The 57,671-nt window shown below is 35.6% G+C and carries 56 protein-coding genes, 9 tRNA genes, 1 rRNA gene, 2 pseudogenes and 3 riboswitches (1 of these 71 running past the window's edge); of the genes and pseudogenes, 46 read left to right on the forward strand and 22 right to left on the reverse strand.

What is annotated here, in order from left to right:
* The 18 genes and pseudogenes from rrf to DET63_RS26190 form a co-directional block, all read left to right on the forward strand.
* Window positions 1-95, forward strand: a 5S ribosomal RNA gene (gene rrf / locus DET63_RS26100); the annotation flags it as partial.
* Window positions 96-104: 9 nt separating this feature from the next.
* Window positions 105-179: transfer RNA gene (locus DET63_RS26105), tRNA-Asn, on the forward strand.
* A gap of 4 nt (window positions 180-183) precedes the next feature.
* Window positions 184-256: transfer RNA gene (locus tag DET63_RS26110), tRNA-Thr, on the forward strand.
* A 26-nt stretch (window positions 257-282) separates the two neighbouring features.
* Window positions 283-357: transfer RNA gene (locus DET63_RS26115), tRNA-Glu, on the forward strand.
* Window positions 358-362: 5 nt separating this feature from the next.
* A tRNA-Val gene (locus DET63_RS26120) sits at window positions 363-438 on the forward strand.
* Between the two features lie 16 nt (window positions 439-454).
* Window positions 455-538 (forward strand) — tRNA-Tyr (locus DET63_RS26125).
* A gap of 65 nt (window positions 539-603) precedes the next feature.
* A tRNA-Gln gene (locus DET63_RS26130) sits at window positions 604-678 on the forward strand.
* Window positions 679-683: 5 nt separating this feature from the next.
* A tRNA-Lys gene (locus DET63_RS26135) sits at window positions 684-759 on the forward strand.
* 5 nt (window positions 760-764) lie between these two features.
* Window positions 765-836, forward strand: a tRNA-Gly gene (locus tag DET63_RS26140).
* 10 nt (window positions 837-846) lie between these two features.
* Window positions 847-919: transfer RNA gene (locus DET63_RS26145), tRNA-Ala, on the forward strand.
* Window positions 920-1,045: 126 nt separating this feature from the next.
* Window positions 1,046-2,191 carry a glycerate kinase gene (locus DET63_RS26150; RefSeq protein WP_113938305.1) on the forward strand — a complete coding sequence of 382 codons (1,146 nt, stop codon included), beginning with the start codon at window positions 1,046-1,048 and terminating at the stop codon, window positions 2,189-2,191.
* 270 nt (window positions 2,192-2,461) lie between these two features.
* On the forward strand, window positions 2,462-3,355 hold the full coding sequence (rocF, locus tag DET63_RS26155; RefSeq protein ID WP_113938306.1) for an arginase: 894 nt from the start codon (window positions 2,462-2,464) through the stop codon (window positions 3,353-3,355).
* A gap of 248 nt (window positions 3,356-3,603) precedes the next feature.
* Window positions 3,604-4,425: a diadenylate cyclase CdaA gene (gene cdaA, locus DET63_RS26160; RefSeq protein ID WP_002091475.1), complete on the forward strand. Its 822-nt coding sequence runs from the start codon at window positions 3,604-3,606 to the stop codon at window positions 4,423-4,425.
* Window positions 4,418-5,905 carry a CdaR family protein gene (locus tag DET63_RS26165; RefSeq protein ID WP_113938307.1) on the forward strand — a complete coding sequence of 496 codons (1,488 nt, stop codon included), beginning with the start codon at window positions 4,418-4,420 and terminating at the stop codon, window positions 5,903-5,905. The genes cdaA and DET63_RS26165 overlap by 8 nt, the downstream gene beginning before the upstream one ends.
* Window positions 5,898-7,244: a phosphoglucosamine mutase gene (gene glmM / locus DET63_RS26170; protein WP_002139928.1), complete on the forward strand. Its 1,347-nt coding sequence runs from the start codon at window positions 5,898-5,900 to the stop codon at window positions 7,242-7,244. Before DET63_RS26165 ends, glmM begins: the two co-directional genes overlap by 8 nt.
* 285 nt (window positions 7,245-7,529) lie before the next feature.
* Window positions 7,530-7,715 (forward strand): annotated as a pseudogene (locus DET63_RS26175) (hypothetical protein).
* Between the two features lie 12 nt (window positions 7,716-7,727).
* A complete protein-coding gene (gene glmS, locus DET63_RS26180; RefSeq protein WP_113938308.1) occupies window positions 7,728-9,530 on the forward strand; it encodes a glutamine--fructose-6-phosphate transaminase (isomerizing) in 1,803 nt (600 codons plus the stop codon).
* 313 nt (window positions 9,531-9,843) lie between these two features.
* Complete coding sequence (locus tag DET63_RS26190; protein ID WP_113938352.1) at window positions 9,844-11,811, forward strand: S9 family peptidase; 1,968 nt, start codon at window positions 9,844-9,846, stop codon at window positions 11,809-11,811.
* 181 nt (window positions 11,812-11,992) lie between these two features.
* Here the strand turns inward: DET63_RS26190 and DET63_RS26195 are convergent, their stop codons facing one another.
* Window positions 11,993-12,499: a DoxX family membrane protein gene (locus DET63_RS26195; protein ID WP_002029373.1), complete on the reverse strand. Its 507-nt coding sequence runs from the start codon at window positions 12,497-12,499 to the stop codon at window positions 11,993-11,995.
* A gap of 374 nt (window positions 12,500-12,873) precedes the next feature.
* On the opposite strand from DET63_RS26195, the gene DET63_RS26200 reads away from it, so the two are divergent.
* The gene (locus DET63_RS26200; protein WP_113938309.1) at window positions 12,874-13,650 is read left to right on the forward strand and encodes an SDR family oxidoreductase; all 777 of its coding nucleotides are present in this window, start codon (window positions 12,874-12,876) and stop codon (window positions 13,648-13,650) included.
* Window positions 13,651-13,698: 48 nt separating this feature from the next.
* Here DET63_RS26200 and DET63_RS26205 read toward each other — a convergent pair whose 3' ends face one another.
* The 4 genes from DET63_RS26205 to DET63_RS26220 all read right to left on the reverse strand — a co-directional run bounded on the left by DET63_RS26205 (window position 13,699) and on the right by DET63_RS26220 (window position 17,395).
* The gene (locus DET63_RS26205) at window positions 13,699-14,367 is read right to left on the reverse strand and encodes a methionine ABC transporter permease (protein WP_113938310.1); all 669 of its coding nucleotides are present in this window, start codon (window positions 14,365-14,367) and stop codon (window positions 13,699-13,701) included.
* Entirely contained in the window at window positions 14,342-15,382 is a 1,041-nt protein-coding gene (locus DET63_RS26210) for a methionine ABC transporter ATP-binding protein (protein ID WP_113938311.1), read from the reverse strand. The genes DET63_RS26205 and DET63_RS26210 overlap by 26 nt, the downstream gene beginning before the upstream one ends.
* Before the next feature lie 12 nt (window positions 15,383-15,394).
* Window positions 15,395-16,207, reverse strand: a complete 813-nt coding sequence (locus DET63_RS26215) for a MetQ/NlpA family ABC transporter substrate-binding protein (RefSeq protein ID WP_113938312.1) — start codon at window positions 16,205-16,207, stop codon at window positions 15,395-15,397.
* Between the two features lie 85 nt (window positions 16,208-16,292).
* Window positions 16,293-16,406, reverse strand: a riboswitch (SAM riboswitch).
* 80 nt (window positions 16,407-16,486) lie between these two features.
* Window positions 16,487-17,395, reverse strand: coding sequence for an NAD(P)-dependent alcohol dehydrogenase (locus DET63_RS26220; protein WP_113938313.1), 909 nt, complete (start codon window positions 17,393-17,395; stop codon window positions 16,487-16,489).
* Between the two features lie 156 nt (window positions 17,396-17,551).
* On the opposite strand from DET63_RS26220, the gene DET63_RS26225 reads away from it, so the two are divergent.
* From DET63_RS26225 to DET63_RS26245, 5 genes are all read left to right on the forward strand, one after another.
* Window positions 17,552-18,316 (forward strand): hypothetical protein, encoded by a 765-nt coding sequence (locus DET63_RS26225; RefSeq protein ID WP_113938314.1) that lies wholly within the window; start codon window positions 17,552-17,554, stop codon window positions 18,314-18,316.
* A gap of 118 nt (window positions 18,317-18,434) precedes the next feature.
* Window positions 18,435-19,871, forward strand: coding sequence for an FAD-binding oxidoreductase (locus tag DET63_RS26230; protein WP_113938315.1), 1,437 nt, complete (start codon window positions 18,435-18,437; stop codon window positions 19,869-19,871).
* On the forward strand, window positions 19,868-20,401 hold the full coding sequence (locus DET63_RS26235) for an MFS transporter (protein WP_113938316.1): 534 nt from the start codon (window positions 19,868-19,870) through the stop codon (window positions 20,399-20,401). Before DET63_RS26230 ends, DET63_RS26235 begins: the two co-directional genes overlap by 4 nt.
* Before the next feature lie 78 nt (window positions 20,402-20,479).
* Window positions 20,480-22,198: a DUF3981 domain-containing protein gene (locus DET63_RS26240; RefSeq protein ID WP_113938317.1), complete on the forward strand. Its 1,719-nt coding sequence runs from the start codon at window positions 20,480-20,482 to the stop codon at window positions 22,196-22,198.
* Window positions 22,199-22,316: 118 nt separating this feature from the next.
* The gene (locus tag DET63_RS26245) at window positions 22,317-23,576 is read left to right on the forward strand and encodes a multidrug effflux MFS transporter (RefSeq protein ID WP_113938318.1); all 1,260 of its coding nucleotides are present in this window, start codon (window positions 22,317-22,319) and stop codon (window positions 23,574-23,576) included.
* A gap of 32 nt (window positions 23,577-23,608) precedes the next feature.
* Here DET63_RS26245 and DET63_RS26250 read toward each other — a convergent pair whose 3' ends face one another.
* Entirely contained in the window at window positions 23,609-24,055 is a 447-nt protein-coding gene (locus DET63_RS26250; RefSeq protein WP_002167144.1) for a hypothetical protein, read from the reverse strand.
* Window positions 24,056-24,329: 274 nt separating this feature from the next.
* On the opposite strand from DET63_RS26250, the gene DET63_RS26255 reads away from it, so the two are divergent.
* Complete coding sequence (locus tag DET63_RS26255) at window positions 24,330-24,833, forward strand: hypothetical protein (protein ID WP_113938319.1); 504 nt, start codon at window positions 24,330-24,332, stop codon at window positions 24,831-24,833.
* Between the two features lie 16 nt (window positions 24,834-24,849).
* Here the strand turns inward: DET63_RS26255 and DET63_RS26260 are convergent, their stop codons facing one another.
* Window positions 24,850-25,002: a DUF3951 domain-containing protein gene (locus DET63_RS26260; protein WP_002009827.1), complete on the reverse strand. Its 153-nt coding sequence runs from the start codon at window positions 25,000-25,002 to the stop codon at window positions 24,850-24,852.
* 394 nt (window positions 25,003-25,396) lie between these two features.
* A riboswitch (SAM riboswitch) is annotated at window positions 25,397-25,502 on the forward strand.
* A 137-nt stretch (window positions 25,503-25,639) separates the two neighbouring features.
* On the opposite strand from DET63_RS26260, the gene DET63_RS26265 reads away from it, so the two are divergent.
* From DET63_RS26265 to DET63_RS26285, 5 genes are read left to right on the forward strand one after another with little or no spacing between them, the layout of a single operon-like run.
* Window positions 25,640-26,557 carry an ABC transporter permease gene (locus DET63_RS26265; protein ID WP_113938320.1) on the forward strand — a complete coding sequence of 306 codons (918 nt, stop codon included), beginning with the start codon at window positions 25,640-25,642 and terminating at the stop codon, window positions 26,555-26,557.
* 17 nt (window positions 26,558-26,574) lie between these two features.
* Complete coding sequence (locus DET63_RS26270) at window positions 26,575-27,579, forward strand: ABC transporter permease (RefSeq protein WP_060749769.1); 1,005 nt, start codon at window positions 26,575-26,577, stop codon at window positions 27,577-27,579.
* The gene (locus DET63_RS26275) at window positions 27,536-28,546 is read left to right on the forward strand and encodes an ABC transporter ATP-binding protein (RefSeq protein ID WP_113938321.1); all 1,011 of its coding nucleotides are present in this window, start codon (window positions 27,536-27,538) and stop codon (window positions 28,544-28,546) included. The genes DET63_RS26270 and DET63_RS26275 overlap by 44 nt, the downstream gene beginning before the upstream one ends.
* The gene (locus DET63_RS26280; RefSeq protein WP_113938322.1) at window positions 28,543-29,316 is read left to right on the forward strand and encodes an ABC transporter ATP-binding protein; all 774 of its coding nucleotides are present in this window, start codon (window positions 28,543-28,545) and stop codon (window positions 29,314-29,316) included. Before DET63_RS26275 ends, DET63_RS26280 begins: the two co-directional genes overlap by 4 nt.
* Window positions 29,317-29,329: 13 nt before the next feature.
* Complete coding sequence (locus DET63_RS26285; protein ID WP_113938323.1) at window positions 29,330-30,919, forward strand: peptide ABC transporter substrate-binding protein; 1,590 nt, start codon at window positions 29,330-29,332, stop codon at window positions 30,917-30,919.
* Window positions 30,920-30,948: 29 nt separating this feature from the next.
* Here DET63_RS26285 and DET63_RS26290 read toward each other — a convergent pair whose 3' ends face one another.
* Window positions 30,949-31,416, reverse strand: coding sequence for a YusW family protein (locus DET63_RS26290; RefSeq protein ID WP_113938324.1), 468 nt, complete (start codon window positions 31,414-31,416; stop codon window positions 30,949-30,951).
* Window positions 31,417-31,569: 153 nt separating this feature from the next.
* Here DET63_RS26290 and DET63_RS26295 point away from each other — a divergent pair, with 153 nt between their 5' ends.
* Genes DET63_RS26295 through DET63_RS26305 form a run of 3 tightly spaced genes read left to right on the forward strand, consistent with a single transcriptional unit; the run spans window position 31,570 to window position 33,599 of the window.
* The gene (locus tag DET63_RS26295; RefSeq protein WP_113938325.1) at window positions 31,570-31,764 is read left to right on the forward strand and encodes a hypothetical protein; all 195 of its coding nucleotides are present in this window, start codon (window positions 31,570-31,572) and stop codon (window positions 31,762-31,764) included.
* Between the two features lie 55 nt (window positions 31,765-31,819).
* Window positions 31,820-32,401, forward strand: a complete 582-nt coding sequence (locus tag DET63_RS26300; protein ID WP_113938326.1) for a TetR/AcrR family transcriptional regulator — start codon at window positions 31,820-31,822, stop codon at window positions 32,399-32,401.
* Between the two features lie 58 nt (window positions 32,402-32,459).
* Entirely contained in the window at window positions 32,460-33,599 is a 1,140-nt protein-coding gene (locus DET63_RS26305) for a YhgE/Pip domain-containing protein (RefSeq protein WP_113938327.1), read from the forward strand.
* A 46-nt stretch (window positions 33,600-33,645) separates the two neighbouring features.
* On the opposite strand, the gene DET63_RS26310 is transcribed toward DET63_RS26305, so the two are convergent.
* From DET63_RS26310 to proC, 4 genes are all read right to left on the reverse strand, one after another.
* The gene (locus DET63_RS26310) at window positions 33,646-35,286 is read right to left on the reverse strand and encodes a peptide ABC transporter substrate-binding protein (protein WP_113938328.1); all 1,641 of its coding nucleotides are present in this window, start codon (window positions 35,284-35,286) and stop codon (window positions 33,646-33,648) included.
* Window positions 35,287-35,786: 500 nt separating this feature from the next.
* Entirely contained in the window at window positions 35,787-37,427 is a 1,641-nt protein-coding gene (locus tag DET63_RS26315) for a peptide ABC transporter substrate-binding protein (protein WP_113938329.1), read from the reverse strand.
* Between the two features lie 135 nt (window positions 37,428-37,562).
* A riboswitch (SAM riboswitch) is annotated at window positions 37,563-37,667 on the reverse strand.
* 154 nt (window positions 37,668-37,821) lie between these two features.
* Window positions 37,822-38,655, reverse strand: a complete 834-nt coding sequence (locus DET63_RS26320; RefSeq protein WP_002063472.1) for an aldo/keto reductase — start codon at window positions 38,653-38,655, stop codon at window positions 37,822-37,824.
* Window position 38,656: 1 nt separating this feature from the next.
* Window positions 38,657-39,460: a pyrroline-5-carboxylate reductase gene (gene proC, locus DET63_RS26325; protein ID WP_113938330.1), complete on the reverse strand. Its 804-nt coding sequence runs from the start codon at window positions 39,458-39,460 to the stop codon at window positions 38,657-38,659.
* A gap of 196 nt (window positions 39,461-39,656) precedes the next feature.
* Here proC and pnuC point away from each other — a divergent pair, with 196 nt between their 5' ends.
* A complete protein-coding gene (gene pnuC / locus DET63_RS26330; protein WP_002091429.1) occupies window positions 39,657-40,307 on the forward strand; it encodes a nicotinamide riboside transporter PnuC in 651 nt (216 codons plus the stop codon).
* 67 nt (window positions 40,308-40,374) lie between these two features.
* Here pnuC and DET63_RS26335 read toward each other — a convergent pair whose 3' ends face one another.
* The 3 genes from DET63_RS26335 to modA form a co-directional block, all read right to left on the reverse strand.
* A complete protein-coding gene (locus tag DET63_RS26335) occupies window positions 40,375-41,226 on the reverse strand; it encodes a GRP family sugar transporter (RefSeq protein ID WP_002009926.1) in 852 nt (283 codons plus the stop codon).
* Window positions 41,227-41,523: 297 nt separating this feature from the next.
* A complete protein-coding gene (modB, locus tag DET63_RS26340; RefSeq protein ID WP_002029397.1) occupies window positions 41,524-42,198 on the reverse strand; it encodes a molybdate ABC transporter permease subunit in 675 nt (224 codons plus the stop codon).
* 5 nt (window positions 42,199-42,203) lie between these two features.
* Window positions 42,204-43,010: a molybdate ABC transporter substrate-binding protein gene (modA, locus tag DET63_RS26345; protein ID WP_113938331.1), complete on the reverse strand. Its 807-nt coding sequence runs from the start codon at window positions 43,008-43,010 to the stop codon at window positions 42,204-42,206.
* Window positions 43,011-43,144: 134 nt separating this feature from the next.
* Here modA and DET63_RS26350 point away from each other — a divergent pair, with 134 nt between their 5' ends.
* A complete protein-coding gene (locus DET63_RS26350) occupies window positions 43,145-44,092 on the forward strand; it encodes a helix-turn-helix transcriptional regulator (protein WP_113938332.1) in 948 nt (315 codons plus the stop codon).
* A 65-nt stretch (window positions 44,093-44,157) separates the two neighbouring features.
* Here the strand turns inward: DET63_RS26350 and DET63_RS26355 are convergent.
* Together DET63_RS26355 and DET63_RS26360 are read right to left on the reverse strand one after the other, a co-directional pair.
* Window positions 44,158-44,238, reverse strand: a pseudogene (locus tag DET63_RS26355) (DUF3948 family protein); the annotation flags it as partial.
* A 426-nt stretch (window positions 44,239-44,664) separates the two neighbouring features.
* Window positions 44,665-45,531, reverse strand: coding sequence for a LysR family transcriptional regulator (locus tag DET63_RS26360; RefSeq protein ID WP_113938333.1), 867 nt, complete (start codon window positions 45,529-45,531; stop codon window positions 44,665-44,667).
* Between the two features lie 127 nt (window positions 45,532-45,658).
* Between DET63_RS26360 and DET63_RS26365 the strand changes: the two genes are divergently transcribed.
* Complete coding sequence (locus DET63_RS26365) at window positions 45,659-46,627, forward strand: DMT family transporter (protein ID WP_113938334.1); 969 nt, start codon at window positions 45,659-45,661, stop codon at window positions 46,625-46,627.
* Window positions 46,628-46,648: 21 nt separating this feature from the next.
* Complete coding sequence (locus DET63_RS26370) at window positions 46,649-46,789, forward strand: YrzO family protein (RefSeq protein ID WP_002063481.1); 141 nt, start codon at window positions 46,649-46,651, stop codon at window positions 46,787-46,789.
* Between the two features lie 69 nt (window positions 46,790-46,858).
* On the opposite strand, the gene DET63_RS26375 is transcribed toward DET63_RS26370, so the two are convergent.
* Window positions 46,859-46,954, reverse strand: a complete 96-nt coding sequence (locus DET63_RS26375) for a DUF3948 family protein (RefSeq protein ID WP_002124767.1) — start codon at window positions 46,952-46,954, stop codon at window positions 46,859-46,861.
* A gap of 336 nt (window positions 46,955-47,290) precedes the next feature.
* Between DET63_RS26375 and DET63_RS26380 the strand changes: the two genes are divergently transcribed.
* The gene (locus DET63_RS26380; protein WP_002063482.1) at window positions 47,291-47,896 is read left to right on the forward strand and encodes a lysophospholipid acyltransferase family protein; all 606 of its coding nucleotides are present in this window, start codon (window positions 47,291-47,293) and stop codon (window positions 47,894-47,896) included.
* Between the two features lie 70 nt (window positions 47,897-47,966).
* On the opposite strand, the gene DET63_RS26385 is transcribed toward DET63_RS26380, so the two are convergent.
* A complete protein-coding gene (locus tag DET63_RS26385; RefSeq protein WP_002124767.1) occupies window positions 47,967-48,062 on the reverse strand; it encodes a DUF3948 family protein in 96 nt (31 codons plus the stop codon).
* 305 nt (window positions 48,063-48,367) lie between these two features.
* Here DET63_RS26385 and DET63_RS26390 point away from each other — a divergent pair, with 305 nt between their 5' ends.
* The 5 genes from DET63_RS26390 (at window position 48,368) to DET63_RS26410 (ending at window position 52,848) form a co-directional block, all read left to right on the forward strand.
* Entirely contained in the window at window positions 48,368-49,345 is a 978-nt protein-coding gene (locus DET63_RS26390) for a LacI family DNA-binding transcriptional regulator (RefSeq protein ID WP_113938335.1), read from the forward strand.
* Between the two features lie 160 nt (window positions 49,346-49,505).
* Window positions 49,506-49,835 carry a PH domain-containing protein gene (locus DET63_RS26395; RefSeq protein WP_002139893.1) on the forward strand — a complete coding sequence of 110 codons (330 nt, stop codon included), beginning with the start codon at window positions 49,506-49,508 and terminating at the stop codon, window positions 49,833-49,835.
* A gap of 117 nt (window positions 49,836-49,952) precedes the next feature.
* Window positions 49,953-50,789 carry a YitT family protein gene (locus DET63_RS26400; RefSeq protein WP_002009911.1) on the forward strand — a complete coding sequence of 279 codons (837 nt, stop codon included), beginning with the start codon at window positions 49,953-49,955 and terminating at the stop codon, window positions 50,787-50,789.
* Between the two features lie 186 nt (window positions 50,790-50,975).
* Window positions 50,976-51,332 carry a YxeA family protein gene (locus DET63_RS26405; RefSeq protein WP_002029403.1) on the forward strand — a complete coding sequence of 119 codons (357 nt, stop codon included), beginning with the start codon at window positions 50,976-50,978 and terminating at the stop codon, window positions 51,330-51,332.
* A gap of 745 nt (window positions 51,333-52,077) precedes the next feature.
* Entirely contained in the window at window positions 52,078-52,848 is a 771-nt protein-coding gene (locus DET63_RS26410) for a TatD family hydrolase (RefSeq protein ID WP_061689750.1), read from the forward strand.
* Window positions 52,849-52,880: 32 nt separating this feature from the next.
* Here DET63_RS26410 and DET63_RS26415 read toward each other — a convergent pair whose 3' ends face one another.
* Window positions 52,881-54,530: a DUF2334 domain-containing protein gene (locus DET63_RS26415; protein ID WP_113938336.1), complete on the reverse strand. Its 1,650-nt coding sequence runs from the start codon at window positions 54,528-54,530 to the stop codon at window positions 52,881-52,883.
* Window positions 54,531-54,778: 248 nt separating this feature from the next.
* Here DET63_RS26415 and DET63_RS26420 point away from each other — a divergent pair, with 248 nt between their 5' ends.
* A complete protein-coding gene (locus DET63_RS26420; RefSeq protein ID WP_000713256.1) occupies window positions 54,779-55,312 on the forward strand; it encodes a transglycosylase SLT domain-containing protein in 534 nt (177 codons plus the stop codon).
* Window positions 55,313-55,323: 11 nt separating this feature from the next.
* On the opposite strand, the gene DET63_RS26425 is transcribed toward DET63_RS26420, so the two are convergent.
* Window positions 55,324-56,118: a DUF4931 domain-containing protein gene (locus DET63_RS26425; RefSeq protein ID WP_474372792.1), complete on the reverse strand. Its 795-nt coding sequence runs from the start codon at window positions 56,116-56,118 to the stop codon at window positions 55,324-55,326.
* A 135-nt stretch (window positions 56,119-56,253) separates the two neighbouring features.
* Window positions 56,254-56,382, reverse strand: a complete 129-nt coding sequence (locus DET63_RS26430) for a hypothetical protein (RefSeq protein WP_002029408.1) — start codon at window positions 56,380-56,382, stop codon at window positions 56,254-56,256.
* A 420-nt stretch (window positions 56,383-56,802) separates the two neighbouring features.
* Here DET63_RS26430 and DET63_RS30980 point away from each other — a divergent pair, with 420 nt between their 5' ends.
* Both DET63_RS30980 and abc-f read left to right on the forward strand, forming a co-directional pair.
* A complete protein-coding gene (locus DET63_RS30980; protein ID WP_002139888.1) occupies window positions 56,803-56,937 on the forward strand; it encodes an RAxF-45 family protein in 135 nt (44 codons plus the stop codon).
* A gap of 124 nt (window positions 56,938-57,061) precedes the next feature.
* On the forward strand, window positions 57,062-57,671 hold the beginning of the coding sequence (gene abc-f, locus DET63_RS26435; RefSeq protein WP_113938338.1) for a ribosomal protection-like ABC-F family protein. 1,277 nt of this gene lie beyond the right edge of the window; the window shows 610 of its 1,887 coding nt (coding positions 1-610); its start codon is at window positions 57,062-57,064; the stop codon falls past the right edge of the window.

Below are 57,671 nucleotides of genomic sequence, written 5' to 3' on the forward strand. Positions count from 1 at the left end.
GTCACACCCGTTCCCATACCGAACACGGAAGTTAAGCTCTCTAGCGCCGATGGTAGTTGGGACCTTGTCCCTGTGAGAGTAGGACGTTGCCAGGCTTATATTATTCCGCAGTAGCTCAGCGGTAGAGCTATCGGCTGTTAACCGATCGGTCGTAGGTTCGATTCCTACCTGCGGAGCCATTATGCTTCCATAGCTCAGCTGGTAGAGTACTTCCATGGTAAGGAAGAGGTCACCGGTTCAAGCCCGGTTGGAAGCTTGGGAAAAGTTTTTGTTTTTTTTTTTGGCCCGTTGGTCAAGTGGTTAAGACACCGCCCTTTCACGGCGGTAACACGGGTTCGAATCCCGTACGGGTCACCACTTTTGGAGGATTAGCTCAGCTGGGAGAGCACCTGCCTTACAAGCAGGGGGTCGGCGGTTCGATCCCGTCATCCTCCACCATATATTTTTAAATGTCGGAGGGGTAGCGAAGTGGCTAAACGCGGCGGACTGTAAATCCGCTCCTTTGGGTTCGGCAGTTCGAATCTGCCCCCCTCCACCATTTTCTTTAAAATAACCTGAGAGGGTTTATTTTTTTGAAAAGATAACCATACTAGTAAATATTAATGGGCTATAGCCAAGCGGTAAGGCAACGGACTTTGACTCCGTCATGCGCTGGTTCGAATCCAGCTAGCCCAGCCATTTACGAGCCATTAGCTCAGTTGGTAGAGCATCTGACTTTTAATCAGAGGGTCGAAGGTTCGAATCCTTCATGGCTCACCATTTTCGCGGAAGTAGTTCAGTGGTAGAATACAACCTTGCCAAGGTTGGGGTCGCGGGTTCGAATCCCGTCTTCCGCTTAATTACTAAGGGGCCTTAGCTCAGCTGGGAGAGCGCCTGCCTTGCACGCAGGAGGTCAGCGGTTCGATCCCGCTAGGCTCCATATAAATAGGAAAAGCTTACATCAAATGATGTAAGCTTTTTTTGTGTTTAAATTTCACTCAAAAAGGAAACTTTTCCGTATATCGTTTAAAATGAAAAAAAGGGATTGAATAAGGGGGGGATAATTATGAAAGTTGTCATTGCATCGGATTCATATAAAGAAAGTCTGAAAGCTATAGAGGTATGTGAAGCTATTGAAAGGGGCTTTGCAGCAGTTTTTCCTAAAGCAGAGTACGTTAAAGTACCAATTGGAGATGGAGGTGAAGGAACGGTCGAATCTCTTGTTGGTGCTACAATGGGGGAAATTATATCACTTAATGTGACAGGGCCGCTTGGAGAGAGCGTGCAAGCCTATTATGGTATGTCTAAGGATAGGGAGACAGCATTTATTGAAATGGCGGCAGCATCAGGATTACAACACGTTTCAATTGAAAAGAGAAACCCACTTATTACAACGACAAAAGGGACAGGCGAACTGATATTACATGCATTAGATCAAGGAGCTAAACACATTATTTTAGGGCTTGGAGGAAGTGCTACAAATGATGGTGGGGCAGGTATGTTGTCTGCTTTAGGCGTAGAGTTTATTAATAGGAAAGGTGAAATAATTGAGCCCTCTGGAGGAACATTACATTTGATTACTGCTCTTAACCTTTCTCGTATGGATACACGTTTGAAGGATATAAAGCTAGAAGCAGCATGTGATGTCGACAATCCATTAGTTGGACCAAAGGGAGCGTCTTTCGTATTTGGGAGACAAAAGGGTGCGAATGTAGAGATGATGAAAGAGCTAGACGGGAATTTAAAACATTATGCTAATATACTTAAACAGTATGTATCTTTTGATGTGTCCCTAATACCTGGTGCAGGGGCAGCTGGAGGAATGGGAGCGGCTGTCGTTGCAGTACTAAAGGGGCAGCTAAGAAAAGGGATTGAAATTGTATTAGATTATACAAATTTTGATAAGTGTATAGAGGGTGCCGATCTTATTGTAACTGGTGAGGGAAGGATAGATGAACAAACAGCTTATGGAAAAGCTCCTGCTGGTGTCGCGAAGCGGGCGAAATGTCGTCATATTCCTGTAATTGCTATTGGTGGATCTGTATCCTCGAATTATACGACTGTTTACGAAAAGGGAATTGATGCAGTGTTTAGTATTACGGCTAGCCCAATGACATTAGAAGAAGCATATAAAGCGGCAGAAGAGAATATCGAAATGACAGCAAAAAATATTGCAGCAGTGTGGAAACTAGCATCAAAAAAACGCTTCTAAATGTAGAAGTGTTTTTTTTATCCAGTTATTTGAGGGTATCTTGTGTAATCCTAGGTGGTGATGGAGAAAAGCACTGATAAAAATATTAGCTGATAGAAAAGTTAGTTGGTTCATTAAGTTAACTTTATACATAGAATGGTTTAAAAATTGGGATTCTAACGTAAATATAAGTGAATAAAATGTATATCTATGCAGAAAAATGTCGAGTTGAGTCAGACTATATAAAAGATTTAAAATATTTAGTGAAGGCATAAAAGGGGGATACTATCTATGAAAAAAGAAATCTCAGTTATTGGAGTTCCAATGGATTTAGGACAGATGCGTCGTGGGGTTGATATGGGACCAAGCGCGATCCGTTATGCAGGGGTAGTTGAAAGAATTGAACAAATTGGATATGACGTAAAAGATATGGGAGATATATGTATAGAGAGAGAAAAAGAAGTAGATGAAAATACAAAATTACGAAACCTTACTCAAGTTGCAACTGTATGTAACGAACTAGCGACTAAGGTTGATCATATTATAGAAGAAGGTCGTTTTCCACTTGTATTGGGCGGCGATCATAGTATTGCTATCGGTACGTTAGCTGGTGTGGCGAAACATTATAAAAATTTAGGTGTTATTTGGTATGATGCACACGGTGATTTAAATACAGAAGAGACTTCACCATCTGGAAATATTCACGGTATGTCACTTGCTGCAAGTTTAGGATATGGACATTCTTCACTTGTAGACTTATACGGGTCATATCCAAAGGTGAAGAAAGAGAACGTTGTAATTATCGGTGCACGTGCATTAGATGAAGGAGAAAAGGACTTTATTCGTGAAGAAGGCATTAAAGTATTCTCAATGCATGAAATTGATCGTATGGGTATGACGGCTGTTATGGAAGAAACAATTGCGTATTTATCTCATACTGACGGTGTTCATTTATCATTAGATTTAGATGGGCTTGATCCTCATGACGCACCAGGAGTTGGAACACCTGTAATTGGTGGTCTATCGTATCGTGAAAGCCACCTAGCGATGGAAATGTTAGCAGAAGCTGATATTGTTACATCTGCTGAATTTGTTGAAGTAAATACGATTTTAGATGAGAGAAATAGAACAGCAACAACAGCGGTTGCTTTAATGGGTTCTTTATTCGGTGAAAAACTAAAATAAATGTAAGAAAAGCAACTGAGAAGTTGCTTTTTTTATTTGAAAATAGGCGTATAATAATGACTTATATTATACTGTAGGATAAGAAAGTTTGACATCTTACCAATTTAAGCTAAAGGGGGGCGTTTGTAATTGTCGTTTGGTTCATGTATGGTATAATTAACTAGTTGTTGGAAATACATACAGATAGAGCATAAAATAATATTTCAATATATGGATAGAATTGCTCGTAAGTAGGAGGAAGGGTTAGCATGCCTTTTGAAGATACGACCATTTTGAAATATCTTAGTACGGCATTAGATATTGCTGTTGTATGGTTTATTATATATAAGCTAATTCTTATAATTCGGGGCACGAAGGCTGTGCAACTTTTAAAAGGTATTACAGTTATTATTGTCGTCCGGATGATTAGTATTTTACTTGAATTGCATACGCTATATTGGCTAACGGAACAAGTATTAACGTGGGGATTTTTAGCCGTTATTATTATCTTCCAGCCAGAATTGAGAAGAGCACTTGAGCAGCTAGGACGGGGTAGCTTATTTTCGCGTGTGGGAAATCAGGGGGAAGATGAACCTGAAATTGTTGCAACAGCGATAGCTAAAGCAACGGAATATATGGGAAAACGTAGAATTGGTGCACTAATTACTTTGTCAAAAGAGACTGGGATGGATGATTATGTAGAAACGGGTATTCCGCTAAATGCAAATGTATCATCGGAATTACTCATTAATATTTTTATCCCTAATACCCCTCTTCATGATGGAGCAGTAATTATGCAGGGAAGTACAATTAAAGCAGCAGCATGTTACCTTCCTTTATCAGAAAGCCCATTTATTTCTAAGGAGTTAGGAACTAGGCATCGCGCTGCAATGGGAGTTAGTGAAGTCACCGATAGTATTACAGTAGTTGTGTCGGAAGAAACAGGCCAAATTTCTTTAACGAAAAACGGTGAGTTACATCGTGATTTGAAGACAGAACAGCTAAAGGATATGTTGTTAGCTGAATTTAGTGGGAACGAAAAAACGACTTCTTCGTCTTTATGGAATTGGAGGAGAAAGCGTCATGGATAAGTTAATGGAGAATCATTGGTTTTTAAAAGGAATCTCATTACTATTGGCGTGTATGCTTTTTATGTCAGCAACTTTAACTGAAAAAAATACGACATCGAGTATATTACCTTTCGTAAATGAAACGAAAGAAACATTAACTGATTATCCTATTACCCTTAAGTATGATGAAGAGAAATATATTGTAAGTGGTATTCCAGCAGGTGGAGTCAAGGTGAAGTTGGAAGGCCCAAAATCAGCAGTTGCTACAGCAAAAGCAAAAAAACAATTTGATATATCAGTTGATTTGCGAGATAGTCAAAAAGGAACTTATGAAGTTTCTTTAAAAGCGAACGGGCTTCCAGATGATGTGAAGGGGACAGTTCAGCCAGCAACAATTAAAGTCACTCTTCATGAAAAAGCGAAAAAGTATGTTCATGTAGATTTAAAATTATCAAATGAAGACCAGATGCCAGCAGGTGCTACCATTGAGAAATCAAGTATTAAGCCTGACACTGTTGAAGTAGTTGGAACAAAAGAAGAAATAGAAAGTATTTCATCTGCTAAGGCATATATAGATTTAAAAGGTGTTAATAAAACAGTTACAAAAACAGCAGACGTTACATTATACAATAAAGAAGGAAAACGTTTAAATGTAAAAACAAGTCCATCTAAAATAAGTGTAACGGTGAATGTAGCGACACAAGCTACAGCAAATAATGTCGAAAAAACAGTTCCTTTAACATATTCGAAAAAAGGGAATCTACCAGAAGGTTTAGCTGTTACAAATATTAGTGTTGAACCAAAAGAAGTAACGATAGCAGGTCCAAAAGACATTTTGGATAATATACAATCTATAGAGGGGGTCGAGGTAGATCTTAGTCAATTGACGGATTCTACAACATTCGATGCCTCTGTTTTATTGCCAAAAGGTGTAACAAGTGCAAAACCAAATCAAGTGAAGGTTTCCATAGGGGTACAAAAGGTAAAACAAACGAAAAGTAAAACTATTGATGGTATCCCGATTCAAAAAAGTGGAATTCCGAATGATGTTACTGCGCAGCTACTTTCGCCACAAGATGGAAAGATAAGCGTTGATATTTCAGGAGAAGCAAGTATAGTAGATAAAATAACAGCTGCTCAAATAACAGCGGCGATTAATCTGCAAAATGTATCTCCGGGGACGAAAGATGTTTCTATTCAAGTGAGTGGTCCTGGTAATATTTCGATAGAAGCAAAACAAAAAAGTGCTAAAGTCACAATTGTGAAGAAAGAAAAGCCGGATAAAGAAGTACAGGGTAATATTGAACAACCAGATTCAAAAAACAATCAAGAAAATCAAACTGAAAAACCAAAAAATCCTGAACCTAATCCAGAAAAGGATCAGGAAAAAGATAAAGACAAAGAAAAAGACAAAGAAAAAGACAATGGCCAAGAAACGAGCCAAGAACCAACAGTAGATAATCAAAAAGAGCACGAAAAAGGAGCGAATAATAATGGGTAAATATTTTGGTACAGACGGAGTACGTGGGGTTGCAAATAAGGAATTAACACCTGAATTAGCTTTTAAAATAGGACGTTTTGGCGGCTATGTATTAACAAAAGATACAGATCGTCCAAAAGTAATTATTGGCCGTGATACACGTGTATCTGGACATATGCTAGAAGGAGCTTTAGTAGCAGGCCTATTATCAACTGGAGCGGAAGTAATGCGCCTTGGTGTTATTTCTACACCAGGTGTGGCTTATTTAACAAAAGCTTTAGGGGCGCAAGCAGGTGTTATGATCTCTGCATCTCATAACCCAGTACAAGATAATGGAATTAAGTTCTTCGGTTCAGATGGATTTAAATTAACAGATGAGCAAGAAGCAGAAATTGAAGCGTTATTAGACAAAGAAGTTGATGAGCTACCACGTCCAACAGGTACTAACCTTGGACAAGTGAGTGATTACTTTGAAGGTGGACAAAAATATTTACAATACATTAAACAAACTGTAGAGGAAGATTTCTCTGGTTTACATATTGCTTTAGATTGTGCACATGGTGCTACATCTTCTTTAGCTCCATATTTATTTGCAGATTTAGAAGCTGATATTTCAACAATGGGAACTTCACCGAACGGTATGAATATTAACGCCGGAGTAGGTTCTACGCATCCAGAAGTATTAGCTGAATTAGTAAAAGAAAAAGGTGCTGACATTGGTCTTGCTTTTGATGGTGACGGAGACCGTTTAATCGCAGTAGACGAAAAAGGAAACATCGTTGATGGCGATCAAATTATGTTTATTTGCGCGAAGTATATGAAAGAAACTGGTCAATTGAAACATAATACAGTTGTTTCAACAGTTATGAGTAACTTAGGTTTCTACAAAGCGCTTGAAGCAAACAATATTACAAGTGATAAAACAGCAGTTGGTGATCGCTACGTAATGGAAGAGATGAAACGTGGTGGATATAATCTGGGCGGAGAACAATCAGGTCATATTATCTTACTTGATTACATTACAACTGGTGATGGAATGTTAAGTGCACTTCAACTTGTAAATATCATGAAAATGACGAAAAAACCATTATCTGAGCTTGCAGGCGAGATGACAAAATTCCCACAATTACTAGTAAATGTTCGTGTAACAGATAAGAAACTAGCACTAGAAAATGAGAAAATTAAAGAAATTATTCGTGTTGTAGAGGAAGAAATGAACGGAGACGGTCGTATTCTTGTTCGTCCATCTGGAACAGAACCACTTATTCGTGTAATGGCAGAAGCACCGACACAAGAAATTTGTGATGGGTATGTACATCGTATTGTAGAAGTTGTGAAAGCTGAAGTTGGCGTTGAATAATTAGCCTATTTTATTTAAAAGGAGCACAAAAAGTGCTCCTTTTTCATATTTTTTATAGACAATGAAAAAAATTTCATTGACGATTTATATTGTTTGTTATACGATGGTCTTGTTCTTTTTCTCAAAGGAAATATTGTAAATTATAAAAGCGCCAGAACTACAAGTAGTGTAGTTGACGAGGTGGAGTTTATCGAGATTTCGGCGGATGACTCCCGGTTGTTCATCACAACCGCAATCTTTTACTTAAAACATTAAGGTGACTTAGTGGACAAAGGTGAAAGTGTGATGAGAGAAGAGGAACGGATGAATACTAGCTGTATAAGTATATACGGACTTTAACCCAATCGAGAGGAAGGTGAAAGCCGTTACAAGCTTACAGGGCTAGCAATATGTAATCCGTTTTTTAGTATAAATAAAAATGGTATCGGACTATGTCGTTACATGTTCGCAGAGCAGTGTAAGCATTTGTAACGGCGACTAAACATGTGTGGAATCGTAGGATTTATTGGAGAGCAAGATGCAAAGGAAATTTTATTAAAAGGTTTAGAAAAGCTAGAATATCGCGGATATGATTCAGCAGGTATTGCAGTACAAGCAGAGAACGGTGTTATTGTATACAAAGAAAAAGGCCGTATTGCAAAACTTCGCGAAGTCGTAGAAGAGAATGTAGCAGCAAGCGTGGGAATCGGTCACACACGCTGGGCTACACACGGTGTTCCAAGCAAATTAAACGCGCATCCGCATCAAAGTACATCAAAACGTTTTACACTAGTTCATAACGGTGTAATTGAAAACTATGAATTAGTGAAAAAAGAATATTTACAAGATGTAACGTTCGTAAGTGAAACAGATACAGAAATTATCGTGCAGCTTATGGAACAACAAGTAAGTACAGGACTAAGTGTAGAAGATGCGTTCCGAAAAACGTTATCTCTTTTACATGGTTCTTACGCAATCGGACTACTTGATGCTGAAAATCCAAACATGATTTATGTTGCTAAAAACAAAAGCCCGCTATTAGTAGGTGCTGGTGATAACTTTAATGTTATTGCAAGCGACGCTATGGCGATGTTACAAGTTACAGATCAATTTATCGAGTTAATGGATAAAGAAATGGTAATCGTAACAAAAGAAAGCATTACAATTAAAAACTTACAAGGTGAAACGATTGAACGTGCACCGTTTACAGCGGAATTAGACGCAAGTGATATTGAAAAAGGAACGTATCCTCATTTCATGCTAAAAGAAATCGACGAGCAACCACTTGTAATCCGTAATATTATTCAAAAGTACCAAGATGAAAATGGCGGAATTGAATTAGATCAAGATATCCGTAATGCAATTTTAGATAGCGATCGCATTTACATCATTGCATGTGGAACAAGTTATCATGCAGGTCTTGTTGGAAAGCAATTCATTGAGAAATTTGCGAAAGTACCAGTTGAAGTACATGTAGCAAGTGAATTCTCTTACAACATGCCATTATTAACAGAAAGACCATTCTTCATTTACATTTCACAAAGTGGTGAAACAGCTGATAGCCGTGCAGTACTTGTGCAAACAAATGAAATGGGTCATAAAGCATTAACAATTACAAACGTACCTGGTTCTACGCTTTCTCGTGAAGCTGATTATACACTTCCTTTATATGCAGGACCAGAAATCGCAGTTGCATCGACGAAAGCATACACAGCACAGCTTGCAGTACTTTCAATCTTAGCGGCTGACATTGCAAAAGCAAAAGGTGAAGTTCTTGATTTCGATTTAACACATGAATTAGGACTTGTAGCAAATGCAATGGTAGTACTTTGTGATCAAAAAGAAGAGATGGACGCATTAGCAAAACAATTTTTAGCAACAACGCGTAACTGCTTCTTCATCGGACGTAGCGTAGACTTCTTCGTAGGTTTAGAAGGTGCGTTAAAACTAAAAGAAATCTCTTACATCCAAGCAGAAGGATTTGCTGGAGGAGAATTAAAACACGGTACAATCGCCTTAATCGAAAACGGTACACCAGTTATCGCCCTTGCTACACAAGAGCACGTAAACCTTGGAATTCGTGGTAACGTGAAAGAAGTAGTAGCACGCGGAGCTAACCCATGTATCATTTCAATGAAAGGCTTAGAAATGGAAGGAGACAGCTTCGTATTACCAGCTGTACACGAAGCACTAGCACCGCTAGTAGCAGTTATTCCATTCCAACTTATCTCATACTACGCAGCACTTCACCGCGAGTGTGACGTTGATAAGCCACGTAACTTAGCTAAGTCTGTTACAGTTGAGTAGGAGATTGGTAGATTTGAAATAAATTTGTGAAGCTTCACCCCTTTGGATACTTTTATCTAAAGGGGTGTTTTTGTGTCCAAAAGAAAAAAAACATCTAAAATCGATAAATGGATTAAAGAGGGGCGAGGAACTAGCTGTGGGGATGGGGATGGACAGAATCCCCACTGATTAAAGTTTCACTTTATCGGATTTGGAACGGAACCACTTTTGTTTATCTGAATTTTCCGTTATTATTTTAAGTATCCGTGAACAATTTCCTTTATTGCGACAAAAAGAGACGAGAGATTTATGGACATTACAAGGGGGTATATTGATGAAAGTGAAAGAAAAAACATATTTAAGTATAGAAGAGATTATTTCATTACCAACCTTATCAAGTACAAACATAAGTGACGATGGCAAAAATGTAGCATTTGTTAAGAAGACAGCTAACTGGAAAGACAATACATATAGGAATCATATATGGATATATGAAAAAGATAAGGAGCAGAGTTACCCATTAACAACTGGGGATATAGACAGTATACACCCATTATGGTCCCCAGATTCTAGGGATATCGCATACCTTAGCCCAGTTGGTGAGAGGGATAATAAGAAAAATCAAATCTTTGTTAAGTCAATAGATGGTTATAGTGAGTTACAAATTACTGATGAGAAAGAAGGGGTCAGTACATTCAAATGGGAGCCTACTGGTAAAGGTTTTTATTATGTTGCACAGTCAAAAGAATGTGAGGAAATAAAGAAACGTAAAGAGTTATATGGGGACTTCCACCATGTAGGTAAGGAACATCAGAATAATTGTTTATATTACATTGAAATAGAAAAAGGGATACAAAATGATAAAGAGGAACGTGAGATTAGCGGTCTTTATCAATTAACGGAGGGTAAGGATTTTTATATACATAACTTTGATATTTCAAATGATGGGAAAAAGGTTGTATTTATGGCTACACCAAGCCTAAACGATCATATGAATGGTGATCTATACATATTAGATGTTGAAGCTGAGGAACTACAAAAGATGAATGTAGATAAGTTGTTGGGCGGGAGCGTTTGCTTTTCTCCTGAGGGCAGCAAAATATGTTACTCAGCAAGCATAAGGGAGAAGGAGTACTATAGAAACCATATACAAGAAAGTATATTAGAGATATATGATATGAATACTGGAGAGGTAATTCAGCCTCTAACAAACTTTGATAGTACGGTTATGCCATTACAGTGGACAGATAAGGGGATTTTAATTAGATGGCAGGATAAAACTAATTATCTCATTGGGTTGCTATGTGAAGATGGCACTGTGGAAATGTTAAGTGACAAAGTAGATGGCTTTATAATGGATGCTTCTATAACAAGGGATGGACATCATATATCCTATAGTAAGGCTATAACAAATGAAACCTTTGAAATCTATTTAGACGATAAAAAAATAACGGATGAAAATAGCTTTTTTAAAGGGAAGCTGAAAAGTAACAGGGAAATAATCTCATGGCAAAGTAGTGATGGTCTTGAAATAGAGGGTGTTTTATCAACCCCAGTAGATTTTGATGCCAACAAAAAATATCCTTTATTAGTAGTAATCCATGGTGGACCAGCTTGGGCATCTTTTCCGATATTCTCAGACTGTTTTAATGAGAAATATCCGATTGAGCAGTTTATCGAAAAAGGCTTTATAGTTTTAGAGCCAAACTATAGAGGAAGTTCTGGCTATGGTAATGAGTTCTTAAAAGCCAACTATAGAAAACAGGGAATTGCTGACTATGAGGATGTTATATCTGGAGTGGATGAACTAGTTGAGCAAGGGATTGTAGATAAAGATAGAGTAGGAGTTATGGGATGGAGTAACGGAGGATATATATCGGCCTTCTGTTCTACGTTTAGTAATAGATTTAAAGCTATTTCAGTTGGGGGCGGAATTACTAACTGGAGTACCCATTATGTAAATACAGATATCCCTTACTTTATTAGAATGCATTTAGGAAATACTCCATGGAATGATCCAGATATATATACAAAAACATCGCCAATGACATATATTAAATCAGCCTGTACGCCTACCTTAATCCAACATGGCGAAAAGGATGCAAGGATTCCAACTTCCAATGCATATGAGCTATATCAAGGGTTAAGGGATATGGAAGTTGATACAGAATTAATTATTTTTAAAGGAATGGCATATAGTTCTGACCAGCCAGGAATTAATGTGGCTATTATGAAGCAGAATTTGATGTGGTTTTCACACTATATTCTTGGAGAAAGTATGAAAGAATTTAGGGTTTTATAATGGCTTGTTTTAGTCTTTAAGCTTTTTAGGTGCTTGAAATAAAGTCGTACACATTTATTCGGTTATATATGATTGAGTTTCACATTTCGGATAAGGCAAACTGTGAAATGTTTTGGTGTAAATGAGAAAAGAGCCTGAATGTAGGCTCTTTCCTTATTTATATTTAAAAGATGAACTATTCTTATGCAGTTTTACTTAATTTATATGCTTCACGGTTATTTTTTTTGAAAAGTTTTGGGAAAACATAACCATCTAATCCAATACGTCCAGCATTATGTCCTGCAACTAAAATGAACATAGTTAAAATAAGCAGGTTTGGGTTTACACTAACAGTTCCGCTTAATAAAAATGAAAGGTTCATTATGATGCCGAAAAATGCAGCTGTTTTTGTTAATCCACCTAAAATCAAACCTAGCCCTACTAAAATTTCTCCCCATTGAACTAAAAAGCTAAATAGGTCTGCGTTTGGAAGAACAAAATGTTGAAGAAAATCTGCCCACCAACCTTGTACTGCAGGGTGGTCACCTGATGCTTGAGCGATAGCTCCTTTTAGAAAACCACTTGCATCAAAAGACTGTCCAAAAACTTTTCCTATTCCAGCAGCGAGCCATGCATATCCTATGTAAAGTCGTAAAAATAATAATATGAAAGTAGCGCGTTTATCAGTTCTTAAAAAATTGATAACCATTGAAATCCCTCCAATGTATTGTATTTACATGTTTATTATATATCCATTGTGAATAAATTCACAATGGAGGAAATGTGAACAAAAATAGGTTAGGAGTAATTGTTTTATTTTTTGTAACATTTCATCTATTTTGGTAGACTAATAATGGAGATATATCAAAAGGAGGCAAAGAGTAGATATGTGGATGCACTTGTAATGATTAGAAATTAGATAGATGAATTTTTCTCTCGTAAGTGAGGGTTTATTTAGCTATCTGTAAATCATTCAAGGACTGCATATTTAGCTTGTACATCCCTTTTGTAAGGATAGATGCCTATGTGGGGAAATTTATATCTCTTATATAAAATATGCGCCCTTTAACTTTGGAGGAGTATATGATGAATCAATTAAAAAATAAAGTAGCTGTTGTTACAGGTGTAAGTCGTCTAGACGGTATAGGAGCAGCTATTTGCACAGAGTTAGCAGAGGCTGGATACGATATATTTTTTACGTATTGGACAGAATACGATAAAGAGATGCCTTGGGGCGTTGATAAAAATGAACAAATACAATTAAAAGAAAAGTTGATACAAAACGGTGTCAAAGTATCGAGCATGGAGTTAGATCTAACTCAGAATGATGCATCAGATCAGCTTATAAATAAAGTTACTGAACAATTAGGGTACCCTGATATATTAATTAATAACGCAGCGTACTCTACAAATAATGATTTTTCTAATTTGACTGCAGAAGAGTTAGATAAGCACTATATGGTAAATATTCGTGCAACTACACTGTTAAGTAGTAAGTTTGCACGTGGATTTAAGAAGAAATCTGGTGGTAGAATCGTTAATATGACCTCGGGCCAGTTTAAAGGGCCTATGGCTGGAGAGTTAGCCTACGCAACAACGAAGGGAGCTATTGATGCTCTCACTAGTACGTTGTCAGCGGAAGTGGCCCATTTAGGGATAACAGTGAATGCAATTAATCCAGGTCCAACTAGTACAGGATGGATGACTGAGGAGATAAAGCAAGGATTAAGACCGATGTTTCCTTTCGGCAGAATTGGTGAGCCAAAGGATGCAGCAAGGCTTATTAAGTTTTTAGTGAGCGAAGAAGCCGAATGGATTACAGGGCAAGTTATTCATTCAGAAGGTGGATTTAAGAGATAATTTTATAATTAAAAAGAAGGTATCTCATTTCAGTGAGATACCTTCTTTTTAATCTTTCTTCAATCTTCGTGCTATACCATTCCCTAATGACTGTAATCCTTGAACGAGGATAATCAAAATAAAGACTGTTGCATACATTACTTCAGGTTCGTAGCGTAAATGCCCGAATCGATATGCTAAATCACCAAGGCCGCCAGCACCTACAAGTCCAGCCATTGCTGTTGCACCGATTAAGCCGATCGTTGCGATTGTTAATCCAAGTACGAGAGACGGGCGAGCTTCTTTAATCATAACGTGCCAAATGATTTTTAAAGTAGAGACTCCCATTGCTTGATATGCTTCAATGACACCACGGTCCACTTCTAATAAAGCAGTTTCCATTAAACGGGCAATGTAAGGGGCTGTGAAGACAACAAGTGGTACGATAACACCTTGTACGCCAATGGACGTTCCCATTAGAAACTTTGTAAAAGGTAAAATGAAGAATAATAGAATGATAAATGGAAGAGAACGAATGATATTAATAACTGTATTAAGAATAGGATAGATAATTTTATTTTCTCGCTGTCCACCAGGTCTCGTTAAAACAAGTGTGAAGCCGAGTGGTAATGCAATAAGAATAGAGATAAGTAGTGAAATAGATGTCATTTGAAAGGTTTGGATTGTTGCTTCCCATATTACGTTACCCCACTCATCCAAAAAGGACTTGTTTCCCATAATCCGTTCTACCTCCTTCTACGATAATTCCTTGTTCTTGTAAAAATGATAAGGCACGGTGTACTTCACTTTTTTCACCTTGCATATGAACGACCAGTTTCCCATATGCCTCATGTTTTAACTGCGTAATATTGCCTGATAAAATATTAGGATATACGTGGAAACGTTTTGTAGCGACAGCTAACGCTGGTTCTCCTGAAGCGGTTCCTATAAATGAAAGTGTTACGATTTCCCCGGTGCTTTGTAGTTCTTTCTGTACCTCTTCTGGAATTTTAGCTGCAAACGCGCTATTTACAAATTTCTTCGTTGTTACATGTTGTGGATCTGTAAAAATGTCCTTCACTGTTCCACTTTCAACGACAGATCCATGTTCCATTACAGCAACTTGGTCACAAATACGCTGGATGACATTCATTTCGTGTGTAATTAGCAAAATCGTAATTCCGATTTCTTCGTTGATCTTTAATAATAAATCAAGAATAGAATCGGTCGTTTCCGGATCTAATGCGCTCGTTGCTTCATCACTTAATAAAACTTCTGGCTCATGAGATAGTGCGCGAGCGATTGCTACACGTTGTTTTTGACCACCAGATAATTCACTTGGATAGGCATCTTTTTTATTAAAGAGATCAACAATGCGTAAATACTTTTCTACCCTTTTTGCAATTTCATTTTTGGGAAGACCAGATAGGCGTAAGGGTAGTGCGATGTTTTCATAAACGGTAACGGTTTTAAGTAAATTGAATCCTTGAAAAATCATGCCGATTTTTTGTCTCGCTTTTGCGAGTTCTTTCGTCGATAAGGTTGTTAAATCTTGTTCGTTTATAATGATATTTCCTGTCGTTGGTTTTTCTAATAAATTTACACAACGAATTAATGTACTTTTACCAGCGCCGCTATATCCGATGATTCCAAATACTTCACCCTTTTTTACTTTAAGGGAAGTTGGTTTAAGGGCCTCAACATTCCCTTTTTTTGTGGAAAATACTTTGGAGATGTTTTTTAATTCAATCATTATAGTCAGCTCCTACCAAGACGGTAAAACAGAACCATCGAATTTTTTCTCAATGAAATCTTTTACTTCTTTAGATTGATAAGCTTTCTTTAATTTATTTACAACAGCATCATCTTTATTTTCAGTACGAACAACGACCCAGTTCACATATGGTGAATCTTTTCCCTCGCGGAAAATAGAATCTTTTGCTGGACTTAATTTTGCACCTAATGCAAAGTTTGTATTAATTGCAGCTGCCTTCACTTCACCTAGCTGCGTTGGTAATTGAGATGCCTCTAATTCAACAATCTTTAAATTTTTCGGATTTTCAATTACATCTTTTGCAGTCGCTTTTTCTGTAGCTTTTGGATCCACTTTTAAAACCCCTGCTTTTTCAAATAGCTTTAAAGCACGAAGCTCATTTGTTGGATCGTTTGGGACAGCAATTGCGTCGCCCTCTTTTAATTCTTTTACATCTTTTAAGTTTTTAGAGTATATGCCCATAGGGAATGTTACTGTGGAAAATACTTCAGTTAATTGCATATTACGTTCAGCTTTAAATACGTCTAAATAAGATTTAGTTTGATAGCTGTTTACATCGAGACTTTTTTCATCTAAAGATACGTTTGGCGCTACATAATCATTAAATACCTTTACATCAATTTGGAGGCCATCTTTTGCTGCAACTTCTTTCACCTTTTCAAAAATTTGTTCATGCGGTCCGCCTGTTACACCGACAGTAATCTTTTTCTCATCTAATGCTTTTCCCTCTTTATCAGAATTAGCACCACATGCACCTAACAATAATACAGCTCCGCTTACAATACTTAATAATACCTTTTTCATATATAATTCCCCCTTAATATACGTTCCAAAATAAAAAGCACCTCTCAAAAATAAGAGAGGTGCCGAATAGACGAAATAGGTTCCTCTCTTATCTTCCAAAACGAAAATCGTTCTGCAGGAATTAGCACCTTAGCTTATATGTTCTAAGCTCGGTTGCCGGGCATCATCGGGCCAGTCCCTCCGCCACTCTTGATAAGAGTATGTGTATGTAGTTTTTAAATATGGTACTAATAGTAAATCTTACAAAAAGAATTGTCAATGTTATTTTCTGAATATATTTTATTTTAAGGTAATAGAAACATTCCCTTTTTTATGTCCGGTCTCTACGTACGTATGAGCCTCTGAAATTTCTTCTAGCGGGTAAGTTTTATCAATAACTGGTTTGAATTTTTCTTCTTCCGTTAGCATTTTTAGTAGAAGCATATCTTCTTTGCTTACTTTTGCCATCGTTCCGTTGACTGACACGTATTTACCGTTAGCTGTTAATGCGCTCTTGTAATGGGGTTTTTTAATTTTTCCAACTGCATCGAATATAATATCGTAGCGTTCATCGCGCTTTGTAAAATCTTCTTTCGTATAATCAATTACGTTATCTGCACCTAAAGATTTCACTAGTTCAAAATTTGAATTGCTACAAACAGCTGTAACAGTCGCACCGAAATATTTAGCAAGTTGCACAGCAGCGGTACCTACTGATCCGGAAGCGCCATATATAAGTACTTGTTCTCCCTTTTTTATGTGCCCTTTTCTCAGAAAATGTAATGCTGAAGTTCCGCCGAAAGGAATAACTGCCGCTTCTTCATACGTCACATTGGTAGGTTTTAATGCTATCAATCCGCTTTCATGTACACATGTGTATTCAGCATAACCACCAACGTTAAGTCCTGTTAATGCAAAGATGTGATCCCCCTTTTTGAATTGAGTTACATCTGTTCCTACTTCCTCAATTTCACCAGATAACTCTACACCGAGTATAGGCTTTCTCGGTTTCCTAAAACCTAATACAATTCGCATAGGAATCCAAAATAAAAGAGGACTAGTGAAGCTTCGCATTCTACAATCTCCAGTAGTTACACTTGTTGCGTGAATCTTAACTAATACTTCATTCTTTTTAGGAGTAGGTTTCTCTACATCTTGAAGTTTGAGAACATTAGGCGGCCCATACTTTGTGCAAATGATTGCTTTCATAATGACCTCCTGAATTTAGTTGTTTTTATTTACATCATATTTAAGTATTTCTTTAAACATGTTGTTATTCGAGAAATAAAGTGAAATAGAAATATTGAAATTTATATAGATTTCAAAGGAAAATAGATGATATCCTTTTGAAAAGGAGGAGAAATTATGAAAAAACATATTTTAACTTCTAGTTTGATCCTTGCAGTTATTTTAGTTGCAGGGTGTAGTAATGAGAAAACAACAAAAACTGATGAACCGAAAAAAGAATCGGTGCAAAAAGAAAAAGAATTAGCAGCGAAGGATGTTTTCAAGAAAACGAATGATGCTTTTAAAAATGAAGAAAATGTAACGATGACATATGATGTAGAGATAAAAGCTGAAGGAACAGAGATGAATATACTAAAGGCTAAAATGCAATTAGAGCCAAAGAAAAAGAATTCTCGTTCTGAAATGAATGTTTCTGGTACAGATGTTGTAGTGTATGCGGTGGATGGTAAAGTCGCTGGTCAGGTGAAAAATCCTAATACCGGAGAAGTTATATCTGTACCGGAGGAGCAATTAAATGCTAGCGGAATGAAAGCAACTCAAGATATTGTAGATAATTTAGAAGTGCCAGCAGTAGTTTTAGATAAAATGAAGATGGAGAAAAGCGGAGACAAGTATAAACTGAAGTTCATATTAAAAGGGCAAGAAACAGAGAGTATGTTAGCTAGCATGGATGAAACGCAGAAGAAAATGCTACAAGCACAAAACGCAAAGATAGAAGAAGTGGATGCAGAATATATCATTACAAAAGATTTTAAATATGAATCAGCGAAGATAGATATGATTATGAGTAGTAATGGTAAGGATAAGGCACACATTATTACGAATGCAAAATATACATCGTACGAAAAGTTTGAGCCAATACAGCTGCCAGCAGCAAAGTAACAGTTTTGATGAGGGAGGGACCTAAAATAAAGGGTCTTTCTCTTTTTTGTTAATACCTTCTTCGTAGGAAAGTAGGTACAATATGAAGAGGAAGAACGTTAGAAGGGGAGAGTGCCATTTGAAAAAAAGAAAGATAGCAGTTGTTATTGTAGCGTATACAGTGTTGCTCGCGACATCTATATATACATACAAAGAGCAACTGGATCATCCTATTATGAGTGATGTAGGAAAGTTGCTTCCAACGAAAATTAAACGTGTTGAAAATGCTGAGGATGAAAGTTCATTAAAAAAGTTAGTGCAAGATGCAAAAGTATCTGGAGAGAAGATTTCTATTGCAGGTATGCAACATAGCCAAGGCGGGCAGACATATTATCCTAACGGTACGATGCTTGATATGAAAGGATATAATGAAATATTAGAATTCGATCCGGAGAAGAAGAGGATTAGGGTGCAAAGTGGTGTCACATGGAATGACATTCAAAAGAAAATCAATCCATATGGTCTTGCAGTTCAAGTGATGCAATCTCAAAATATTTTTACTGTTGGTGGTTCATTAAGTGTAAATGTACATGGGCGTGATATTCGTCATGAAGCATTGATTGATACAGTAGAGTCGTTCAGATTGTTAATGGCAGATGGTACAGTACGTGATGTAAGTAGAGAAGAAAATGCTGACTTGTTTCCGTATGTAATTGGGGGATATGGATTGTTTGGTGTGATTTTAGATGTGACGCTACAGTTAACAAACGATGAATTGTATGAAACGCACACGAAGGTACTAGATTATAAAGAATACTCTTCATACTTTAAGAATAAAGTGCGAAGGGACGAGAATATACGTATGCATTTAGCACGTATTTCTGTTGCTCCAAATTCATTTTTAAAAGAAATGTATGTGACAGATTATGTACTAGCAGAAGATCAGCAGAAGCTGAAAGAGTACAGCAAATTAAAAGAAGAAAATATTATAGCTGCGCCGAAATTCTTACTTGGGTTATCACGTTATAGTGACTGGGGAAAGGGTGCGTTTTGGGATATACAAAGAAGTTATTTTGAACGTACAGATGGTAAGTACGAAACTCGAAATAACGTAATGAGATCTGATAGTGCTTTTATGGAATACGATAATCCAAACTTGACCGAAGTTTTACAAGAGTACTTTGTACCGATAGATGGTTTTGCGGAGTATATAGATGATTTGCGAAGCGATTTAAATGAAGAGGAATTAAACCTTCTTAACATTACAATCCGCTATGTAGAAAAGAATGAGAATGCGGTGCTATCTTATGCGAAAGATGATATGTTTGCGCTTGTGCTTCTAATTAATCAAGGGCGTTCTGAAGATGAAATAAAGAAAACAAAAGTGGTCATTCAAAAGATGATTGATGTTACGTTAAAGCATAATGGAAGTTATTATTTACCGTATTATTCTTATCCGGAAAAGGAGCAACTAAAGAAAGCGTATCCTCGTATAGAAGAATTCCTTCAGAAGAAGAAGGAAGTAGACCCAGAGGAAAGGTTTGTGAATTTATTTTATAAGGAGTATAGCAAATGACATATAGAAGATTTGTAGCCTCACAAAGCATTATTATGATGGCGGGTAGTATGGTATTTCCTTTTTATATACTATTGCTTCGAAATGTAGGAAATAGTTTCTCGCAATTTGGCTGGGCGTACGGCTTATTTGCCTTAACTTCAGCTCTAGTATATCCGTTAGTTGGAAGAATCTCTGATAGGGTAGGTGATAGAAAGTTATTAATTATATACGCATGGTCCATGGCTATATTAATGCTTTTTTTCCCTATTGCAACAGAAGTTTGGCATGTATACATTCTCCAAATTTTAATGGGTATTTTAGGTGCTGTGCAGCGCAATACGGAGAAGACGTCGTTAGCACGAAAGGTAGCGCATAAGGAAGCTGGTTACGAAATTGGAAAATACCATGTATGGACATCAATTGGGGGCGGAGTAGCTATAATTGTAACTGGTTACCTAGTGGATTTCTTTACGATAGGGACTATTTTTTACATTGCTTCAGTTTTATATGTAGTGAGTGGAATTGTATTAAGTAGCAAAAAAATATAATCATACCCATTTTTACCTGATTACCCTTTATTTGTTATACTTATGGAGAAGACAAAAGAAAAGGGGACATTGCCTTTGATGAAATTTATAGTTTTAGCTATTCTCACTTTGTTTTTGATTCCATGGACTAGAAGCGGTAATAAAATTCGCGCGGTGGATAAAGGAGGAAATGAGAAAGTTGTAAAGGGTAAGAAAACATCTATTTTAGTTATTCCTGTTTTATTTTGGATAGGTATTGCAATCTATGAATATTTCTGGCTAATTGATGATCGAGCAGATTCTATTCTTACTCATTATTCTGTTGCAGTAGCGATTTTAATTGGTCTTGTTTTATTCTCACAAGAGCAGGTAGGGAAATTAGAAGGTACGTTAAAAGGACTTCTAATGTTTGTTTTACTCGCAAGTTACGGCTATTTTGGTTATTTGCACGATATAGTAATCTCGCAAAAGAAATATGATTCGGTCGTGAAGGTAGAGAAAGATATTTCAGAGCCATTTACTGAAAATGACCAACCGTTTACAGTTCCGCCTAAAACAGCGGAAAATAAAATGAAAAAGGTATTTGGTGATATTCCGAAAGTAGCTTATTTTGAACTAGGGGAATTAACGCCACAAATGGTAAATGGTGAAGCCTTGTATGTAGCACCGATAGAAGTTTCGGGATTTTTTAAAGCACGTAAAGCGGAAACAATTCCAGGTTACGTAACAATGTCAGGTACAAATCCTGATGCGGAAGCGAAATTACATCTTGGATATAAAATGAAGTATGTACCAAGCATGTTTTTCGGTAATAAATTAGAACGTGTCGTTCGAAAAGCAGAGCCAGATTTAGTTTTTAAAGGGAAACCCAAATTTGAAGTTGATGATAAAGGAAAACCGTATTATACAATGACATACGGTGAGTTTATTTCAGGAAGATCAGGGTTTGAAGTAGAAGGCGTTGTCGTTGTTGATGCACAAACAGGTGATGTGAAACGATATGATAAAGGGAATGCACCTAAATTCATTGATGGTGTATTAAATCATGAAACAGCATCTACGTTAAATACGTACTTCGGAAAATATATTCACGGATTTTGGAATACGAAATTCTCACAAACTGACATGAAGATGCCGACTGAGTGGGGGACGAAGGAGGGCGTTACGCCAATCTTCGGGAAGGATGGTAAATTGTATTACTTTACAGACTTTACCTCTCCGAAAGAAGGAGTAGATTCTGCTCTCGGTTACTCATTAGTTGATGCACGTACAGGAAAGTTGTATTACTATAACGGAAAAGAAGTGAAGGGAATTATGGACGGTTCGGCTGCTACAGAAGTAGTGGATAATTCCTTTAAGAGAGAGAAATGGCATGGAACAATGCCGGTTATTTATAACGTATATGGTAAACCTTCTTGGATTGTACCGGTTATTGATGACGGCGGATTAGTACGTGCTCATACTGTCATATATGCTTCTAATGCAAAAGTGTTTGCAACAGGTTCAACGCAAAAAGAAGCACTTGAGAATTATAAAAATGCGCTGAGCGGAAGTGGTGATTCATTTAGACCGACTTCAAATGGGAAAGAAGCGCAAAAAGAAGGTACTGTACAACGTGTGTATAAAGAAAAATCAGGTGAAAATACGATTGTGTACGTACTATTAGAAAACGAGCAAAAAGTATTCATGGTACCGGCGAAGAAATTCCCATATGCAATGTTTACAGAAGTAGGAGATCCAATTCAAATCACATATTTAGACACAGGGGAAATGATGGCATCTGTATCTAAATTTACAAATAGTAATTTGAAAAAGTAAAGCGATAGAGATTCTATCGCTTTTTTTTACATTATTAAACAGGAAAATACGGTATACTTGACGTATATTTATGTTGTAACTATAATTGTTACGATTGAGTATTTATATGAAAGGGTGAATGGAAAAAGTGAATGGAGTTAATCACGAAGTATATAAACCTGTAAAGACAAACAGGTTATGGATGATTCTTGTATTAGGGACACTTACGGCAATTGGGCCATTATCTATTGATATGTATTTGCCTTCTTTACCAAAGTTAACGGATGATTTACAAACGGGTGCATCCCTCGCACAGCTTACATTAACTGCTTGTCTGCTTGGGCTTTCAGTAGGGCAGTTATTTATTGGTTCAATCAGTGACATTTACGGAAGGCGCAAACCTCTTATTATCGCTCTTATTATTTATGTTGCTTCTTCTTTACTTTGTGCTGTTGCACCATCTATTTGGAGTTTAGTGCTTTTACGTTTCTTACAAGGTGCTTCAGGATCTGCTGGTATTGTTATATCACGTGCAATGGTACGCGATATGTATTCAGGTTCTGAAATGACGAAGTTTTTCTCATTACTTATGTTAGTAAACGGGGCAGCACCTATTTTGGCACCGATTATTGGAGGACAATTATTACAGTTCACATCATGGCGCGGCGTCTTTATCGTGCTTGGAGCAATTAGTGTATTCATGCTAATATCAGCTACTTTCGTATTACGTGAAACATTACCTCCTGAAGAAAGAGAGACAGGTGGATTATCAGGAACGCTGGCAACATACGGAAAGCTTTTGAAAGATCGTTTATTTATGGGATATGCATTGTCGCAAGGGTTAGTAACAGCTGCAATGTTTGCTTATATTTCTGGTTCACCGTTCGTGTTGCAAAATATATACGGGGCATCACCACAACAGTTTAGTTTGTTCTTTGCAATTAACGGTATTGGTATTATTATTGCTAGCCAAGTTACTGGCCGCTTAGCGGGGAAAGTTAATGAGAAAACTTTATTTGTTGCTGGTATTATTATTGCGGCTGTTGGCGGTCTATCATTACTACTTACAATCGCACTTGGAATAGGGCTAATCGGTGTTTTATGCTCGCTATTTCTTGTTGTATCAAGTGTTGGGGTTGTATCAACAACCGGCTTCTCGTTAGCGATGAGAAATCAAAAACAAGCAGCAGGAACAGCATCAGCTTTACTAGGTTTATTACAGTTCATTTCAGGAGCACTTGTTGCACCGCTAGTAGGTATTGGTGGAAGTAATACAGCATTACCGATGGGGGTTGTTATAGCTCTTTGTGAAATTGGTGCTGTATTATGTTATCTATTTATGGCTAGAAGAAGTGAGAAGCAGTTTGAACTGCAACAAAATAAAAAGTTAGAAGCTTAATACAAAAGAGCTGATTCAAACATTTCTTTGAATCAGCTCTTTTTTTCATTTCTTTGAAATAACTCATACATATTATTCATGATCGCATCATATAAGAAAGCAAGTTTATCCCATACCCAGCGGTTACTGTCGACCTCTTTCTCCCCGCAATCAATAATATCAGTATGATCTGTAATTCTATATGCCCTCTCAACGATAATAGGAGCAATCTTCGGTATGCGTGGAATTTCTTTTAAGACATCTGCAAAATTTCCAATGTAGACATGACCGATAATCTCGATTGTTAAAGATTTATCGGATATATTTAGCACAGTATGAAATTGATTTATATGTTGTTTCTTTAAATATTGGGCCAGCTTAAATGGAGCATGCTTCTTCTTTAATACGCGGCGAAGGCTCTCTGTATTTTCAATATGAAGTGACTTTTCGCGAATAAGGACGCGAATATCTTCGCCCATAAAGGGTATTGTATTGTACATTGATGATTCTCCTTACAAACTGAACTACGCTTACTTTATGCATATGTAAGTCTAGCATGGTTTGTTCTCTATGTGTGCTTACAGTTTTGTAAGGTGATGTAGTAAAGTGATGCAAAAGTTATTTGCATAAAGTGACGATACTGTGACAAAAATGTTGGTATGTATATTAAGATATCGTCTTAAGTGTAAAAAGTGGGGCGTTCTCGGTATAATAACAAGTGGAGATAAAAGAAACTATAATTAGTAGTAGCTGTAGATAAAAGGAGAATTCGAGATGAAGAAGGTTTTGGGTATTGCTGTAATGGGAAGTATGATCCTTCTAGCAGGATGTAATGGAAATAAAGATACGAAAGAACCGAAAGAAAAGGTAGAGCAATCGACTGAGCAAACAGAAGAAATGAAAGAATACAGCGCAGTACATGAAAAATATGATGCGAAAATAAATAAAGAAATTAATAAGGCGTTACAGTTATTTGAAGTGGCAAAAGAAAAGGGCGGTAAGGAAATAACGAATGCTACATATAAAGAAGATGTGCAAAAGGTAACAACGAGCATGTTAGAAGATATTGATAATATACGTAAAGAAATTCGTGTTCCAAAGTCGAAAGAGCAAGAACATGAGGTATATGTTGGTTTCTTGAATGAATCGGAACAAGCGATGAAAAAATTACAGAAGTTAGCTAAAGAAGAAGATTCATCATTAATTCGTGATATAGAAGTTAATTTTGCAACAGCATCGACATACTATAAACGTTTTCAAACAGAAGCGAAAAAATAACCTTGCGTGTGCAAGGTTATTTTTTCTTTTTACCATCTCCGTCTTCATCCTCGGATACTAATATCTTCTGTTCTTCGTGAAATTCTGAAATTGTTTGTCCAGTAATATTATCGAATGGAGTGTAAAAAGAAGTGATGCTTTTCTTTTTAATGAAGAGTTTATCCCGCATTAACGGGCAGTAAGACCCCCACCTCAAAGTTCAGTGAAAGCAAAGAAGTTAGGTAGGGGATCAACTGCCCGTAAAAGCCCGATTGGTTCAACTAATAATCAGTGGGGGATGAACAAAACCCCCACTGATTAAAGTTTCACTTTATAGAAGCCGATGATGACAAGTACAAGTATTACGATTGTTAATGGTAATCCTATAGTAGCAAGAAGTAAGGGATCCATCTTATAACGCCTTTAATACAATTTCTTTTTATTATAAGCGAAAGATTGTAATTTCAATAACTGATATAATAGAAAACTGATTTTTCTAAATATATCCAATTTGATTGACTTTTCATTTTTTCAGAATTATAATTCAAAATATACAATTTGAACCAAATAATAATATAGCAATTTACTTATCCAGAGAGGTAGAGGGACTGGCCCTATGACACCTCAGCAGCGGGTTCTGTAACAGGAACACCGTGCTAATTCCAGCAAGCAAGTCTTGAAAGATAAGTGATGGGCCTTCGTTTATTAAGCCTTGATCTTATTTTTTTAGATCAAGGCTTTTTGTGTTTTAAGAAGTAGAGAAGGAGTAATGGCAACAAATATGTCAATAAAACAAAGTAAATTCATTTGTTTAGGGGGTTATTGAAGTGTATGTTATTAAAAAACTATCAGTTATGGTGTTTACACTATGGATTATTACAACAGTAACATTTTTGATTATGCACATTATTCCGGGGGACCCATTTTCATCGGATGCAAAGATCTTTCCGGCGGAAGTTGTGCAGAATATGAGAGCGAAGTATCACCTTGATGAACCATTATGGAATCAATATGTTGCTTATTTAGACGGTGTAGTTCATTTTGATTTTGGTGAATCCGTTCAATCGACGGGGCAAGGCGTATCAGAAATTATAACGACAGGATTTGGTCCATCAGCGATTATTGGTTTACAAGCACTTGTTATTTCATTATTAGTCGGAATTGCAGCAGGTACATTTGCAGCTCTATATCATGGGAAAGTAATTGATTATAGTGTGAGCTTACTTGCGATTCTCGGTATTTCTATTCCAAGTTTTATTTTAGCACCATTGTTTATACAAGTATTTGCTATTCAATTTGAACTCTTACCGGTTGCATCTTGGGGCACATTCGAACATACGGTATTGCCATCCTTTGCATTAGCATTAGGGCCAATCGCGGTTATTACAAGATTTGTTCGCTCTAATATGATTGAAGTTTTGCAGAGTGATTATATTAAATTAGCAAGAGCGAAAGGTATACCAATTAAGAAGATTATTATAAGGCATGCCCTTCGAAATGCGATTGTTCCAGTACTAACGTTTGTTGGGCCGTTAATGGCTGGGCTTTTAACAGGGACGTTCATTATTGAAAAGATTTTTGCAATTCCTGGTCTCGGAAAATATTTTGTAGATAGTATTTTTAACCGGGATTATCCAGTCATTATGGGAACAACAATCTTCTATAGTTCATTATTAATTTCTTGTATTTTTATTACAGATATTATTCACCGTATTGTTGATCCGCGTATTCGTTCTATTACATAAGGAGGGAGGATATTTAAATGGGAGCTTATGAAATTAATAAACAGCTATTAACGAATGAAGAGAAAAAAGAATTAACAATAAATAAAGAGCAGCAAACGATTAGCCGAAAAAAAGAAGTGTTTCGTAAGTTTGTATCAAATCCAATCGCAGTTCTAGGAACGGTGACATTATTACTCATTATTATTTTCTCTCTTATCGGTGAAAGTTTAACTCCTTTTACTGCGAGTGAACAAGTAAAAGAGGCGACAAATTTACCTCCTAGTAGTGAGCATTGGTTTGGAACAGATGATTTAGGTCGGGATATTTGGGCACGTACTTGGGCTGGAGGGAAAATTTCATTAGTAGTTGGATTAGTAGCGGCCGTTCTTGATATAGGACTTGGTGTACTAATTGGGGGCTTTAGTGGATATGTGAGAGGGCGTAATCGCCTTGGAACGTTAATTGATGAGTGGATTGTACGAGGGATTGAAGTACTATACGGTATTCCATATTTATTAATTGTTATTTTACTACTAATCATTATGAAACCAGGGCTTTTTACAATCATTATTGCTCTTGCATTAACAGGGTGGATTGGTATGGCACGTCTCGTTAGGGCGCAAGTCTTATCTTTAAAGCAAAGAGAATTTGTTATTGCGGCAGAACGATTAGGTACATCGCATATGAAGATTATATACGGACATATCATTCCGAATTTAACAGGTATTATTATCGTAAATTTATCATTTACAATTCCAGCAGCTATTTTCTCAGAATCATTTTTAAGCTTTATCGGACTAGGGGTACAATCACCAGCAGCGAGCTGGGGGACGATGACAAATGATGCGCTCGGGACATTATTAAGCGGGGAATGGTGGCAACTTTTCTTCCCATCGCTGATGATTGCGCTCATCATGTTCGCATTTAATGCAATTGGTGACGGTTTGCAAGATGCAATTGATCCAAAAATCGTAAAACGGAATCGAAAGGAGAAAAAACATGGGACAGCTCTTATCTTTAGAAAACGTAACATTGGCCGTTGAAAAAGAGAATAGTAAGCAAGCAATTGTGAAGCATGTTTCCTTTTCTATTAACGAAGGTGAAATCGTTGCACTTGTCGGAGAAAGTGGTTCAGGGAAAAGTGTTACAGCACAATCGATTGTCGGACTAAATCAAGAATCTATTCACATCGATGATGGAAGTATTTCTTTCCAATCTCAAGGATTAACGAATTTACAAGAATCAGAATGGAATCAAATTCGAGGGAAAGACATTTCGTTTATCTTTCAAGATCCTCTGTCCGCTTTAAATCCGACGATGAAAGTAGGAAGGCAAATTACAGAGGTGATTTTGCAACATGAGAAAAAGTCGAAAAGAGAAGCAAAAGAAATTGCAATTAACTTACTAAATGATTTAGGGATACATGAAGCAGAGAAACGCTTTGAACAATACCCGTATCAGTTAAGCGGAGGTATGAGGCAGCGTATTTGTTTAGCAATTGCATTTGCTTGTCACCCGAAGCTCGTTATTGCAGATGAACCTACAACAGCATTAGATGTAACGATTCAAAAGCAAATTATGGAGTTGTTAAAAGAAAGAAAGGAAAAACAAAATACGAGTATTTTATTAATTACACATGATTTGGCACTTGTACGTGAAGTAGCTGACCGAGTAGTAGTTATGTACGGGGGACGTGTTGTTGAAAAAGGAACGATTCAAGAAGTAATTGGCTCACCTAAGCACCCTTACACCAAAAGTTTATTGCAAGCAATTCCGAATATGGATGATTCAGAAAAGGTACTTAGAGCAATTGAGGGAACAACACCTTCAATTGAAACGTTAAATAGTTTTGGATGCCCGTTTGTGAATCGTTGTCCTGTAGCGATAAAAGAATGTATTCATCGCTTCCCAGAGAGAACAACATATTCTGAGGAGCATAGTTCACATTGCTGGCAGCATATTCTGGAGCATAATAAAGCGAAATCAAAAGAGAGGGTGAATGCCTCATGACGACAGATTTAATTACTGTAAAGCAAGTAACGAAAACGTATGGAAGTAAAAAGAAAGAAATCGCAGCGTTAAAAGGTATATCACTTTCTATACCAAAAGGAACAACGCTTGGCATTATTGGAGAAAGTGGTTCTGGAAAGACAACACTTGGTAAGCTCATAGCTGGGATCGAGCGTCCAACGTCTGGTGAAATTGATTATAACGGTCAAGTTGTTCACAAGCTGAAGTCAGCTCATAAGCGGGATTTCTTGCAGAAAGTACAGTTCATTTTTCAAGATTCGACAGCTGCATTAAATCCGCGCTGGAAAGTACGCGATATTGTAACAGAAGGCTATATTTCATTCGGTTTAGGCGATAAAGGATTGAAAGATAAAGTTGCAGGTGATGCACTAGAGCGTGTTGGATTAGATAGACGATATATTGATCGCTATCCACACGAATTTAGCGGAGGACAACGTCAACGTATTGCTATTGCAAGAGCGTTATTATGTGAGCCAGAAGTTTTAATCCTTGATGAACCAATTTCAGCATTAGATGTTTCACTGCAAATCCAAATTGTACATCTACTGCAAAAGATTCAAAAGGAACAAGGCTATACATATTTATTTATCGCACATGATTTACCGATGGTTCACTATTTATGTGAAAAAGTGGCTGTCTTATACAAAGGAGAACTTGTTGAATTTGGATATACGGACGAAGTATTCCGTAATCCACAACATTCTTATACAAAAACATTATTAGCATCAACACCAAAAATTTCAGGTTAAAGGAGAATGTAGGATGAAGAAGTTTTTACTGTTTGTCATTATGACTGTTTTAGCGATCACTTCTGTTGCTTGTGGCAAGAAAGATACTTCAAAAGCAAGTGCTAGTAAAGGAGACCGTTTTGTGACGAATCTTGGTAGTGATCCTTATACGCTAGATTCAGCAATTTCAACGGATAATAACTCTAATTATGTAATTGAGCACTTATTTGCAACTTTGTATAGACAGACAACTGATGGGAAATTTGAAAAGGATTTAGTAGAGGAAGAGGAAGCTGGGGCAGATGGAAAAGAGTACACATTCTATTTGAAAAAAGGATTGAAATGGTCTGATGGTTCCCCGTTAACAGCAAAAGATTTTGAATTCGCTTGGAAGAGAATATTAAATCCTAAAACGGGTTCTATGAATGCAACAGAACTATATTTCATTAAAGGTGGAGAAGCATTTAATACAGGGAAAGGTGCAGAAGATGCAGTAGGAATTCAAGCGGTAGATGATGTAACTCTAAAGCTACAATTTGAACATCCAGTAACATCTATTAAACGAACATTATCTCAGTCGTTATATATTCCACTTAATAAAAAATCTATTGATGAAAAAGGTAAACTAAAAGTAGATCCAAAAGAATTAATTACAAATGGTCCTTTCACATTGAAAGAATGGAAGCATAATCAAGCGATTATTCTAGAAAAAAATAAAGAGTTTCATGATAAAAAAGTAGCATCAAAAGAAATTGAATTCCGTATTATTCCTGAAGGTAAAACAGCGTATCAATTATACAAATCTGGAGAACTAGATTTACTATCTCACATACCAACAGATTTAATTGAAAAGGAACAAAACAATAAAGAGTTTAAAAAAATGCAAGACTACTCAACTCATATTTACTCATTTAATTCAGAAAAGCCACCATTTACAAATGCGAAAATTCGTAAAGCTTTTGCATTGGCTGTAGATCGTAAGTTTATCGTAGAGAAAGTATTAAAGAATAATGCAAAAGAAGCATATGGATTTGTACCAGAAGGAGCAAAAACAGAAAGTGGTCGTGACTTCCGTAAAGAGAAAGGTGACTATTTTAAATATGATCCTGCGGTGGCTAAGACGTTATTAGAAGAAGGAATGAAAGAAGAAGGATGGACTACTCTTCCAGAAGTGACAGTGAAATATTCAGATAAGAAGAAAATAGCTGAAACACTTCAAGAAATGTTTAAGAAAAATCTTGGTGTAGATGTAAAAATAGAAGGTAAAGAGTGGAAAAGTTATATTGATATGTATAAACAAAGTGACTTCCAAATCGCATATATGGGCTGGGGAGGATCTACATTAGATCCAGCTGCTCAATTAGAAATTTATGCAGGGGATGGACCAAATAACTATGCAAAATGGTTTAATAAAGACTTCGATAATTTAATTAATCAAGCAAAATTAGAACAAGACGAAAATAAACGCTTTGACTTATTACATCAAGCAGAAGATATTATGTTTACAGAATACCCTTTAATCCCACTTGTATTCCCAACAGATTCTTATTTACAAAAATCATCTGTATCTGGATTAGAATACTACGTAGGATCTCAACCGAGCTTACGATATGCTAAAAAATAAAATAAAGAAGTAGGCAATCGCCTACTTCTTTATTTTATTTCTCTTTTATATTCTTTTTTCGTTCCATCAGAGAATACAACTTCTAAAGCGAATTTTTGGTAGTCTTTATCAAGTTTGAACACGTTTACTACTTGATCAATTACTTCTTGGTCAGGAGTATCTTTATCAAATTTTAATTCTTGTAGAAGTGGGCTTAATTTTGTAATAGCCTCGTCGCCTGTTAATTTTACATCTGCTTTATGGTCTTCAACTTTTGCTTCCATTTTTTTATCGGCTGCTACATTTTTATAATCAGCTTCGTAGTCTTTCTTTGTATCCTGATAGTCCGCTTTTAAATCGAATTCATTGAAGTTTAGCTTTAAATCAGCAGGAGCTTCTTTTTTTGCCTCTTCTGTAGTCTTTTTATTAGAGGTTGTATCTTCTTTTGCAGGAGCTTTACATCCTGTTAATGCAGGTACTAGCATAAGAGCTAATAAAATTGATAGTAAAATTCTCATTATAAATTCCTCCTTATGTAAATTTGTTCTATACAAGTTTTTCCCAAAATCATGTAATTATGTATGTGTTGAAAATAAATTATTTACTTATAGTTTCAAGGGTTAATCCGCAATTTGAAGAAGTAGAAAAATAAAAAAGTAAGGAGGAAAAGTATGCTCAAATATGTAAAACTAATGAGTATAAGTCTAGTAGTATCTTCATGTATTAGGGGAATCAACTATTTAATTAGTTACCTTTGGTCAGGGCATATACTTTCTTTGAAATGGAAAACATATCTAATGTTTATATTTATTATGAGCTTTACTTCAATGCAAAAGAAGTACAAGAAGATTATTGACAATTATTAAAAAAGTTATATAATCTAAATGTAAGTGATCACTTGCATTGGAGAGAGAGGGTTTTATGGCGCGCTCAAAGACTGCAGAAAAAATCATTCAAGCGGCAATTGAATTAGTGAAAGAAAAAGGGTATACCGCAGCGACAACGAAAGAAATTGCAATGCGTGCAGGTGTTAATGAGGTAACGATATTCCGCAATTTTAAAAGTAAGAAGGGTGTTATTGAAGCGGCGGTTGCTGAATTTTCATATATACCGCATTTAAAACAATTTTTGCAAACAGAAATTGTGTGGGAATTAGAAACTGATTTAAAGAACTTAGCAAGGCATTATCATAAATTTTTAAATAGCATAAAAGATATTATTTCTATTGGTATACGTGAGGCGAGAGAATTTCCGGAATTAGATGAGGAAATCTCTAAAATTCCAAAAGGATTAAAAGAGGAATTAATAATTTATTTTGCCAAGATGCAGGAACAGGGCAAGATTATTCATACAAATATTGAAGCGCAAGTAATGAATTTTATATGGATTAATTTTGGTTACTTTCTATCTAAATTGCGCTTTGAAAACCGAATTATGGAAATTGATGATGAGAAATTTATTGAGAATAATATAGTTTTATATGCTAGGGCTTTAAGACCCTAGTATTTATTTAAAATAAAATGCAAGTAAGTACTTGCTTGCTATATAGGAGAGCGGGAATATGGATACATTAAAACAGTTTTTAAAACGACCAGGTACGTATGTAGGGATGGTAGTAGCGCTATCGTTCCAACTGATTTTCTTTTGTGTTTGGTTAACGGCGTATGATGGAGTGAATGAAAGAGCAGATCAAATGCGTATCGCTATTGTGAATGAGGATGGAAATATAGGCAATAAAATAGCAGAAGGCTTGCAGAGAAATTTACCATTTAAGGTGAAAGCGGAACAGTCTGTGGAAAAAGCAAATAAAGAAATGAATGACCATTTGTACGATATGATTATTGAAATTCCTACTTCTTTTTCAAAAGATATAAATGAAACAGGAAAAGCAAATTTAAACTTCCACATTAATCAAGCGAATGCCATGATGGCAAAGCAAATGATGGAAGGGGCTGCAAAACAAATTCGAGACAACGTAAATAAAGAGATAGCAGGTTATAAGAAACAAGCGATTGTTGGAAAATTACAAGCTGTAGGACCTGAGAATTTAGGAATGATAAAAGGTTTAACCGAAGATTCAATTGGCTTTACAGTTCACAAAGTAAATGATGCAAAAGGATTTTCGGCTAATATGGTACCACTAATGATGGTATTAGCTTCATTTGTAGGAGCAATGATCATGAGTATGGAACTTTCAAAAGTTGCAAAGGAAGTAAAGAACGGTTGGAGTAATTTCGTATCAAGACAAATCATTAACGGTACAGTATCAATTTTACTTGCATGTATTACAATTGGCTTGATGGAAGGATTTCAAATTGAAGTGCATGAAACAGTATGGAGTATATTGATGTTTCAAGCAATAGTCTTCTTCGCATTTCTTTCATTAACACAAATGTTCATAACTGTTTTCGGAAATGCAGGTATGATTTTTAATATTATCTCGCTATCGTTACAACTTGTAAGTTCAGGTGTAATCGTACCACATGCAATGCTTTCTAAAACATATCAAACGATCGGTGAATTATTTCCCGCAACATATGCAGCGAATGGTTATTACACAATAATATTTGGTGGAGTTAATTTAGCGGAAAATATTATTTCATTATTACTTATTATACTAGTTACACAATTGGTAGCGGGAATCACTATAGGTATAAAAGGGATAGTAAAGAGGAGAAGTTCTGTAGTTAAAGAAGCATAAAGTAAAAAAGGTATCCTTCGTGGGATACCTTTTTTACTAGCGTTTATTATTTTGCAACTTCTGTCCACTTGTAGTTAAATTCACCGCCGAAGTCAGTTGTTACAAGTCCTTTAATAAATCCGCGTTGTAGGTAAGAACGACCTTGTTGGTATAAAGGAGCAACAGCACCATCTTGTAATAAGATTTTTTCAGCTTGCTTCATTGCTTCCCAGCGTGCTTTTTCATCGCCAGCTAAATCTGTTTTCACTTTATGAATTAGCTCGTCGTACTCTTTGTTAGAGTATTTATCGAAGTTATAAGCACTATCTGTTGTGAATAGATCTAAGAATGTAATAGGATCCGCGAAGTCAGGACCCCAGCCATCGATTCCGATTTCGTAATCACCACTTAATAGTAGTTTTAACTGTTGTTTACGTGGTTGAGGTTTTAAAGTCACTGTTAATCCATCTAGATTCTTTTCTAGTTCACCTTTTAAATATTCGCCAGTTTTCTTAGCTAAAGCATTATCACTTGTTAATAGTTCAATTGTTACTTTGTCAGTACCAAGTTCTTGTTTCGCTTTTTTCCAGTTTTCTTTTGCAGATTTCACATCATCTTTGACTAGATTTCCATTCTCTTTACGGAAGTCATTACCGTCTGGACTTTTTGCGAATTTCGCAGGAACCATTCCTTCTGCTGGGATTGCACCGTTATTTAAAATTGTTTCTACGTACGCTTTTTTATTCATTGCTTCGTTAATAGCGAGGCGTGCATGTTGATTTTTTAATACTGCATTTTTCTGATTTAGTCGTAAGAATTGGATACCGACTTCAGCGCGTTCCTTGAAGTTGGAGTCGTTCTTATACTTATCAACAAACTCCGCAGTTAAAGCAACGCGATCAATTTGTCCTGAATCATATAAGTTAACTTCTGTAGATTTATCTTTAACGACATTGAAGTTGATTTCTTCTAGTTTTACAGTTTTAGCATCCCAATAGTTAGGGTTCTTCTTCAATTGGAAGCTTTGTTCATGTTTCCAGTTATCTAATGTGAAAGCACCATTGTAAATTAAATGATTTGTTTCTAAACCGTATTTATCGCCTTGAGATTTTAAATAGTCTTCATTAATTGGTAAGAATGTTGAGAATGTCGTTAAGCTTAAGAAGTAGGGAACAGGGCGGTCCAGTTGTACTTCTAAAGTTTTATCGTCAAGAGCTTTAACGCCTAATTGATCGATCGCTGCTTCTTTTTGATTTATTTGTTTCGCATTTTTTATATCAAAGAATAAGAATGCATATTCAGCTGCTGTTTCAGGGTTTACGGCACGTTGCCAAGCGAATACAAAGTCTTTTGCTGTTACAGGAGTACCGTTTGACCATTTTGAATCACGCAGGTGGAATGTATATTTTGTTTTATCGGGACTTACGTCAACCGACTCAGCAACACCAGGAATCGGTTTATTATCTTCTCCCATTGCATATAAACCTTCAAAAACATTTCGCATTACGTTCATGGATTCCCCATCCGTTGCTTTTGCAACATCCATTGTTGGAATTTCTGAAGCAAATGATAAGTTAATCGCTTGTTTATCATTTGCTTTATCGTTCGCTTTTGCTCCGCCTGCATTATCTTTATTTCCCCCGCAAGCAGTTAGTAGTAGACTTGCCCCTAAAACAGATGCAACAACAGGTACAACTTTTTTCTTCATTGTTCTTTCCTCCCTAAATGTGTTGTTCGTAACGCCATAATGTCCATGTCTTGAAGTGTAGCTACAGAAGAGAAAACCTATTATAAATATGTGTATATAGGTAATCAGGTGTTCTATATGTATATACATGTTGAACTATAATCTGACGTTATATGTTTCAACTTTGTAGACATTACATTTTGATGGTTAAATATTTCGTCTCTTTGATTATTTAGAATATTAACACTGGAAAGAACTATATGTCAATAATAAAAAGTGGAGTGTTAATTTCTTGGAATAATATATTGAAAAAGCAGATTTCCTCATATTAGGGAATCCGCTTTTAATATATTTTGCTAAAAAAACAATGGGTGTGGGTGGGAACACAATGATCTAAGTTGCATTTTATCCCGCATTAACGGGCAGTAAGATCCTCACCTCAAAATTCAGTGAAAGCAAAGAAGTAAGGGGGGCAACTGTCCGTAAAAGCCCGATTGGTGAGGGCTGATTAAAATTTCACTCTATTTTTCAATTTTTGCCCACTTGAAGTTTAACTGGCCTGCAAAGTCTACTTGTACAATTCCTTTTACATAAGAACGCTCTAGATAAGATTCTCCTTTTTGGTAAAGAGGAGCGATAACAGAGTCCTTAAATAAGATTTTTTCTGATGCTAGTAACGCTTCCCAGCGAGCTTTTTCATCACCAGCCAAAGTAGTTTTAACTTTTTCAATTGTGTCATCAAACTCTTTATTAGAGTAATGATCTAAATTGTAAGGGTTATTCGTCGTAAATAGTTCAAGGAATGTAATTGGATCAGCAAAGTCAGGGCTCCAACCGTCAATTCCAATCTCGTAGTCACCTTTTAATAAGAGTGAAACTTGTTGTTTACGTGGTTGCGGTTTTATATTTACTGTTAAGCCATCTAAATTCTTTTCTAGTTGCCCTTTTAGGAATTCACCAGTTTTCTTCTCAAGGTCACCATCACTTGTTAATAATTCTAATGTTATCTTTTCAGAACCAAGTTCTTTTTTTGCTTTCTTCCATAATTCTTGTGCAGATGTTGTATCAACTTTTGTTAAATCGCCGTTTGCAGTACGGAAGTCTTTTCCATCAGGCCCTTTTGCAAAGTTTTTCGGCACGAGACTAAAGGTTGGTGTAGAGCCATCATTTAATAACGTATTTACAAAGGATTTTCGATCAATTGTTTGATCGATTGCTTGGCGTGCAGAAACGTTTTGAAGTACTTTGTTTTGTTGATTCATACGTAAAAACTGTACGCCTACGTTCGGGCGTTCTTTAAAGTTAGCATCCTTTTTATATTTATCAACGAAGTCAGATGTTAGTTTTATACGGTCTAATTGTTTAGATTCGAATAAATTTACTTCTGTTGATTTTTCTTTCACAACGTTGAAATTGATTTCTTCGAGTTTGACATTATCTTTATCCCAATAGGTAGGGTTTTTCTTAAATTTAAAGCTTTGTTCATGCTTCCAATCGCTTAGTGTAAAAGCTCCGTTGTATAAGATTTTGTTATCTTCTAAAGCGTACTTATCACCTTGTGCTTTAAAGAATTCCTCGTTGATTGGTAGAAATGTTGGGAACGCCGTTAAGCTAATAAAATACGGAACAGGGCGCTCTAATTCTACTTCAAACGTATGGTCATCAACTGCTTTTATACCAAGTTGATCGGCAGGAAGTTCTTTGTTGTTAATTTTTGTTGCATTTTTAATATCAAAGAATAGAAATGCATATTCAGAGGCTGTTGCTGGATCGACAGCTCTTTGCCAAGCGAAGACAAAATCTTTCGCTGTAACAGGAGTGCCGTTTGACCATTTTGAATCTCGTAAATGGAATGTGTATTTCGTTTTATCGCCATTTATTTCATGAGATTTTGCAACGCCAGGGACAGGCTTGTTACCTTCGCCAAGATTATACAAACCTTCAAATACGTTTCTCATTACTTGACCAGAATCAGTATCTGTAGCACGAGCCGTATCCATTGTTCGTATTTCGGTAGGTGAAGATAAGTTTAAAACCTGTTTGCTAGGTGCCTCGTCTTTTGCATTTGCTCCGCTCGCTTCGTTTTTATAACTACCGCAACCAGTTAATAAAATACTTACTCCTACAACTGATGCAATACCGGGTACAAACTTCTTTTTCATTTGATTTTCCTCCTAAATAATTAAGTTTGGATGATGATGATGAGGGAAATGAAAAATAAAAAATCCCTCTTTTCATATTGAGAAAGAGGGATTTTTACGTACAAGTTATGCACCCGTATATAAACGAAGTCCCTCATTCTATCTTTCAAGCACAAAGCTTGCAGGAAGTGGCACAGTATTCAAAATGAACCTGCTGCCGAGGTTTCAAAGGGCCAGTCCCTCCACCTCTCTTGATACAATGAGTAAACAAATAAATTTTATTAATTTTTGTGTTTCTTTGATAATTCAAAATCTTACACCTTAGATAATGAAGTGTCAATCAAATGGAATATAGTTTAAATTTTCAGTTTTATTAAAAATAAAAAAACCACTGCATATGGCAGTGGTTTCCCTACTAGAAGTTAAAGTTATCAGGATCTGGACCAACGCGATGATTTTCATTTAAAGCTTGAATTGCTTTCATATCATCCGAGCTTAATTCAAAGTCAAAGATGTTTGCATTTTCAATAATGCGGTGTTCTTTAATAGACTTAGGGATTGTTACAACTTCATTTTGTAGATCCCAACGTAAAATAACTTGTGCAGTCGATTTATTATATTTCGTAGCGATTTCTTGTAATGTTGGGTGATTAAGTAGCTGCCCCTGCATTAATGGTGACCAAGCTTCAAGCTGGATGTTATGTTCTTTACAGAAGGCATGTAATTCTTCTTGTGCTAAACGTGGGTGGTATTCCACTTGGTTAACCATTGGTTTAATTTCTGCAATTTCAAATACGTCTTGCAAATGGTGAATATGGAAATTACTCACACCGATAGCACGAACACGACCATCTTTATAAAGCTGCTCTAAAGCTTTCCATGATTCAGTGTATTTTCCTTTTACAGGCCAATGTACTAAATATAGATCTAAATATTCTAGACCTAATTTTTCTAATGTAGTTTCAAATGCTTGTAGTGTTGACTCGTAACCTTGATCACTATTCCACACTTTTGAAGTGATGAATAACTCTTCACGAGGAATACCAGATTCTTGAATTGCCTGTCCAACGCCTTCTTCGTTTTTATATATCGCAGCAGTATCGATACTACGATATCCATTTTTTATAGCTGCTTTTACAGAATCAATTACTTCTGTACCATCTTCAACTTTAAAAACACCCAAGCCGAACCAAGGCATTTTCACGCCGTTATGTAATGTTGTATAGTCGTTTAAACTTGTTAAAGTCATATTAATTCCCCCTAGCTTTTTTATTGGTCGCTTCAACTGCTTGTTGAATGACTTCTGAAAAATTATTTTCATATAGAACTTTTAAGCCTTCAGCCGTTGAACCTCCTGGTGTTGTTACTTGTTCGCGGAGCATAGCTGGATCCTGATTTTGCTGGAGCATAGCGGCAGAGCCAGCAATCATTTGAATGACAAGGTGTTTTGCTGTTTCCTCATCAATACCATAGCTTTTCGTTGCTTCAATTAACCCTTCAGCAAAGTGATAGAGAAAAGCGGGTGCACTACCAGTAACTGCGGTAAGTTGGTGAACTTCCTCTTCGGTACAAAACTGTGAGGTACCGATACCTTTTAAAAGAAGTTGTAACGTTTCTTGATGTGTTTCAGCTACAGAATGTCCCGTCGTATATAAGGAGATAGACTTTCCAATTCCAGCAGCTGTATTTGGCATAATCCAAGCAACAGGTGTCCCTTGGGGAAGTCTTTCTTCTAGATAAGATGGTCCGATTCCGGCAGCAACTGTCACGACAAATTGATTAGTTAGAAGAGGGGATAGATCCGCTAATAGCTGTTCATGTGCGACAGGCGGCATTGCTAAAACGATTGTATCTACAGATTTAATATGCTGTTTCCAATCTGTTGTAATCGATAGATCATATTGAGTTTGTAATTGCGTTAGTTTTTCTATGTTACTTCGGTTGGAAACAATAATTTCTTCGATGTATTCTTTACTTGTTGTAAGTAGTCCAGCAAATATAGCTTCTGCCATACGACCGGCACCAATAAATAAAATTCGATGTTTATTAGGCATATCCTTTATTCCTTTCTGATGAGAATATGTTATAAAAAACGATACCATTTTCAAGAGAATTTTGTAAAAAGAAACGGCTTATCGTAAGTGGAATAGATGAGTGGGGAGTTTTACAGGAGAAAATTTATAGTAAGTATAAGAGTTATTTCTTATACTGTTGATAGGGAGTTTATTACATATCTGGGGAGAGATAAATATGGTTAGAAGTCCACTTTTTTTACTCATTTCTAGTATTATTTGCATATTAGTTGGATTCTATATCCGATCAAGTTATATTGAAATTTTCGCATCGGTTATGGGGATTATTAATGTTTGGTTACTTGCAAGGGAAAAGGTATCAAACTTTTTATTTGGGATGATTACAGTTGCGGTATTTCTGTATATTTTCACTACACAAGGCTTATACGCAATGGCAGTATTAGCAGCCTTCCAATTTATATTTAATGTGTACGGTTGGTATTACTGGATTGCGCGTAGTGGGGAGGAGAAGGTAAAACCGACAGTTCGCTTAGATTTGAAAGGATGGATTATTTATATACTTTTTATTTTAGTTGCTTGGATTGGTTGGGGATATTATCAAGTCCGTTATTTAGAATCGACAAGTCCATATTTAGATGCTTTAAACGCTGTATTAGGATTAGTAGCTCAATTTATGCTGAGTCGAAAAATCTTAGAAAATTGGCATTTATGGATTTTGTATAACATAGTTAGCATTGTGATTTATATTTCAACGGGCTTATACGTCATGTTAGTATTAGCTATTATTAATCTATTTTTATGTATCGATGGCTTGCTAGAATGGAAGAAAAACCATAAAGAGCGAGAACGTGTAAATAATTATATTTAGAAAATAATTGTAATCAAAAAACCCCCTGAAGCATATACGTTTCAGGGGGTTTAAATATAGTATAAATTTATGCTTTTGTCATACCAAGCAATACAGCGCCGCCGATAATTAAAACACTACCTAGAGCAATAAAGATCAATTGACGTTTTGTTTTCTTTTCACCTAAGAAGACAATCGCACCGAATGTTGAGATAACGATTCCAGTTTGAGATAATGGGAAGCTTGTCGCTACTCCGACACGTGGTAATGAAAGAAGTAAGAATAAGTTTCCTGTTCCCCAAAGTAAACCAGATACAGCATTACGAATTGCATATTTGTTAAATGGTTTATGTTTAGACGTCAGTACAACCGCACCAACGAACATACCAACTGCCTGTGGTAAAATAGCAGACCAACCATCAATGTTATACCAACGAATAATAATTACATATACAAGATAACCGAAAGTAGAAACAATTAAAGTAAGAAGTCCCTTTTTCAATTGTCCTGGTGGCTGTGCATTTTCTTTATCATCTAGTGATGTGAATACTACACCAACTACGATTAATAGGATTGCAATCGTTCCCAGAACAATCGTTGTAGTAGTAGTCCACTCACGAAAAGCGATAACTCCAAAGATCGAAGTTGCAACAAGTTGCATACCAGTAGAAATAGTTACAGTAGTTGAAACACCTAGTTTTTCAACTGTTTTTAATTGGTTTACTTGTCCTAAAGCCCAGAATAAACCTGAAATAAAGCCAACAATCAAGACTGTCATTGTTAAAGTTGGTTGAGTAAATACATACATAGTTGTTGCGAAGAATAGAGCACCGATTGTCATACCTACCGTTTGGCTATATGCACCACCGCCCATTTTTACGCTTACTAATAAGATGTTTCCCCATGCGATTGCAGGAAGAAGCGCTAATAAAATGTCCATTACAAGACTCCCTTCGGTTTTCTATACCAATATAATTACATATCGTTCTAACGATCGGTAATGCCCCACTAATAGAGTAGAAGATTACCGATCGCTAAAACAGGATGAAGAATTTACGATATAAATGCGTTTTCATTTCTTCATTTTTTGAAACACTTTCATATAATAACAGGAAATTACCTATTTTAGAAAGTGAATTCAAATAAAATGTATATTTAAATAAGGGGAAAAATTCAGTTATTAATCAAATCATTTTATTTTTCGGGAAATAAAAAGCAACTTTTGTCGAAAGTTGCTTTAAGAAGTAGTAATTCTTCTATTAATGAGTTGAATGCATAGTAAGAATAGAAGGGACATACTAATCGTTATGATTACAAGTGTCCAAGCTAGTTGCATATTACTCGCATCAATAGCCATATAAATCGCCGTTGGAATCGTCTGAGTTTTGCCAGGTATATTTCCTGCAAACATTAAAGTTGCACCAAATTCACCGAGTGCGCGAACAAAGCTTAAAATCATACCGCTAAGTAGTGCGGGGAATGCAAGCGGGAGTGTAACATGTAGAAAAACTTGATATTCACTTGCACCAAGATCGCGCGCGCCATCTTCAATTTGTACATTTGCGATAGAAAATCCTGTTTTTGCTGATTGGTACATGAGCGGAAATGCAACGACTGTAGAAGCAATGATAGCAGCAGTAGATGTAAACATAATGGACTGCTGAAATAATGATTCAATCCACTTTCCAATGGGACTGTTATTTCCAAAAATGATAATTAGAAAAAAGCCGATAACAGTTGGTGGAAGCACCATTGGTAATAAGAAAATAGTTTCTAGTAGTACTTTATATCGCCACGAGGAGCGCGCTAATGCTCGTCCAATAATCGTTCCTAAGATCGTAACGATTATTGTGGCGCACGCAGCTACTCGCAAGGATAGAAAGACAGGTGACAAAATTGCATCAAAGCTCATAGCGATTATGGCAGGATTGTAAATCCATATTTCTTAAAGATAGATTGTGCATCTTTTGATTGTAAATACTCATAGAATGAAGTCGCCTCTTTCTTATGCTTAGATTCCTTTATAACACCTAAAGGATAGTGGATTGGCTCATGAGAATTAGCTGCTACCGCTTCTACAATTTTTACCTTGTCTGAAACGAGAGCGTCTGTTTTATATACAATACCAGCATCAACATTACCTGTTTCTACATATGTTAACACTTGGCGAACATCTTTTGTAAATACGATTTTATTTTGAACGTCATTCCAAAGATTTTCATATGTGAGAGAAGCTTTTGCATATTTTCCTGCAGGTACAGATTCGGGTGTACCAAGTGCGATTTTCTTGATTTTCTCATCCTTTAAATCTTGAAATTTTGTAAGAGCACTATCTTTTGGAACGACTAGAACTAGTTCATTTCCAAGAAGATTTTTTCCTTCTTTTTCATTAATGAATCCTTTTTTAACAAGAGTTTGGAATTTATCTTCTGCTGCAGAGAAGAATAAATCAGCAGGCGCACCTTGTTCAATTTGTTGTTGAAGTGCACCAGAAGCACCGAAATTAAAGGAAAGTTTAATATTAGGCTCTTTCTCTTTATATTGTTTTTCAATTTCTTTTAATGCATCTTGTAAGCTAGCAGCAGCTGAGATAGTCAGTTCGACTGTTTGTCCCTCTTTAGCAGCTGACTTTTCTTTCTTTTCCCCGCTTGTACAAGCAGCACTAAATATAAGAAGGAAAGAAAGTATAAGTGCCCCAATGGATCGTAATGTAAACTTATTCATAAAAAAATCCCCTTTTGTTTTGATATATTCAATTATAACTAATTATAACTAATTATAACTAGTTATAATTGAATATAATTTGAACGGTATAGTTGTTTTTTAAAACTAGGAGAAATATTCTTTTCTTTGTTACAATGAAGGAAGAAAGTGAGGAATCGTCTATGGATCATCATTCCTACACAACGGAAGAAGTAGCAAAGCGATTAAAAGTATCAAAATTAACTGTATACGATCTAATTAAAAAAGGAGAACTTCCTTCTTATAGGGTTGGTAGACAAATGCGCATTGATGCAGCTGATTTAGAACAATATATAAAGCAAATGAAAACAGGGAAGGTACAATTTACTCCTGTAAAGAAGGACGAAATTAGTAGTTCGAATACACGCATCATTAGTGGTCAAGAACTAACGTTAGATATGTTGGCAAAGCATATAGAAAATCGATTGCCAAATTCTAATATATTGAGAGCGTATCAAGGTAGTTTAACGAGTTTAGTGAAGATGTACCAAGGAGAAGGAAGCGTCGTTAGTTTACACTTATTTGATGGTGAAACGGGTACATATAATGTTCCTTACGTAAAACGTATTTTAGTTGGACAACCATGTATTATGATTAATTTATTATCAAGGAATGTAGGGTTTTATGTGCAAAAAGGGAATCCCAAAAATATAAAAACATGGGCTGATTTATCTCAGTCATCTATACGATTTGTAAATCGAGAAAAGGGTTCCGGTATTAGGGTATTAGTGGATGAGCAATTGCGAATTCAAAAAATAAATAAAGAAGATATTAGCGGTTATGAATGGGAAGAATCGAATCACCTTGGTGTTGCTTCGCAAGTTGCGAATGGAAAAGCTGATGTTGGAGTAGGGTCAGAAAAGTTTTCGCAAATTGTAAATGTAGACTTTATTCCAATAATGAAAGAACAGTATGATTTAGTACTTCTGAAGAATAGAGAAAATGAGGAACTTATTGAGGTTATAAAAGAGGTTTTGCAATCTGAAGAGTTTCACAATGAATTAAAAGCAATTGGTGGATATGATATAAGCAAAACAGGCCAAATTATATATGAAACAAACTAAAAAGCTGCTTGTCTATAAGACGAGCAGCCTTTTCTATATATAAAGGGGTTGGGGGAAACAAAGTGTTAAATAAGACTTTGAGCAAGTGTGTAAATGAAAGCTGTAAGAAGAGCTGCTCCACTTGCAAGTTCGATAAAGTGAAACTTTAATCAGTGAGGGCGGGGTATCCCTCGCTGATTATTAGCCCTCACCAATCGGGCTTTTACGGGCAGTTGATCCCAAACCTAACTTCTTTGATTTCGCTGAATTTTGAAGTGGGAGTCTTACTGCCCGTTAATGCGGGATAAAGTCTGATTTGTTAAATGTAATGATGTTCATAATAATCTCTCCTTATTTGTTTAATGTAGTTGCAACTGCTTTTGCATCGACAAGTGCGGATAGCACCATGCCCATTGTATTTAAAAATTTGTTTGATTTCATTTTGTTCATCATGCGTATCCGCTCCTTTTCGAATTGTTGTTGCCCTGCTTTATGTCTTAATTATAGGAAATATGATCAGTTACAACTATCGAATTAGCTTACGGGAGACTTACACTTTTGTAAGAAAAAAGACATTCGTGTAAGAATGTCCTTCACAGCATATTGATATGATGATGCTCTTCAATTGTTTTTAAAAAGCTACGCATTGAATTGGTCATGTAGCTATCTTTGCGGCGTATGAAAACCGTTGAAATACTACCGTATTTTTCAGGGATTGCATGACAATGTACCTTACCAGCTTTAGAAAGATGGTGGACAGCAGACTGCGGTACGAGTGTAATACCAAGGCCAAGTGCAACACTGTTTAGTATTGTTTCTAATATATTAAATTCCATAATTCTTTTTGGCAGTAAACCTTCATCTTTAAGCCATCGCTCTAATTTTGAACGGTATCCACATCCTTGATTAAAAACGAGTAGGGGCGTCGTAGTAAATTCTTCTATATGAAAAGCTTTATTTTGTGTAACAAGCATTAATTTCTCAGTACTAACATCGTATTGTTCAATTAGTGGATGTTTAATAGGACCTGATATAAAGGCGCCATCTAATTGATGATCAAGTACTTCTCTAATAAGTTCTTCCGTTAGACCGGCTTGTAATGATAAATCGACATTTGGATAGCTTTTATAGTAAGAAGACAAGATGGTAGGTAATGTACTGACTGTTTCGACTGTACCAATTTTTAATATGCCAGATGGTGTTTCACTATCTAAAAACACCTGTTTTAGCTCTTCAACATCTTGCAAAATTTTATGAACGTAAACGAGCATCTTTCTTCCTTCAGCTGTTAAAGTCATGCCTCGCTTATGACGGTAAAAGAGAGGTGTTTTCAGCTCGTTTTCTAATTGTTTAATACGTGCGGTTACATTTGATTGTACATAATTTAATTCCTTTGCTGCGCCGCTTACACTACCGCGGTCGGCAACGCTCTGGAAGATTTGTAAGTCTCGTAATTCCATTCTATGCTCCTCCTTGATGTTAACTATCATTATAAATGATAGTTAACATCATTTTGAATCATTTTACGTGATATATTTTTTCTTTTACAATTCTCTTTGTGCAAATAGAAAGAAGCGGGGGATTGTGGTGAGAAAAGGTCAAATGATAATAGGTGCTTTGGCATGTTTAATTGCAAGTATGTCATGGGGAGCGATGTTTCCGGTTGCTGATCATGCTCTAGAATACATAGATCCATTTTATTTTTCGTTTATTCGTTATGGGGCGGTAGCAATTGTACTGATTGTATTATTGCTAATGAAAGAAGGAAAGAAAGCATTTCGCTTAGAAGGAAGAGGAAAGTTACTCGTCTTTTTTGGAACAATGGCGTTTACCGTATATAATGTATTAATTTTTCTAGGACAAATGTTAATGGGAAAATCAGGTGTGATGGTAGCTTCTATTATGGAGGCGCTTATGCCGATGATTTCAATTTGTATTTTATGGGGATATAAAAATATAAAGCCGAAGAAGTATATGATAACGAGCATGATTATCGCATTTGTAGGAGCTGTATTTGTTATTACGAAAGGTGATATGAGTTTCTTTTTAACATTGAAAGATAACATGTTTTCACTAGCATTTATATTTGTTGGTGTTGTAGGATGGGTTATTTATACGATGGGTGGTCAAACGTGTAGTGATTGGTCTACGTTACGTTATTCTACGTTGACCTGTGTATTTGGTACGGCTGTCACAGGAATTATAACGGTAATCATTACGGCGCTTGGATACGTTTCAGTCCCAAGTATGGAAACGATTTCTATTGTGAAATATGATTTATTATTTATGATGACATTACCAGGTATTGTAGCGCTACTTGCTTGGAACTACGGTGTGAAAATCTTATCATCAATTAATGGTATTTTATTTATTAACTTTGTGCCAATTACTACTTTAGTTATTATGATGATACAAGGATATAAAATAACGACATTTGATGTATTAGGAACATTATTTGTTATTGCAGCGCTTATTCGTAATAATGTTTGTCAGAGAAAAGAAGAAAATATAAATAAACAAATTTTGCAAGAAAAGCAATTGCGTCAAGCTGTTTAATAGGCAACTGGAGGATTTTATATGTTAGAAAGTTTATTGTTTTTCTTTGCTGCTGGAGTTGCCTGCGAGCTTGCAGCAATTAATCGAAACGGTCGTAAAAATATAAAACAACAAGCTGAACTGATACAGCTTTTAAAAGACTTGAAGGAAAGAAAAAATTAAAAAGACGACCGGGCATAGACGGTCGTCTTTTCTATTATTATTTATATAAAGGGGAAAGGGGACACAAAGTTATATAAGCGTAGCAGCGTAAATGAAAGCAGTAAGAAGAATCGAGCCGCTAGCCAGTCCTAAAAAATCTAATTTGTTAAAAGTCATGTTATTCATTATAAATTCTCCTTACTTGTTTAATGTAGAAGCAACAGCTTTTGCATCGATAAGAGCGGAAAATACCATGCCCATTGTATTTAAGAAATTGTTCGTTTTCATTTTGTTCATCATATAGATCCGCTCCTTTTCAAATGGTTGTTGTTACTTTCTAACTTAATTGTATAAGATAGTGGAGGGAGTCACTATCGAATTAGCTTACAAGAAAATTACACTTTTGTAAGAATTGAAATTTAACAATAAATACTTATTTTTATTACCAACTCCTAAAACTTAGTGTTATAATCGTTGTAAGAAAATGATTATACTTCGGATATTCAGAAAGGAACGAAACAAATGTATAAACCAATTACATTTTCGTTGAAATATATATTTAAAATGGCTGGGAAGGTAGAAGTACAAGGGAGAGAGAAATTACCGGAAGATGGCCCTTACGTTGTTGCATGTACACATACAAGTTTTATGGATGTTTTAATGTTAGCGGCAGGAATGTACCCAACCCAAATTCATTACATGGCAAAAAAAGAATTGTTTGAAGGGAAATTTAAAAATTGGTTTTTTAAAAATGTAAATGCATTCCCTGTAGACCGTGCGAATCCAGGGCCAAGCACATTAAAAATTCCATCACGTTTATTAAAAGAAGGAAAAGTAGTAGGGATTTTCCCGAGTGGGACGAGGTCATCAGAAGACGTTTCACTAAAAGCTGGGGCTGTTACGATTGCAATGCGTTCTAACGTTCCGTTAATACCGGCAGCTTATGTTGGTCCATCAAGTATAAAAGAATTGATAAAAGGAAAAAAAGCGCGATTAGTTTTTGGAGACCCAATTCAAATTGATGCTGAAGAACAAATAGATCGAAAAACGGCTATGAAGATGATGACAGATGAATTAAATGCAAAGTTTGAAGAACTAAAGGAAGTTTTGCAGCCGAATCAAAGCTAAAAAAGACGACCGGGTATAGACGGTCGTCTTTTCTATTATTATTTATATAAAGGGGAAAGGGGACACAAAGTTATATAAGCGTAGCAGCGTAAATGAAAGCAGTAAGAAGAATCGAGCCGCTAGCCAGTCCTAAAAAATCTAATTTGTTAAAAGTCATGTTATTCATTATAAATTCTCCTTACTTGTTTAATGTAGAAGCAACAGCTTTTGCATCGATAAGAGCGGAAAATACTAAGCTCATTGTATTTAAGAAATTGTTCATTTTCATTTTGTTCATCATATAGATCCGCTCCTTTTCAAATGGTTGTTGCCCTGTTTCTGACTTAATTATATGAAATGTTGCGGAGAGTCACTATCGAATTAGCTTACAGGGAAATTACACTTTTGTAAGAAAAACGAATGAAAGTGTCATGATGAGAAGATTTGACATATGTTCATGTGATTCATTAAGTTAAAAGTAGAGGTGAGTGTATGGCTAATATTAAAGATATTGCAAAGATGGCTGGGGTTTCAGTTACGACTGTTTCGAGGGTATTAAATGATCATCCATATGTAAGTGAAGAAAAAAGGAAAGTTGTTTTAGAAATAGTTGAGAAATTGAATTACTCGCAAAATGCAAATGCTGTTCATTTATCAAAAGGGAAGACGAATATTGTTGGCGTGATTTTACCTTATATTAATCATCCGTCTTTTGATGCGATGGTGGGTGGAATGATGGAAGTTGCGTTAGCTCACAACTATCGAGTGCTTCTTTGTCAAACGAACTACAATAAAAAAGAAGAAATGAAAAGTTTACATATGTTGAAAACAAAGCAACTAGACGGTCTTATCATTTGTTCTCGTGCTAATGAGTGGGAAACTATAGAGCCTTATGCAGCGTATGGGGCGGTTATTGCTTGTGAGGATAATGATATTGAAAGCATATCGAGTGTATATACAGATCATTTTAATGCCTTTCAATTAGGGATGAGTTACCTTATTGAAAAAGGTTATAAGAAGATTGGATATTGTACGGGAAGAAAGTTAGGGCCAAGTAGTAAGAAACGTTTTGATGCTTATAAACAACAGCTACAATTAATAGATGAAGAAGTGATGGAAGATTGGATTTTCACAGAATGCTTTACGTTAGAAGATGGTGTAAGAGTTGCACATCAATTCAAGGAGATGGAGAATCCTCCTGAAGCATTAATAGTGGCAGGAGATGAGGTCGCTATTGGGATCATGACAGAAGTTGAAAAATTAGGTATTAAAGTTCCAGAGGATTTAGCGATTATTGGTTTTGATAACCAACCGATTTCTCAAGTTTTACAACTGACAACCATTGACCAAAATTTAAAGGGAATAGGTAAGACGGCTTTTGAAATGTTTTACAGGCAAGTAAGTGATGAGAGTTCTAAACAAGAAAAGATGGAAATTCCATATAAACTTGTGGAACGTTCTACAGTTTAGTCATAATCCGTTATGTGTATAATCACATAACGGATTATTTTTTGAAATGTCTTTGACAGGAAACGCGTTTCATACTTTATAAAAGAGTTACACCGGTCTGTAATAATCCATGGATTCTTTTCAAGTGTTAAAACAATGAATAGAATTTGGAGGGATATGCATGAATGAGCTTTTATTAAGTATGAAAAAATATGTAGAGGATGACGAAAAGATTTTAGCGTTTGTCGTAGGGATATTTGAAAAGGATGACTTTACTTTATGTTATCAACATGGGATTTTTGTTGCCACTACTAGACGTCTTCTATTTTACGGGAAATTTCCGTGCTATCCTGCGATATTTGAAGAGTATTCGTATTTGCATATAGATGACATAGATTTCCGTCCATATTTCGAATGTACTTGTAATCGTGAAACCATTAGAGCTAAGTATATTCAGAGTGGGAATGTGGAGCGCTTTGTCCGTACAGTTAGAGCGAATATGAATAATTAATCACCCCTTTGTTTAAACATAATATCTTGGTCTTTGTGAGGGGAAATGCGGAATAAAAACAACTTCTAAACCTCTAGGAGATAGTGATACAATGTCAAATGGGGGGAGGTATGAACTATGGTTAATCAACGTATAAAGGAAATAACACTAATTACAATTGGTTCATTATTATTCGCAATTGGTATTAATTACTTTGCAATTCCAAACCGTTTATCAGAGGGTGGAATTATTGGTTTAACAGTTGTTACGTACTATTTATTTGATTGGTCACCGGGAATTGTGAATTTTGGTTTGAATGCAATTTTATTAGCTGTAGGTTATAAATTTTTTGATAAGAAAACGATGGTTTACACAATTATAGGTATTGTGGAAACATCTTTGTTTTTATATGTTACAGAACATATCGAATATCAAGTAAATAGTGATACGTTACTAGCAGCTTTATTTGCTGGTGTATTTGTAGGTATCGGATTAGGCTGTATGTTCAAAGCTGGAGGTACATCAGGAGGATCGGCAATTTTAGCTCGACTAGCAAATCAATATTTAGGTTGGAGCGTTGGTAAAGGCGTACTTATTATTGATATCGTTGTAATTGCTGGCTCTGTATTTATAATAGGACAAGAAAAGGCAATGTACACACTTGTAGCTGTATTTGTCGGAGCGAAAGTAATTGATTTCATCGTGGAAGGTATGGATACAAAAACAGCTGTTACGATTATTTCGAATCAACCAGACTTAATTCGAGAGACTATTACGAAAAACATGACGCGCGGTGTCACTGTATTAGAAGGACGCGGCGGATATACTGGTAAAAATAAAGAAGTTTTATATATCGTTATTAATAAACAAGAGCTTGTTAAGTTAAAGCAAGTTATTAGTAGAGTTGATGAAGATGCCTTCGTTGTCATTCACGATGTGCGTGATGTACTTGGCGGTGGCTTTAAAGCAAGCTAAAAGGTGAACGAGAAAATTCGTTCATCTTTTTTTATCCCGTAAACGCCCGATTGGTGAGGGCCGATTAAAGTTTCACTTTATTCTTACAAAAATGTAAGGGTAATGTAATGGGATTGAATGGTAGATTAAATTCCTGCTCTTTAGAATGGATGTATAAGTATCCTGCAGAGGAGGAAAATCAGTATTATGAAGAAAAAAATAATTACTACTGTAATAGCTATGGTAGTGATAGTAGTAGTATTACTACCTACGAAACTTGGACCAGTTATTGATAAATATAATCCGCTTTATACGACGAAAGAATACTATACAATTGTGGATGCGATTGGTCAGCATGTCGGTGATGAATGGTATGAATATGAATTTATTGCATTTGATGAACGTGGAAGAGAACAAAAAATAAAGAAGACTGTTAAGCATATGTTAAAGAGAGATGAAGCATTAAAGGTGTACGCAAAAGGACGCTACGGCGAGGCAATTGAAGAAATTGAAGCTGTAAATATTCCTATTAATGCGAAGAGTAAACTTTTAACGATGAGATAGCGAATTATACCCCCGCCTATTTTTTGTCGAAAATAAAAATACTAGGTAGGGGTATTTTAGGTTCGTGAAAAAACCTTAGTCCATATGGACTAAGGTTTTTCTTATTATATAAAGGGGAAGGGGGTACATTGTAGTAGCATGAGTGAAAGGTATAAGAAGAGTCGGCTACTAGCAATGTAATTTGGTTATGTGAGTATTCTTCTTATTTGGCTTACTTTCTAACTTTATTGTACGAAATATAGGTAAGGGAAACTATCGAATTACATTACACATAGCTTACAAACATGTAAGCCTTCTGTAATGTAATTCGATGGTTAAAATATAGTAAATTTCATATAGTGTAACTAGAAAGTCTCACTGTATCACTTTCTGTTTGTAATGTTAATGAAGAATGAAAAACCAACTAATTTTTAATAGCCCTCATCTCTATTTAGATGAGGCTCTTTTTCAAACCTTACAACATTGTAAGGTTTACGTAAGTTAATTCGATAGTAAATTTGTCATATTTTTTGCATAATAGATACAAATAGATAAAAAATAATTAGGGATATATTAAGAAGGGAGAAAACTGGGATGCGTAAAGAAGAAGTAGTGAAGTTTCCAATTAAAGATTTCTGTAGCTACTTTACTGTTGCCGTAGTATGTATTGGATTATTTGATATAATAACAAATTTAATTGTTAACTAATATAGATGATAAAACAAGAAGGAAGACCCTTTCTTGTTTTTTTTATGGGGGCATAAAGATGAAATTGATTGATAGCCATATACATGTTGATCAATATGAGAATGAAGAGAAAAGTAGATTATTTATAGATGTGGAAAACAGTAAAGAGATACAAGGGCTTATTGCAGTATCTATGAATTATCAATCATGTCTAGAAACTTTATCTTTAGCAAAGCGATATCCTTTTGTACATCCAGCAATAGGTTTTCATCCGGAGCAGCCGATTCATAAAGAGGAATGTGAGCAAATTTATAAATTAATTGAAGATCATGTAGAGGAAATCGTTGCGATTGGTGAAGTGGGCTTGCCATATTATTTAAGGAAAGAAGATGAAAATATTGCTATTGATCCATACATAGCGGTGTTAAAAAAGTTTGTGGAACTAGCTAGTAAATACGATTTACCAATTATATTGCATGCGGTTTATGAAGATACTGACACTGTATGTGGTTTACTTGAAGAATATAAAGTTTCGCGTGCACACTTTCATTGGTTTAAAGGAAGTGAAGAGACAATGAAACGGATGATGAGGAACGGTTATTATATTTCTATCACACCGGATGTTTTACATAAGGAGAAAATTAGAAAAATAGTTTCGTATTATCCGCTTGAATATATGATGGTAGAAACAGATGGGCCGTGGGAATTTCAGAAGGATACGATGACACATCCTTATATGATAAAAGATGTATTACAAGAAATTAGTATAATAAAAAAAATATCAGTAGAGAAAGTTACTGAGCAAATATATGCGAATACGGTGCGATTTTATAAAGTTAGTGAGTCATAAAAAAACACCAAGCATCTCGCTTGGTGTTTTTTTTATGACTCTAATTTTTTCGCACGTCTTAATAATAAAAGAAAGACAATTATAATGAACCCAATTATAAGGAAGAACCCATATTGTTTTATATAATCAATTATGTCATTCGCACTTGTTGGTTTTTCAACGTGAATGCCTTCTTTATTAGTAGTAATATGAATATCTTTCATTTTTACTTCATTCATGTCTTTTTGTAAATCAATCCACTCTATGTTTGGAATACTTTCTAGTTCTTTTAATACTTCTTTTAATGGTTCAACGCCCAAGTAAGGATGATAAAATGCACCGATAATTCCATCAGATAGTTTAGTGATAGATAAAGCATGTTCTTTCATTTTTGCTATAGCTTGTGGCTTCCCTTCTTCAATAAAGCCAACAGTTTCAGGAATTAATTTCATCCCATGTAAAAATGACGGTGTACTTATATAAGCCGGTGAGTGCATTGATTTCCAAGTTGTATCGTTTAGTTGTAGTTGTCCTACATAAGTTGAGAAATATTGTGATAGTATTTCATATCCTTTTTGAGACATTGTATAGTGCGGAGCTTCAAATGCAACTGGATATAATTTCGCTTCTACAAGCTCTGTAATCCCTTTTTCAATATGATCTTTCGTATATTTTTCTTCGAAGGATTTTCCGTTTTTTACGTATTTATTATAGTCTTCTGTAGACTGAAAATCTTCTTTTGTCTTTGATTTTTCATGGTTCGGTTGGCGAATTGGTTGATCTGTTTTTACATCCCAAAATTCAAAACCTTCGCCAGTTTCACTATCATAAAACTGATGTGTGTAACCATGCATAACGATAGAGCCACCATTATCTTGCATAAAGTGTAAAACATCGATTAATTCAGAGTTATCCTTTAAATGTACTGTTTTTCCTGTGTCTGGATCTTTGTAAACAGGGATAACGGTAATCATATAAGGGAGCTTTTTCTCTTTTAGTAATTCAGCGATTTCTTTTAATTGCTTTACATCTACAGCTGGATGAACGTCTTCAAGACGTAAATAAGCTGAAGTTTTATTTGTTTCAGGTTTTTGTCCGAAATAAGAAAATAACATTTCACCGACGTAATGAGACATCCAATCGAAAAGGTTTGGAGTTGCAACATAATAGGATGTTCCTTGCTGAATGATTAACGGATGAGTTCCATCAGCACTCAAGGCGTAAGCAAGAGTTGTTCCTTTTGTTTCAATTTTCTTCATTAAGCGTTCTTCATGTAATTCATTTTTTAACTGGTTAGTCGGATATTCTATAGTGTGAATTCGTATATCGGTTTCTTTCGAGGTAATGAAAGAAAAACGATTAGATAATTGTTCAACATTTTGTCCTAAAACTAATATGGGACCTGAGAAGTTTTCTAGAAATTGTTTTGCTGCAATAGAAAAATCTTCTTTTTTCTCTCCGATATAAACAATATGTGTATAAGAAGATGATTCAGTAATTTCCTTTACTTCCTTTAAGCTTTTTACTGTTATATCTTTTGTAAAGTGCCCTAACTGAGTATTAAGGATTTGTACATTGTTTGTAATTTTGTTGTCTTCTGTACTATACAAAACGAGTACTTTTGATTTTGATGATGTTTGTGCAGAGGTATGTATAGGAATGAGTAGTAAAATGCTGAAAAAGATTAGTAGAGTTCTTTTCATTTATTTATGCTCCTATTCTATATATGGAATTCAATTTACAATTATATACAAGAAATAAGTTATAGTCCATGTAAGTTACATTTTTGCACGTATTTACCATATGTTTTTTCGAAAAATCGGTCTAAAGCATGATGATAATATGTATAGTAATTTGCTATGATTGAAAGGTAAGAGAATGATAGAGTGTTGGTAATTGTAAAAGAAAGGCTGAAAGGGGACAAATTTCAGCGGAGAAAGAGGTAGAGGTAGTGAAGAAATTCTTTGTAGGATTTTTAGTTGTTCTTGGAGTGTATTTATATTTCCAAGGAAAGTCTGAAGGAATGGGTAAGCTAATGAATGAGACAAGCTATGTTGATTCAGAAGAAGCAAAACAGATGAAACAAATCATTATAGAGGAAGCAAAGAAAGTAAACCTTCCGGAATGGATACCTCTTACAATTGCCGAACACGAAAGTAGGTTAAATCCAAGAAGTGTTGGAGATAACGGAACTTCATTCGGATTGTTTCAATTACACCGCGGTGGTGGGCTTGCGCCAGATCATTTAACTGATGAAGAGCTGAAAGATCCACGTACAAATGCGCAAATTGCAATGCCGCATTTAATGAAAGGTTATAAGCGCGGGGTGCAAAAAGGTTTGACTGATTTTGCATTACTGAAATATATAGCGAATACATCTGGATGGCCAGGGAATTTAGGACCAGAGTGGACGGATAACAATATGAAGTATAACATCGGATTAGAGGATGTATACTATCGAAATAAAGGTGTAATCAAAGAGTAGGTTTTTTATACCTACTCTGTTTTTTTATGAATAATTTCATCCTTTTCTTTCGTGAAATACTGCGCTAGTTGTATTTTCACCTCTTCTAGTTTTGTAGAAACTTGCGGTATTTTATATCCTACATACAACGGTGAAACGACAAACCTAGGAACAACTTTACAAATGATTTTTCCATTTAGATGATAGAAGAATAAGTTATAACTACTACATCCTTTATGGAAATCTGTCAGTATGTAACGTACAGTTTGCTGAATATAATTGGCCATTTCATCTATAAATGCAATATCTTCAATGATGATATTAAATTCAGTAAAGCCGATAATAGGACGCACTGAAATGTTGAGTTCAATGCGTTCATTTTTTTGAACAATTACCCCTTGAAAATTTGCTTCTTCAATATTTTCAAGATAGTCTACATGTTTCATTCCGATAATTTGCATATGTGCATGATGCAAACTTCCGCCTGAAAATGGACCATGATTTTTGTATAAAATCACAGAAGTGAATTCTTCATTTTCCTGTAAGTTTAACCAATGGAGAATAGAGAAGCGAATTAGTTTTCTCATATGTTCTTCTGTATATGTTGCGATATGGTCTTCGCAATTATCTGTTTCGATTAGCACGGTTTGAAAGGTATCCTTTAATGTAGGGAATTTATTTTTTAACCAAATAATAGAGCCCTCAGTTGCTAAAATATCCGTTAAATTTTTTCTGTCACAAAAAGGACATGCAGCACGTCTGTTCCGAATGCTTTCTGGTTTTTGTTTACCGATATCGTTTAAAAAATATAGTTGTTGTGTATCCATTTGTATATATGCCCCTTTAAAATATATGTAAAAATCCCGCTTAATACATTCGGGAAAAGGAGAAGGAAATCCTTTAAAGGGAATAGGGAAAAATAAAAGACAAGATATCCTCATTGCAATAGGGTACCTTGTCTTTTATTTTTTCTTTAATAATGTGTATGGATAATATAGAGCATTTTCATTTTGTTTCTTTTTTCTATTTTTTATTGTGTATAAGGCAATTGCTGTACTTGCGATTACAATAATGGCTTTCTTCATATTCATATACCCCTTTTTATTGTTGGTTTAATTCTTGGCTAACTGCTTTCGCATCAACTAAAGCATGTAAGATCATTTTTACCATGTTCATCATAGTTCTTTCCTCCCTTTTATAGTTCGTTTAGTTCTTTTACAACTGCTTGTCCGTTCACTAATACCTCAAAGATTGCTTTTACGAGTTCTTTCATCATGATTGTTTCCTCCTTGTTTTTGTCTCTCTTGTTTATATCTTTATTGTATAGGGAGGCATCTTTTCGTACTATCGCTTTCCATTACGTGAACATAACAGTTTTGTAAGATTTGATGTCACTTATTGAAATGTTTAGTCTATCTTCATTATTTTCAGAAAAATGACTATTCAAACATAAATCGGGGAAGTATAATAAAGAAGTAAGTATTAAATTCCGTACGAAAGGAGTGAATGAGATGAAATGTTCTTTAGCTACGCGCGCAAAATTTTTAGATTATATCTATATTTGTCGTGCGATTTTTCATGATGTAGTTGTTAACGGGATACGTATGCCCTTTTTTAACAATTGCATAGTAGCTATTGAACGATAGAAGTCTCTTCACCCATTTTTGATAAACGTGTGAAAAGGGAGCTATTTGGCTTCCTTTTTCTATGACAAAAACCATGGGGAATGTTTCTTTCCCATGGTTTTTTATATTGAAAGGAGTACGGAAAATGACAATTTGTAGTGTAAATAATGTAAAGAAATCTTTTGGTGGAAACATCATATTTGAAAATATATCGCTTGAAATAAAGAATGGAGAACGTATTGGATTAGTTGGTCGTAACGGTAGTGGGAAGACAACTATCTTTCAGCTTCTAACAGGAATGGAGAGTTTGGATGCAGGAGCCATTCATATGAAGAAAGGTACATGCATCGGTCATGTAGCACAAATTCCAAAATTCAATAATGAAATGAATGTATATGATGTATTAAGCTCCGCTTTTAAAAAGGAAAAAGAGTTGGAGATAGAAATGCATGCTTTAGAAAAAAATATGGCAGAAGAACAGGAATCATCTGCTTTACAAAAATTGATGGAGAGATACGGAGTAATTCAAGAAAGGTACGCGTTTCTCGGTGGTTATGAAATAGAAGCGAATATTATGAAGGTAGCAAATGGTCTACAGGTGACGGAACTATTTCGAAGGTCATTTATGGAGATAAGTGGTGGAGAACAAACAAAAGTAAGCCTTGCGTATATGCTATTGCAGAAACCAGATCTACTTTTGTTAGATGAACCAACAAATCATTTGGACTTATTTGCAGTCGAGTGGTTAGAGCAAT

It is taken from the genome of Bacillus sp. DB-2, from assembly GCF_003315125.1.
GTDB classification, from domain to species: domain Bacteria; phylum Bacillota; class Bacilli; order Bacillales; family Bacillaceae_G; genus Bacillus_A; species Bacillus_A mycoides.

Bases quoted from the DNA above. Each gene is read 5' to 3' on its own strand.
- DET63_RS26150 (WP_113938305.1), top strand. From the start codon at position 1,046: ATGAAAGTTGTCATTGCATCGGATTCATATAAAGAAAGTCTGAAAGCT.
- rocF (WP_113938306.1), top strand. From the start codon at position 2,462: ATGAAAAAAGAAATCTCAGTTATTGGAGTTCCAATGGATTTAGGACAG.
- cdaA (WP_002091475.1), top strand. From the start codon at position 3,604: ATGCCTTTTGAAGATACGACCATTTTGAAATATCTTAGTACGGCATTA.
- DET63_RS26165 (WP_113938307.1), top strand. From the start codon at position 4,418: ATGGATAAGTTAATGGAGAATCATTGGTTTTTAAAAGGAATCTCATTA.
- glmM (WP_002139928.1), top strand. From the start codon at position 5,898: ATGGGTAAATATTTTGGTACAGACGGAGTACGTGGGGTTGCAAATAAG.
- glmS (WP_113938308.1), top strand. From the start codon at position 7,728: ATGTGTGGAATCGTAGGATTTATTGGAGAGCAAGATGCAAAGGAAATT.
- DET63_RS26190 (WP_113938352.1), top strand. From the start codon at position 9,844: ATGAAAGTGAAAGAAAAAACATATTTAAGTATAGAAGAGATTATTTCA.
- DET63_RS26195 (WP_002029373.1), bottom strand. From the start codon at position 12,499: ATGGTTATCAATTTTTTAAGAACTGATAAACGCGCTACTTTCATATTA.
- DET63_RS26200 (WP_113938309.1), top strand. From the start codon at position 12,874: ATGATGAATCAATTAAAAAATAAAGTAGCTGTTGTTACAGGTGTAAGT.
- DET63_RS26205 (WP_113938310.1), bottom strand. From the start codon at position 14,367: ATGGGAAACAAGTCCTTTTTGGATGAGTGGGGTAACGTAATATGGGAA.
- DET63_RS26210 (WP_113938311.1), bottom strand. From the start codon at position 15,382: ATGATTGAATTAAAAAACATCTCCAAAGTATTTTCCACAAAAAAAGGG.
- DET63_RS26215 (WP_113938312.1), bottom strand. From the start codon at position 16,207: ATGAAAAAGGTATTATTAAGTATTGTAAGCGGAGCTGTATTATTGTTA.
- DET63_RS26220 (WP_113938313.1), bottom strand. From the start codon at position 17,395: ATGAAAGCAATCATTTGCACAAAGTATGGGCCGCCTAATGTTCTCAAA.
- DET63_RS26225 (WP_113938314.1), top strand. From the start codon at position 17,552: ATGAAAAAACATATTTTAACTTCTAGTTTGATCCTTGCAGTTATTTTA.
- DET63_RS26235 (WP_113938316.1), top strand. From the start codon at position 19,868: ATGACATATAGAAGATTTGTAGCCTCACAAAGCATTATTATGATGGCG.
- DET63_RS26240 (WP_113938317.1), top strand. From the start codon at position 20,480: ATGAAATTTATAGTTTTAGCTATTCTCACTTTGTTTTTGATTCCATGG.
- DET63_RS26245 (WP_113938318.1), top strand. From the start codon at position 22,317: ATGGAAAAAGTGAATGGAGTTAATCACGAAGTATATAAACCTGTAAAG.
- DET63_RS26250 (WP_002167144.1), bottom strand. From the start codon at position 24,055: ATGTACAATACAATACCCTTTATGGGCGAAGATATTCGCGTCCTTATT.
- DET63_RS26255 (WP_113938319.1), top strand. From the start codon at position 24,330: ATGAAGAAGGTTTTGGGTATTGCTGTAATGGGAAGTATGATCCTTCTA.
- DET63_RS26260 (WP_002009827.1), bottom strand. From the start codon at position 25,002: ATGCGGGATAAACTCTTCATTAAAAAGAAAAGCATCACTTCTTTTTAC.
- DET63_RS26270 (WP_060749769.1), top strand. From the start codon at position 26,575: ATGGGAGCTTATGAAATTAATAAACAGCTATTAACGAATGAAGAGAAA.
- DET63_RS26275 (WP_113938321.1), top strand. From the start codon at position 27,536: ATGGGACAGCTCTTATCTTTAGAAAACGTAACATTGGCCGTTGAAAAA.
- DET63_RS26280 (WP_113938322.1), top strand. From the start codon at position 28,543: ATGACGACAGATTTAATTACTGTAAAGCAAGTAACGAAAACGTATGGA.
- DET63_RS26285 (WP_113938323.1), top strand. From the start codon at position 29,330: ATGAAGAAGTTTTTACTGTTTGTCATTATGACTGTTTTAGCGATCACT.
- DET63_RS26290 (WP_113938324.1), bottom strand. From the start codon at position 31,416: ATGAGAATTTTACTATCAATTTTATTAGCTCTTATGCTAGTACCTGCA.
- DET63_RS26295 (WP_113938325.1), top strand. From the start codon at position 31,570: ATGCTCAAATATGTAAAACTAATGAGTATAAGTCTAGTAGTATCTTCA.
- DET63_RS26300 (WP_113938326.1), top strand. From the start codon at position 31,820: ATGGCGCGCTCAAAGACTGCAGAAAAAATCATTCAAGCGGCAATTGAA.
- DET63_RS26305 (WP_113938327.1), top strand. From the start codon at position 32,460: ATGGATACATTAAAACAGTTTTTAAAACGACCAGGTACGTATGTAGGG.
- DET63_RS26310 (WP_113938328.1), bottom strand. From the start codon at position 35,286: ATGAAGAAAAAAGTTGTACCTGTTGTTGCATCTGTTTTAGGGGCAAGT.
- DET63_RS26315 (WP_113938329.1), bottom strand. From the start codon at position 37,427: ATGAAAAAGAAGTTTGTACCCGGTATTGCATCAGTTGTAGGAGTAAGT.
- DET63_RS26320 (WP_002063472.1), bottom strand. From the start codon at position 38,655: ATGACTTTAACAAGTTTAAACGACTATACAACATTACATAACGGCGTG.
- proC (WP_113938330.1), bottom strand. From the start codon at position 39,460: ATGCCTAATAAACATCGAATTTTATTTATTGGTGCCGGTCGTATGGCA.
- pnuC (WP_002091429.1), top strand. From the start codon at position 39,657: ATGGTTAGAAGTCCACTTTTTTTACTCATTTCTAGTATTATTTGCATA.
- DET63_RS26335 (WP_002009926.1), bottom strand. From the start codon at position 41,226: ATGGACATTTTATTAGCGCTTCTTCCTGCAATCGCATGGGGAAACATC.
- modB (WP_002029397.1), bottom strand. From the start codon at position 42,198: ATGAGCTTTGATGCAATTTTGTCACCTGTCTTTCTATCCTTGCGAGTA.
- modA (WP_113938331.1), bottom strand. From the start codon at position 43,010: ATGAATAAGTTTACATTACGATCCATTGGGGCACTTATACTTTCTTTC.
- DET63_RS26350 (WP_113938332.1), top strand. From the start codon at position 43,145: ATGAAGGAAGAAAGTGAGGAATCGTCTATGGATCATCATTCCTACACA.
- DET63_RS26360 (WP_113938333.1), bottom strand. From the start codon at position 45,531: ATGGAATTACGAGACTTACAAATCTTCCAGAGCGTTGCCGACCGCGGT.
- DET63_RS26370 (WP_002063481.1), top strand. From the start codon at position 46,649: ATGTTAGAAAGTTTATTGTTTTTCTTTGCTGCTGGAGTTGCCTGCGAG.
- DET63_RS26375 (WP_002124767.1), bottom strand. From the start codon at position 46,954: ATGAATAACATGACTTTTAACAAATTAGATTTTTTAGGACTGGCTAGC.
- DET63_RS26380 (WP_002063482.1), top strand. From the start codon at position 47,291: ATGTATAAACCAATTACATTTTCGTTGAAATATATATTTAAAATGGCT.
- DET63_RS26385 (WP_002124767.1), bottom strand. From the start codon at position 48,062: ATGAATAACATGACTTTTAACAAATTAGATTTTTTAGGACTGGCTAGC.
- DET63_RS26390 (WP_113938335.1), top strand. From the start codon at position 48,368: ATGGCTAATATTAAAGATATTGCAAAGATGGCTGGGGTTTCAGTTACG.
- DET63_RS26395 (WP_002139893.1), top strand. From the start codon at position 49,506: ATGAATGAGCTTTTATTAAGTATGAAAAAATATGTAGAGGATGACGAA.
- DET63_RS26400 (WP_002009911.1), top strand. From the start codon at position 49,953: ATGGTTAATCAACGTATAAAGGAAATAACACTAATTACAATTGGTTCA.
- DET63_RS26405 (WP_002029403.1), top strand. From the start codon at position 50,976: ATGAAGAAAAAAATAATTACTACTGTAATAGCTATGGTAGTGATAGTA.
- DET63_RS26410 (WP_061689750.1), top strand. From the start codon at position 52,078: ATGAAATTGATTGATAGCCATATACATGTTGATCAATATGAGAATGAA.
- DET63_RS26415 (WP_113938336.1), bottom strand. From the start codon at position 54,530: ATGAAAAGAACTCTACTAATCTTTTTCAGCATTTTACTACTCATTCCT.
- DET63_RS26425 (WP_474372792.1), bottom strand. From the start codon at position 56,118: ATGGATACACAACAACTATATTTTTTAAACGATATCGGTAAACAAAAA.
- DET63_RS26430 (WP_002029408.1), bottom strand. From the start codon at position 56,382: ATGAATATGAAGAAAGCCATTATTGTAATCGCAAGTACAGCAATTGCC.
- DET63_RS30980 (WP_002139888.1), top strand. From the start codon at position 56,803: ATGAAATGTTCTTTAGCTACGCGCGCAAAATTTTTAGATTATATCTAT.